Consider the following 45,663-nt stretch of genomic DNA (forward strand, 5'->3'; position numbering starts at 1 on the left):
TAGTGGCACATCAACGTGCCCTCCGTGCGCTGTGGATGGTAATACTCAGCAGCCGGGAAACCATAGTCGACGAACAACGCGGCGCCGCGGTCGAGCACCGAGCACACGGTGCGCACGAACGCGGCAGCCGCCTCGTGTGTTTCGGTCACGTAGTCGTGCCGGCCAGAAACGCACGCGAGCGCGGCCGGCACGGCGGCGGCATCCAGCGGCCGATCGGCGAACACGAAGCGGCTCGCATCCGCCACAGCGACGCCGCGTTCATGCCACAAGCCATTTTGCCGCGCAAACAGACGCACTGGCATGGCGTCCAGCACTTCGTTGCCAACCATCACGCCCTCCACGCGCTCGGGCAGCGCATCGACCCACTGGACGCAGGAGGCGAACTGCGGTGCAGTTTTCGCAATGCACTCGCGCTGGCGCGCGCGCAACTCGCCGGACAATTCCACGATCGTGTAACGCGCACACCCGACACCGAGCGCATCCAGCGTGCGCAGCAGGCCGGCGGCGAACTTGCCCGTTCCCGCTCCGAATTCGACCACGTGGCGTGTGCCGGTAGCGCCGAGTATCTCGGCCACCGGCTTGGCGAACGTCTGTGCAAACAGCGGCGAGAGTTCCGGCGCGGTGATGAAGTCGCTCCCATCGTCGGGACCGCGGCCGAACTTGACTAGACCACCGCTGTAGTAGCCTAGACCCGGTGTATAAAGCGCGAGTTCCATGTACCGGTCGAATGGCAACCACCCTCCGGCCGCAGCGATTTGACCGGCGATGTGCTGCACTAACGCACGAACGTGGGCAAGCTCGGTATCGCCAGGAACGGGTAAACTATCAGGCTGCGTTGAATTCGGCTTCATTCCCGCATTGTAAATGAGCGACCCGTCGTGCGCCGGTCAGTATCCGGCTTCCCCTTCTTACGCGCCGTCCGTGCGCCGTGTCGCACTGGTGACCGGCGCAGCACGGCGCATCGGCCGTGCGCTGGCGCTTGGCATGGCCGCGCGGGGTTGGGACATTGCGGTCCACTACCATACGTCCGAGGCTGACGCGCAGTCGCTGACCGCCGACATACAGGCGCTGGGCCAGCGTGCTGTCGCGTTGCGCGCCGATCTGGCCGACGAGGCACAGGTGCGGCGCCTGGTGCCGGATAGCATCGCCGCGCTCGGGCGCATCGAATGCGTGGTGAACAACGCGTCGCTGTTTGACGAGGATACGGCAGCCACGTTCGGATACGGCACGTTGTTGAACATGACGGCGATCAATGTCGGCGCGCCGCTGGCGCTCGCGCAGGCGCTGCACGAATCGATTCCGGAGGTGGCGCGCGAAGACGAGACGTTGCGTGGCTCGGTCATCAACGTGCTCGATCAGAAACTGTACAACATGAATCCGGACTATCTGTCGTATACGTTAACGAAAGCCGCGCTGCAGGCGGCCACCGTGGCGCTGGCCCAGGCGCTCGCGCCGAAGCTGCGGGTCGTGGCCGTCGCGCCCGGACTCACGCTGCGCTCCGGTAGCCAGACCGATGAAAGCTTTAGCGACGCGCACCGGCGCACGCCGCTTGGACGCGCATCGACGCCGGCCGACTTGGTTGAAGCGGTGTGCTACCTGGCCGACGCGCGCGGTGTGACGGGTGCGACGCTGCTGGTCGATGGCGGCCAGCACCTCGTGCCGTCGCCACGCGACGTGATGTTTATGACGGATACGTGAGCGCGATGCTTGCGTGCTTACTGCCGGGCCGGGCCATGCCGCGCGGCCACCGCCTCTACTTTTGACTGGATCGCCCATGCTCTCCGCCCTTTCGCACCCAAGCCTCGCAGACTGTCGGCGCCTGTTCCTGCGCAACTACGAGATTTCCATCAACATTGGCGTGCATGATTTCGAAAAACGCGCCGAGCAGCGCGTCATCGTCAACATCGACCTGTTCGTGCCGCTGGCCGAATCGACGCCGCGCGCCGACAAGCTGGCCGAGGTCGTTGACTACGATTTCATGCGCTCGACCATTGCCCAACGGGTCGCGCGCGGACACGTCCATCTGCAAGAGACGTTTTGCGATGACGTTGCCGCCGCGATGCTGGCGCATCCGAAAGTGCGGGCAGTGCGCGTATCGACCGAGAAGCCGGACGTCTACTCCGACTGCGAGTCAGTGGGCGTTGAAGTCATCCGTATCAAGGAAGCCTGACATGCATGCACCCGAGACCACCGTGCGGGCCTTGACCCGTCGCGAGCAGAAACAGGCCTACGAAAACAACAAGCTGTTCAAGCGGCTGGCCCGGCAGGCCGGCCAAGCCATTGCTGACTACAACATGATCGAGGCCGGCGATAAGGTGATGGTTTGCGTGTCCGGCGGCAAGGACAGCTATGCGTTGCTGGACATCCTACTGCGGCTGCGCGAGCGAGCGCCGATCGATTTCGACATTGTCGCGGTCAATTTAGATCAGAAGCAGCCTGGGTTTCCCGCGCATGTACTGCCCGAGTATCTCTCGGCACGCGGCGTGCCGTTTCATGTCGAGAACCAGGACACGTACAGCATCGTCAAGCGCCTCGTGCCCGAGGGTAAGACGACGTGCTCGCTGTGCTCGCGGCTGCGGCGCGGCATCCTATACCGCGTCGCGGGTGAGTTGGGCGCGACCAAGATCGCGCTTGGCCACCACCGCGACGACATCTTGCAGACCGTGCTGCTGAACATGTTCTACGGCGGCAAACTCAAGGGGATGCCGCCGAAACTGCAGTCCGACGATGGAAAGCACATTGTGATCCGGCCGCTCGCCTATGTGAAAGAGAATGATTTGGAAAAATATGCGCAATTGCGTGAATTTCCAATCATTCCATGCAATCTGTGCGGCAGCCAGCCGAACCTAAAGCGCGCCGAAATGAAGACGTTGCTGCAGGAATGGGACAAGCGCTTCCCTGGACGGGTAGAGAACATGTTCAGTGCATTGTCCGACGTCGTGCCGTCGCACTTGATGGACCCTCGGCTGTTTCCATTCGCCGGGCTGCGCGCGACGGGCGTGGCCGATCCGCACGGCGACATCGCATTCGACGACGAACCTTGTGCAACGCCCGACAGCGGCACCGTGCCGATCGTGCCATTCGACGCGCTGTGACGCCGCGACGTCGGCGCGCCGTGTGTGGGTTGCACGACGGAATGCAGCAAGCCCGATGCTAAAATCGGCCCTTCGAGACTCGTTGGACGTTGACGCCGTGAATATCGTCATTCTTGCAGCCGGCATGGGCAAGCGCATGCATTCCGCGCGGCCAAAGGTGCTGCATTCACTGGCTGGCAGGCCATTGCTGTCCCATGTCATCGAGACGGCGCGCGCGCTGACGCCGAGCCGGCTCGTCGTGGTGGTCGGGCATGGCGCCCAGGCCGTGCGCGAGGCCGTCGCCGCGCCCGATATCCAGTTTGCGCTGCAGGCCGAGCAACGGGGTACCGGTCACGCGGTTCAACAGGCGCTGCCGTTCATCGACCCGGCACTGCCCACGCTGGTGCTGTACGGCGACGTGCCGCTCACGCGCGCCTCGACACTGCGGCGACTGGTCGACGCGGCGGCCAACGGCCACTATGGGGTGCTGACCGTCACGCTGGACGACCCGCACGGTTATGGTCGCATCGTGCGCGATTGCGCCGGACGCATCACACGGATCATCGAGCAAAAGGATGCCGACCCGGAGCAACGGGAAATCCGCGAGATCAACACTGGCATCGTCATCTCGCCGAGCGGGCGGCTCGACGCGTGGCTAAGCTCGTTGACAAACGACAACGCGCAGCGCGAGTTCTACCTGACCGACGTCGTCGAGCGCGCGATCGAAGACGGTGTCGAGGTCGTCGGTGTACAGCCAGACGACGTATGGGAGACGCTCGGCGTGAACAGCAAGCGACAATTGGCTGACCTGGAGCGCGTCTACCAGCGCAACGAAGCGCTGCGACTGCTGGACGCTGGCGTCACGTTGGCCGATGCGTCGCGCATCGACGTGCGCGGCACGCTGGAGTGCGGCGCCGACGTATCGATCGATGTCAACTGCGTGTTCGAAGGACACGTCGTGCTGGGTGACCACGTCAGCATCGGGCCGAACTGCGTGATTCGCGAAGCGACGATCGCCGCGGGCACGCGCGTGGACGCGTTCACGCATGTCGAGGGCGCACGCGTGGGCGAGAATGTCGTGCTCGGCCCATATGCGCGGCTGCGTCCCGGGGCCGTGCTGTCCAGCAACGTGCATGTGGGCAACTTCGTTGAGGTCAAGAACGCGGTGCTCGGGCATGGCACGAAAGCTAACCATTTGAGCTATATCGGCGACGCCGACGTCGGGGCGCGCGTGAACATCGGCGCCGGGACGATCACCTGCAACTATGACGGCGCGAACAAGCATCGCACCGTGATCGGCGATGACGTATTCGTTGGCTCTGGTACGCAGCTTGTTGCGCCGGTCGTCGTGGGTTTAGGAGCGACGCTCGCAGCCGGGACCACCGTCTGGCGCAACGTGCCCGCCGGGGCGCTGGTGTTGAACGAGAAAACGCAGGTCGCAAAGCCAGGGTACGCGCGACCGGCCAAGAAAAAGGCCTGAATGTACGGCGCCGATGAGGCGGCCCAACGGTCACCCTCCATTTTCCACGGATAAACATCATGTGCGGCATTGTCGGCGCGGTAGCGCAACGTAACATCGTCCCGGTCCTCGTCGAGGGGTTGCGACGTCTCGAATACCGCGGCTACGACTCGTGTGGTGTAGCGGCTATCGTCGATGGCGCCGCCCGGCGCGCCCGCAGCGTATCGCGCGTGGCGGACCTCGACCTGCAGATCCGCGACACGCAACTGGCGGGGGAAACTGGCATCGCGCATACGCGCTGGGCGACGCACGGGGCGCCGGTCACGCACAATGCGCATCCGATCTTCTCGCACGACACGATTGCGCTGGTTCACAACGGCATCATCGAAAACTATGAAACTTTGCGTGAAGGCCTGCGCGCGAACGGTTACGAGTTCGTGACGCAGACCGACACCGAGGTCATCGCTCACCTAATCTACAGCCTTTATCGCGGTGACTTGTTTGCCGCCGTGCGCGAAGCGGTGAAGCAGCTGCATGGCGCCTACGCGATCGCCGTGTTCTCAAAAGATCAGCCGCATCGGGTATGCGGCGCGCGCGCCGGCTCGCCGCTGGTGGTCGGGCTGGGCCAACAGGAGAATTTCCTGGCCTCGGATGCACTCGCGCTGGCGGGCAGCACCGACCGCTTCATTTTCCTCGAGGAAGGCGACGTGGTTGAATTGACGCTGGACGGCGTGCAGATCGCGGACCGCGACGGCAGCCTCGTACAGCGGGAGGTACGCACCGTCAACGCGTATGGTGGCGCGGTGGAGCTTGGGCCGTACCGGCACTTCATGCAAAAGGAGATCTTTGAGCAGCCGCGGGCGATCTCCGACACGATTGCGCAGACCGACGCATTCGATCCCGAGCTGTTCGGCGCTGGCGCCGGCGACGTGTTCAACGGGATCGACAGCCTGCTGATTCTTGCGTGCGGCACCAGCTACTACTCCGGCTTGACAGCGAAGTACTGGCTCGAATCGATCGCGAAAATCCCCACGCAAGTCGAGATCGCAAGCGAGTATCGCTATCGTGACTCCGTGCCGAACCCCCGGTCACTCGTCGTGGTGATCTCCCAATCCGGCGAGACGGCGGACACGCTCGCCGCACTCAAGCATGCGCAGGCGCTCGGACACTCGCATACGCTGACGATTTGCAACGTGGCGAGCAGCGCGATGGTGCGGCTCACCGCGCTGCGCTTGCTGACGCACGCGGGCACCGAAATCGGCGTGGCGTCAACCAAGGCATTTACAACGCAGCTCGTTGCCCTGTTCGTGCTCGCGGTGACGCTGGGACGGCTGCGCGGTCATGTCAACGCGAGTCTTCAGGCGCAGTACCTGAAGCAGTTGCGGCACCTGCCGGCGGCGCTCAACAGCGTGCTCGCGCTCGAGCCGCAGGTCATCGCGTGGGCAGAGGAATTTTCGCGCAAGGAAAACGCGCTGTTCCTTGGCAGGGGCATGCATTATCCGATTGCACTTGAAGGCGCGTTGAAGCTGAAGGAAATCTCATATATTCACGCTGAGGCGTATCCGGCCGGCGAACTCAAGCATGGGCCGCTCGCACTGGTGACCGAAGCGATGCCGGTGGTCACCGTCGCGCCGAACGATGCGCTGCTGGAAAAACTAAAGTCCAATATCCAGGAAGTACGCGCACGGGGCGGCCAGTTGTATGTGTTTGCTGATGCGGATACGCGAATCGTCAACGACGAAGGCCTGCATGTGATTCGGATGCCCGAGCATTATGGGCTGCTCTCGCCGATCTTGCATGTGGTGCCATTGCAATTGCTCGCGTATCACACTGCCTGCGCGCGCGGTACTGACGTGGACAAGCCGCGAAATCTGGCCAAGTCGGTGACGGTGGAGTGAGGAGGGTAGAGATGGAGGGCACCGGTGCTGGCACAGCGTGTGCCGCACGGGCCGAATCGTTCGCCGCTGCGCTGCATGGCACAGGCTGACCCATGACTAAAAAACGGGGAATAGCGCGCAACGGCCGGCAGTTTCCCTCAAGGCCCTCAAACCATTCGCCGTCTCCTAGCGGGCGAACGCTGACCAGACCTGTATTCTGACGCGAGCCAGCACATTCCAATTCAACGCCGCCGTCGAGCAGGCTCTCCACCTTGCATCGAGCCCGGACGCGCGAACATTGCCGGGTTTCAAGCTGCACCAAGATACTCATCCGCTTAACCTACCCGACAGGCCGTCATAGCAAGCTAGCCGCGGCGCGGTGGATTGACGCAGGCCGCTGCGGTGTGGGTTGTTGCAACGCAGGTTGTTCGCAGTGCAAGCTTGCCGCAGTTCGTTAGGTTGAAGCGTGCGCGGCTGTAGCGCGAAACAGACGGCTGTGCTCGGTTTCGCACACTATCGGCGGTGTCGATGGTGCAGGATATGGATCGGGAACGGCGCGCGGGCCACATCGTGCGCCATCTGGTGCGGGCAGGAGACCAAAGAAAACCAAATAGGCAAGACGATGAACGAGCTAATCGAAGATTCGGGCCGGAGCCCGACGATACTGCCGGTCGCGCTGCGCGCAGCAACTCGTGAGGAGTACGGATATTTCTTTCACCTGTACCGGGATTCCCTGAGCGGCTACTTCAGGCAGACGCTAGGTTGGGAGGACGATTTTCGCCGAGCGGCTTTCCGAGTGAGCTACCCGGTTGCACGGTGCCAGGCCATCGTGGTTGACGGCGTGTCGCGGGCGGTAGGGGTATTATCCACGCAAGTGTGCGAAGACGGTGGGGTGGAGGTCGCGCTGCTGTTGGTGGATCCGGCATTCCAGGGCCGACAGATTGGCGCGACCCTACTGCACCGCGTATGTGACGCCGCCCATCGTGATGGCCGCACGGTCAAGCTGCAGACTTTCAAGCTCAACGAGCGCGCCGCGCGATTCTATCTGCGCCAAGGGTTCCAGATTGTCGCCGAAGACAAGTATTATTTACACTTCCGGTGTGTACCGTGCGACGCCGGCCCGACAGTCCCTGCCTTGCTGTCGGCATGCGTTGATACGCAGCTCGACGCGAATCGCGATCGCGCTGCAGCAAGGCTCGACGTTGATACCGCAACCTCTGCTACTCGCAGCGGCCCTCCGAACGCGTGCACGACCGCGTCCCTCATCGACTGGCCCATGGAACGCTCCCTACAAGGCATCCTGTGAGTCTCGGCGGACCAGGTCTGCGGTTTCTTGACGGAAATCAAACTTGGCGCCAGTCAGCCAACGCGACATCACACGCGCCAGCATTACATCACTTCTGTTCCAACTCGTCGATCTCCTTACGTTCGCGCCGCGCCTCATTGCCACGCCGCGCTTGTAACCGCTGCCGGGACAATACTGTGATGACTTGCTGCGTCGTCGCACCAACCGGGATTTCATTGCGGATCGTATTGGGCACCATCGGCAGCCCGGCGTGCTGCCGGCGCAGTGCCTTGGCAATGGCTCGGCGGCACTGTTGGCCATGGCAATCCCATTCGTCGCGAAATTTTCCGCAGTAACGGCATCCATCCATATAAATAGTCTACCGCTAAACCGGCCGGTGGAGATCGCGACCCTCGAGCTTGCCTCGGTACGCTGTTCGGGACATGTCGCACAAATTGCAACACTCTGGCTGTCATTGCCCCAAGCACCGACACCACCTTTGCGCCACGGCACGCAGTCCTCACCACATTGGCAGCCACGCCACTCGGCGGTACAGAACTTGCAATGGCGGCGTAACGCGCAAAACCGAGTTGGCTTCCATGACTTCGCCCACCTTCGCAGGCGCGGCCCGCATCAGCGGGTTGCGCACCCGGATCGCCTCCGACCTGTGGCACGCCATCTGGCGCCACAGGGCGCGGGTGCTGGCCGCCGTATCATTGCTGCTGCTAGCCAAGGCGGCTGCGGTGGCGGTCCCGCTGCTGCTCAAGGATATCGTCGATGCGCTGGGCAACGTCACGAGCCGGCCAGCCGCGATACCGATCCTGCTGCTGTTCGGCTATGCTGTGGTGCGCTTTGCGTCGAATGCATTAAGCGAGGTGCGCGACATGACATTTGTGCAAGTCACGCAGCGCACCGTAGCCGACTATACTGCGCGTACGTTTGCTCACCTGCATCATCTGGGCGCGCGCTTTCACTCGCAGCGTGAGACCGGCTCGGTGGTACGCGACCTGGAGAAAGGTACCGCCGGCATTGGTTACCTGCTGGGTGTTGCGGTCTTTACGATCGTGCCAACGCTCATCGAAATCGCGTCGGTGCTCGCCATTGTGGTTAGCAAGTATGGCGGCGGCTTCACGCTGATTATTTTTGCGACATTTGCCGGCTACGCGGGTTATACGATCGTGTTCACGCGGCGCCGCGTGCGGGTGCAGCGCCGCATGAACGCGTTGGAAGCCCAGGCCAATAGCCGTATCGTCGACAGTCTGCTGAATTACGACACGGTCAAATATTTTGCGCGCGAGGATTTTGAGTGCAAGCGGCTTGACCAGGTGCTGCAGCAACGGCAGGACGCGGGTATCGAGAATCAATATGCGCTGTCCACGCTGCATATCGGGCAGAGTGCGTGTATCGGCGCGGGCATTGCGGCGGTGATGTTGTTGGCCGGCCAGCACGTGGTAAGCGGCGCAATGACGGTTGGCGACCTGGTGCTGATTAACGCTTACATTATCCAGGTCAGCCTGCCGCTGAACACGTTGGGCTTCGTATTCCGCGAGGCCAATGACGCGATGACCAACGTGGAGCGGCTGTTTGCGCTGCTGGATGCGCGCGGTCAGGCAGGCGAGGATGGTGATGTTGCGGCGGCGCAGCCGCTCGTGGTGCGCGGTGGCGAGATCCGCTTCGAGCATGTCGACTTCAGTTACGAGCCCAGTCGTAGGATCCTGTGGGATGTCTCGTTCCGGATCGAGCCGGGCCAGACGGTGGCCGTCGTGGGAGGCAGCGGCTCGGGCAAGTCGACGCTGGCCCGGTTGTTGTTCCGCCTGTATCAGCCTGATGCGGGATCAATCAAGATCGACGGGCAGGACTTGCGGCTGGTCACACAGCGCAGCCTGCGGGCGGCCTTGGGTATCGTGCCGCAGGACACGATTCTGTTCAACGATACGATCGCGTACAACATCGGCTACGGTCGTGAAGACGCGACCAAGGCCGACATTATCGCCGCCGCGCGGGGCGCGCAATTGGGCGAGTTCATCGAGCGCCTGCCGGATGCCTACGACACGCGGGTCGGCGAGCGAGGCGTGCGCTTGTCCGGCGGGGAGCGCCAACGCGTGGCCATTGCACGCGCGCTGCTCAAACAGCCGCCGATCGTGGTGTTTGACGAAGCGACGTCGGCGCTCGATACCCGTTCGGAGCGGGCGATTCAACAGGAATTGATGCGTGTGGCCGAGCACCGCACGAGTCTGATCATCGCGCACCGGCTCTCGACCGTGGTTGATGCCGATCGCATCCTAGTCATGGAGCACGGGCGACTGGTCGAGCAAGGGACCCACGCTAGCCTGCTAGAGAAGGGTGGAGTCTATGCGCAGATGTGGGCGTTGCAGGCGCAGCAACGCGAGTTGGAGCGCGCCGAACAGCGCTTTGCGCTTTTGCCGATCAACGTCGGTGCGCTGGTCGACAACGTGCTGGACGCGCTGCAGGAGGTCGCGGTACGCCATCAGGCGAGCTTGTTCAAGCGTATCACCGACGACAACCTAATCGTCACTGGCGACGCGGCGACGCTGCGGCGCTTTATCTGGCAGTTGTGCTGCACCGGCATTGAAGCAGGCGGGGCAGGCAGCCGCATCGAGGTAAGCGTGGCTCGTCACGACAACGATGCACGCGTGTCGATCTGCACGCCGGATCTCGAGACGCCGGAGTTGTCATTGTTGGATCTGGAGTCACTCCAGGCCGTGCTTGAGGAGCAGCGTGGGTATATCTTGCGCAGCCGCGACGATGTCGGATCCACGATCCACATCACGTTACCGCTGCGGGCCGTCGCGGAGTTGCCCGCCGCTGACGGCCTCGCGCCGCAACCGCTGCAGGCGCTCGGCGCCGCGCGACTGGACGGCGTACGCGTGGCCTGTGTGGATGATCACGAGGAGGCGCGCGACGCGCTGTCCGCGCTGCTCACCAGCGCCGGAGCGCAGGTCGCGGCGTTCAAATCCGGCCAGGCACTGCTGGACTACCTTGGGCGCACGCGGCGCGACGACTGGCCGGCCGTGATGGTCTGCGACATCGACCTGGGCGAGGAAAATGGATATTCGATGATGGCCCGTGTCAAGCAGCTTGAGGCGGCGTGTCCAGACGACACCGCGTGCCGGATCGAAGTAATCGCGCTGTCCGGCTACTCAAGTGAGCATGAGCGGGCGCGTGCCGTCGAAGCCGGTTTTCGCGGCTATCTGACCAAGCCAGTCAAGGCGATCGATTTGATTGCCGCACTCAGAGCATTAGCCACTCATTCAAGGAGAAACTGATGAGCTTGACGACGCCCAGCCCGCTAGGGAACCTATCCACCCCACGCCGCAGCGGTAGTCTATATGCCGACCGCAGCGCGGCCAGCGCCGCGATCGAGATGTTGCTGCCGACGCTATCGGCGGCGCTGCACAACACAGTCGTCGGCGACAGCGGGTGCTTGCATATCGTCGTGATGGATCCGGCACTCGGTCCTAGCGACGCGTGCTTCGAGGACGCGATCCTGTACGAGCATTCGATGCCAGATCCGGCGCAGTGGGACGCCGATTACCGCGCGTATGCACGAGCCAAAGCGCGGCTGTCGTGGGAGCACGGTATAGACAGTCGGCTTGTCCAGTGCAGCCAGCCGCACCGTTTGCGCCGCGGTGACACGAACCTGTGGGGCAGTGTGGCTCAACACGGCATCGTGGTGGGCGTCTCGGGGGCCCAACCATGGTTTGACGAGGCGTTGGCCGGATGTGTCGCGCATTGCCTGCGCGCTATCGCGCGGCACCGCGCTGAAGCGGCGGCGGGCACGCTGGCGCTGTGATCACTAACGCGGGTCCGCGCCCCGTACCCCGTCGCACTGCACCTGGGCGTTTTTGCCAATGCCATTATAAAAATGGGTAACGGGTCGAGGCGTCGACCTGGCTGGGATGGCTGCTGTATGCGCCTGGTCGTCTGTGGGTGCATTGGGTTAGGGGCGGGCACGCCATTCGCTCAACAGGAGCCAGAACGTTTGTCTTGACAAACGTTTGACTCACTGAAGGAGCGAACGTGGCACAGAATGCAGACTTAACGAACCCGATTCTCACCGGCAAAACAGCGTTAATCACCGGAGGCGCCCGTGGCCTCGGTGCGGCGATATGCGACGAGTTGGCACGCGCCGGCATGAATATCGTCGTGGCCGATCTTCATGAGGACCAGGCGCGTGCAACCGCGGCCGAGTTAGGCCAGCACGGCGTCAAGGTCGTGTGGCAGCGGATCGACGTCAGCGACGAGGCGTCGGTGCAACAGGCGATGCACGCGATACACGAGTCGGTGGGCGAGCTCGATGTGGTCGTGAACAACGCAGCGATTGATGTGACGGCCGCGATCGAAGACGTTGACGTCGCCGCCTGGCAGCGCGTGCTGATGACGAACCTATTCGGCCCCTACCTGATATGCCGGGCGGTCGTGCCGATGATGAAGGCCCGAGGCGACGGCCATATCGTCAACATCGCATCAACCGCTTCAAAGCGCGCATGGCCAAATGCCTCCGCCTACCACGCGACTAAGTGGGGACTGCTGGGCTTCTCTCATGCGATACATGCAGAGTTGCGTTCGGCTGGCGTGCGCGTGTCGGCCATTGTGGCCGGCGGCATGCGCACTCCGTTCTTGCTGGACCGTTTTCCCGATATCGACGTCGATACGCTGCAGCCTCCCCAAAATGTGGCCGCGGCCGTACGGTTCGTGTTGACGCAGCCGCCCGGCACGGTGATCCCTGAAGTCACGGTGCTGCCAATGAAGGAAACGTCATGGCCGTGACGCGCGGAGCCAGCCGCGGCGCCGTGCTGTTGGACAAGGACGGCACACTGCTGAAGAATGTGCCCTACAACGTCGACCCGGCGCGCATGGTGCTGGCGCCGAGCGCCGCACAAGCACTGCGCCGGCTTGGCGCACTGGGCATGCCACTCGCAGTGGTGTCGAACCAGCCCGGTGTGGCGCTTGGCTGTTTTCCCGAGGCAGCGCTGTGCACCGTGCGTGAGCGGCTTTGCGCGCTGTTTCGCGAGCACGGTGCAGTGCTCGCGGGGTTCTTTTATTGCCCGCACCATCCGAGTGGGGCGGTGGCGCACTACGCGATCGAATGCGATTGCCGCAAGCCGCGATCGGCGTTGCTGACGCAGGCCCTCGCGTTTCTGGACGCCGCGCCGCAATACAGTTGGATGGTCGGGGACATCCTCGACGATATCGAAGCGGGCCGTGGCGCAGGTTGTCGCACGATCCTAGTCGATTGCGGCAACGAAACCGAATGGCAACACGGTCCACAGCGTGAGCCGGACTTCGTAGTCGAGCGGCTCGATGCCGCGGCCCACATTATTGCCGCGCAGTGCAACGGCACGCCCGTTGAGAGAATCGGACAGGAGGCGGCCACATGAGCACGGGCTGGAACAACGCGCGACGCATCCTGTGTGTCCGGCTCGACAACATGGGCGACGTGCTGATGACTACGCCTGCGCTGCGCGCGCTGAAGGGTGATGACGGCCGTCGTCATCTAACGCTGCTCACCTCCAGCGTCGGCACCGCGCTGGATGGGCACCTGCCGATGGTCGACCAGGTGTGGGGATACGACGCACCATGGGTCAAGCACCCGAGCGCGTCGCCGGACGCAGCGCCGGACTTCGCGATGATCGAGCGACTGGCAGCCGGTCGGTTTGATGCCGCGGTCATCTTCACGGTCTACAGCCAAAGCCCTTTGCCGGCCGCGATGATGTGCTGGCTGGCGGGGATTCCGCTGCGTCTGGCGCACTGCCGCGAGAATCCGTACCGCTTGTTGACTGACCGCGTTGCGGAAACCGAGCCGCACCAGCGCGTTCGCCACGAAGTGGTCCGGCAACTCGAACTGGTCCGCTCAATCGGTGCGACGACAACCAATTGGCAAATGGAATTTGCCTACAGCGAACAAGACCGACGGTCATTGCAGCGTCGGCTGCAAGCCGCCCGGCGCCGGCAAGGCGCGCCGTTCGCGCAGCTTGGCCACGGACGCTGGCTGGTGGTTCACCCCGGAGCCAGCGCGCCGTCGCGACGGTGGCCTGCGGAGCGCTTCGGCGAAGTGGCTGCGCAACTCGCCCCGCAGTTCGACGCGGTTGCGGTGACCGGCAGCGCGGCGGAATCCGCGTTAGTCGACGCGGTATGCGCACGTGTCGGCAAGCGCGCGGTGCCGCTGGCCGGCCGGTTGTCGCTAGGCGAGATGGGCGCGTTGGTCGGCGCAGCGGATGTGTTGATTACCAACAACAGCGGGCCGGCGCATCTTGCTGCGGCCGTTGGCACGCCAGTTGTCGATCTCTATGCGTTGACCAACCCGCAACATACGCCATGGCGCGTGCCGCACCGCGTATTGTCCACCGACGTTCCGTGCAAATACTGCTACCGCAGCGAGTGCAGCGAACCGGGACACCCGTGCCTGACTGGCGTGGGGGTCGATGAGGTCGTCGCGGCTGCGCGCAGCTTGCTGGACGGACACGATGCTGCCCAGGCCGAGCGCTGGACCACATGCTGTTGGCAGCTGGGCAGTCCGTCCCTTGCCAACGTAATTCCAATCGCAACCGCGATAGCGAGAGCCTGACCATGCCAGACACCCGTACTCCACTTTATACCCTGGGGATCAATGCCGCATTCCACGACAGCGCCGCGTGCCTGGTGCGCGACGGCGTGGTGGTCGCCGCCGCCGAGGAGGAGCGCTTCACGCACATTAAGCATGGCAAGCGGCCGGTGCCGTTCTCGACATGGGAATTGCCGTATCACGCGATCGACTACTGCCTGTCGGAAGCGGGCATCGTACTGCGCGACGTGCACCACGTCGCGTATTCCTATGACCCTTGGCTGCAAATCGATCGCGGGCAACAAGAGCCGGGGTTCACGTTGCCTTTGTCCCCGTCCGCCCATCGCAAGGCAAGTGGACACGTATCGCCGTGGGATCCGCTGTTCCTATCCTACGTTGTCAACGCGCCGCGGCAACTAGCCGACGGAGTGCCGCACCATTTGCAGAAGCGTTGGCGCGGCGTGATGCCGGATGGACCCTTCGAATGGCATTGTGTCGAACACCATTTGTCGCACGAGGCGAGTGCGTTCCTGGCGGCACCGTTCCAGCGCTGCGCGGTGCTGACAATGGATGGCCGGGGCGAAAAAGCCACCACCAGCTACGGCGTATTCGACGGACACCAGTATCGACGCATCAAACAGGTCAATCTGCCCAATTCGTTGGGATTGCTTTACGAGCGAGTGACGCGCTATCTCGGCTTCCTGCACTCGTCGGACGAGTACAAAGTGATGGCGCTCGCGTCGTTCGGCAAACCGGCCTACATGGACGCGATGCGCCGCCTCGTGCGCTATGTCGACAATGGCGACTACGAAGTCGAGAGTATTGACCTTGTCTCGCTGTTTGGGCCAGCTCGCGAGCGCGGCGGCCCGCTCGAGCAGCGGCACTATGACATCGCCCATTCGCTGCAGGCAATGCTAGAAGAAGTCGTGCTGCACATGGTGCAGTGGCTCGCACACACCACGGGCGAAAAGCAGCTTGCGATGGCAGGCGGTGTGGCGCTCAATTGTGTCATGAACGCCAAGGTCCGCGACAGCGGATACTTCGACGACGTATGGGTCCAGCCCGCCGCGGGCGATGCCGGCACGGCGTTGGGCGCCGCGCTGTGGACGGATTTCCAGCAGCGCGGCGTGCGCGACGGCAAAGCAATGGACCACGCTTACCTCGGTCCGGCGTACGACGAGGCGACCATCCAGGCATTGCTGGATGAGGCGCAACTACCCTACCGACGGCTGAACGATGTGGCAGCCGACACCGCCGCGTTGCTGGCCGACAACCGGATCATTGGATGGTTCCAGGGACGCATGGAGTTTGGTCCACGAGCATTGGGCGCCCGCTCAATATTGGCTTCACCGATCGACCCCGGCATGCAGCAGCGCCTGAACCGCATCAAGGATCGCGAGGATTTCCGTCCGGTAGCGCCCGCTGTACTGGAGGAAAAAGCGCACGAATGGTTTACCGCACGCAAGCCAGGTCGGCTGCATGCCCCGTTCATGCTGTTCGTGTACGACGTGGCGCCTGGCCGGGAAGAGGCTATTCCGGCGGTACGTCACGTCGATGGCACAGCGCGGGTACAAACGGTGAACGCGGATCAGCACCCGCTCTATCACAAGCTGCTAACAGCGTTCGACCGGTTGACCGGTGTGCCGGTGTTAGTGAACACGTCGTTCAATACGCGCGGCAAGCCGATCGTATGCTCGCCACGCGACGCGCTAGAGTGCTTCTGGACCTCGCCGCTCGACGCGCTGGTGATCGGCCCGTTTCTATTGGAGAAACACCGATGACCGACGTCCCGGACACGGCAACGCGGATCATGGTGTCGGTGGTGGTGCCCACCTATCGACGCCCCGATCTGCTGGTACGGTGCCTGGACGCGCTGTGTGCACAGGTGTTTGATCCGAGCGCCTTCGAAATACTTGTGGTCGATGACGACCGCGCGCGTTACAGCGCAAAAAGCGTGGTTCACGCATTCGCACAGCGCAGCAGCGGCATGCCACGCGTGCGTTACATTCCGGCCTGGCGCACCCGCGGCCCAGCGGGCGCGCGTAACGCGGGCTGGTACAGCGCGCAAGGAGCGATCATCGCGTTTACCGACGACGATACGGTGGCCGATCCGATGTGGCTGCGGGAAGGGTGCGATGCGCTGGCACGCGATCCGACGGCTTGCGCAGTTGCGGGACGCATCGAAGTGCCGCTGGGTGACGCGCCGACCGATTACGAGCGCGACTCCAGCGGCTTGGCGCACGCCGAATTCGCGACGGCGAACTGCTTTGTGCGCCGTGACGCGCTCGTGCAGGTCGGCGGCTTCGATGAGCGCTTTACTCGCGCTTGGCGCGAGGACGCTGACCTGATGTTCATGCTGCGAGAGCACGTCGGGCCCATTATCAACGCACCGCAGGCTCGGGTTCTGCATCCGGTGCGCCCAGCCCATTGGGGCGTAAGCATTGGCCAGCAGTCCAAAGTGTTCTTCGATGCGTTGCTCTACAAGAAGCATCGGCGCGTGTACCGCCAGCATATCCGTCGGGTGCCACCCTGGCATTACTACATCGCCGTAGCAGCGTTGCTCTCGGCTGCGGTATTGCTGGGCGCCGGTCAGCGTGGCGCGGGCAGCGTGGCGCTGGGCATCTGGGTAGCGGTGACCATCTGGTTTTGCTGGCGGCGGTTGCGCGGCACCTCACGCGCTGCCTCCCATATTGCCGAAATGATCGTCACGTCAATTGCAATCCCGCCCGTATCGCTGTATTGGCGGCTGCGCGGCGCGCTTCACTTCAAGGTGCTTTTCCTATGACACCCAATACAGTGAAACAAGTCGGCGAGGCAAGGCGCGAGCCTGCCGGACACGCGAGCATAGCGGTATTTCGCGCGTTGCAGCTGGGTGACATGCTGTGTGCTGTGCCCGCGCTGCGTGCGCTGCGGCGTGGCGAGCCCCACGCCAAGATCACGCTGATCGGCTTGCCGTGGGCGAAGCAATTCGCACAGCGCTTTGCTGAGTACATCGATGACTTCGTGCCGTTTCCGGGCGCGCCCGGATTAGCTGAGCAGCCCGCCGATGCGGCGCGCCTTGCAGCGTTCTTTGAGCAATGCCGCGCTCGACGTTTTGATCTGGCGATCCAATTGCATGGTAGCGGCACGCATACCAACCGTATCGTCGCGCAGCTCGGCGCAGTCCAAACGGCCGGATTCATGCCGGCGCCCGGCGACGGGGCAGCGGGCGGCACGGCATACCCGCTCGACAAGACGATCCCGTGGCCTGAGTCGGTCCCCGAGATCGTACGCTATACGCGGCTCATGCAGGCACTGGGCTATGGTGATGGGGGCGAGCACCTGGAGTTTCCGCTGACTCGGCTCGACCATGCGGCATGCCGCGCGCTTTGCGAGCAGCACGAATTGCCGTCGCAACAGTTCGCGGTCTTTCATCCCGGAGCGCGCATGCCATCCCGGCGATGGCCGGCACAGCGGTTTGCGTCGGTGGCCAACTGGCTGTCGCGACGCGGCATGCGCATCGTCGTGACCGGTACGGCATCCGAGGCAACGCTTGCCGACGAATTGGCCCGCCGGCTCGAGGTGCCGTGTGTCAATTTGTGTGGGCGTACGTCACTCGGCGTAATGGCCGCCTTGATCGGGCGAAGCAAGATGCTCGTATGCAATGACACCGGGGTGTCACATATTGCAGCGGCATTGCGCACGCCCAGTGTGGTGATCGCCTGCGGCAGCGATGTCGCCCGATGGGCGCCGCTGGATCGGGAACGCCATCGTGTATTGGCTAACTATCCGCCATGCAGGCCGTGCATGTTCGACGTTTGTCCGTACCAGCATGCATGCGCGACAGCGATCGACGTACGGGATGTTACGCATCAACTCGAGCAGATGCTCGAATCGGAGGCTTACCATGCCGCATAAACGTTTGCGGGTTCTCACTTGGCACGTTCACGGAAATTACCTCTATTATTTGTCGCAGACGCCGCACGACTTCTATGTCGTGACTAAGCCTGGCTCGCCGCCCGGCTATGGCGGCTGCGCAGGAAACCTGCCGTGGGGCCCCAATATGCACGAGGTGCCGTACGATCAGGTGCGCGCGGCTTCGTTCGACTGCGTGCTGTACCAGCACCATAAGCACTATGCCGAAGACCGGCAACACGCACTCAGCGAAGCACAGCGGCAATTGCCCGCGCTTTTTGTCGAACACGACCCACCGCGAGAGCATCCGACCGATACATTGCATCCGGTTCAGGATCCGAATGTGTTGCTGGTGCACGTCACGCCGTTCAATGCGCTGATGTGGGACAACGGCGTGACACCCACACGCGTGATTGAGCACGGTGTGCTGCTGCCGGACGGTGTTGCGTATCGCGGCACGCTGGCCAAGGGCGTGACGGTCGTCAATCATCTGCGCAAGCGCGGCCGACGCCTGGGCGCAGATATATTCGAAGCGGTACGCGAGGCGGTGCCATTGGATTTGGTCGGGATGGGGTCCACCGAACTGGGGGGCATCGGCGAAATCCCGAACTTAGCATTGCCTGGCTTCGTTGCGGGTTATCGTTTCTTCTTCAACCCGATCCGCTATACGAGCCTGGGCCTAGCAGTGGTCGAAGCGATGATGCTCGGGTCGCCAATCGTTGCGCTGGCAACAACCGAGATGGCGCAGGTTGTGCGCAGTGGCCACAACGGCATGGCCGATACGCGGCCCGCCGTATTGGTCGACACGATGCACCACTTGCTCAAAGACCCGACGCTGGCCCGCCAGTGGGGCGACGCCGCACGGCGCGATGCGCAGGAACGGTTCAACATCGTACGATTTGCCGCCGACTGGGATCGCGCATTGCGCGACGTCGCCGCGTGAAGCGGATGACCCGCCGCTATCCGCCGGCTTCGGCCGCCTCGACGCAGCGACGCATCTGATCAACGTACGGCGGGATCACGCGGCGCTCGCTGAGCACCCATCCGAGCCCGCGCAGCGCCTGCCACCAGCCCGTTAGGCCGCCTTCCTGCCATACGCGCGGCGCCAATTGCAGCGTGCGCTGCAACGCGGCGCCGGCCGGAAGACGCAGCCAAGCGGCCCATACGGCGTTGCGCGCCAGCAGGCTGCGCCGCCGGCCTGCGTCGCGGACCGGCGACGGATAGTGGCACACGGTCAATTGCGGGGCGTACACGAGCGACCATCCGGCACTGGCCAAATCGAGCGCCAACACCGCTTCTTCACCGCCAATGAATAAGCGTGGATGGTATCCGCCGGCAGCCAGGAACGCGTCGGTACGAAAAGCGGTAGCCCCTGCAAGCAAACCTAGGATCGGTGGGCCGGGAAGGGCGCAAGGTGGCGTAATCGGACTAGTGCGCATCAGCTCGCAGACTGGATCCTCGCGACGCTGTGGGCCGACCAGCACGCGAGCGGTCAGGGAACCGACTTGTGGATGGGCGTCCAGCAGATCGGCGGCCAGTGATAGCGAGCCGGGCTCCCACCACGTGTCATCGTCACAAAAAGCAATGTAGCGGGTACGCGCGGCGGCCGCGCCGAGATTACGGCCAGCAGCGCCGAGATTGCTTGGCGCCTGGATCAGCGTGACATGCGCAAAGCGCTGCGCGACCTCTTGCGCGGTACCATCACGCGAATCGTTGTCGACTACGATGATTGGCACGCGCTCGGGCAGCGCAGTCAGCCGAGTCAACGTCCGAGCCAACTCGTCGCGTCGCCGGTACGTGAGCACGATGACCGTAATGCGATCCTCGTGGTGCGGACTGGCCATCGACGCGCTCATGATGCCGTAGGAACACGTTGCAACTGCCAGTAACACTCCGCGCGCTCGAGGTCGAGCAGCGTATCGGGCCTGAACAGCGCGACCTGGCTCCGGTACGCCCGCACGGCCTTAGCTTTCGCGAGCGCGCTGCCGTCGGTTGTGTCCTCGTCCACCAATGCCGCCGGTTGCGCTGTCCAACCTTGTGCCTTCCAGTGAGCCAGCCGTTGTTTCATCAGGCCCTCCTTGCGCCGATACAGTGCATCCTCGTAAAAGAACCAACGTCGGGTGGCAGATTGCTCGCCAAGCAGCGCCAGCATCGCGTGCTGCACCCGGAGGTGGTCGCGGTGAAACAAGCCGGCCGGCGCCAGCACTCCCATCTGCGCATGCGTATCCAGCAGCGAGCGAAGCGCGTCAAGCAACGCATCGTCAGATACGGTGCATCCGTACTGATCATCCAGGAAATCTAGCCAATGAGGTTCGGCCCGAAGGATCGACAGGGCATGCCGGTCTTCGACGCGACGGGCCTGCATCGCTTCGTGCGCAGAAGCGAAGCCTGCGTCGCGGTCCCATAGTGGCGTCGGCATCGCGCGGGGCGGTATGCCGGCAAAGACGGTCGCGACAATCGAGCCGGGCGCTTGGGCAAGTAACCGACCGCAGCCGAACACTGCGTCGTCCAGATGCGGCGAAATGACGAGCCAACGTGTAGTCATGCCTGCACCTGCTGCGCCAGTTCGCCGGCCTGCCCAGCATGAGCATGCGCGGCGGACACCGCACGCCGCGCGTCGGCAGGGACACCATTCGGACCGCCAGGGGGCCGATGAACGTTCGGCGCGGCACGTTGGACGAAATAGCGCACAGTGCGCGCGAGTCCGTCCGCCAGCGTCGTGGCCGGCGACCAGCCGAGGCGCTGGGCGGCCAGCGTCAGGTCCGGACAACGTTGCCGCGGGTCGTCCGCCGGTAGCGACGCATATCGGATTGGCACACGGGCCCCGGTCACGCGGATGACCTCGCGAGCGATCTCGCCGATCGTCACTTCGGCGGCGTTGCCCAGATTAACTGGCTCCGCAAATGGACTCGGTGCCTCCATCAAGCGGATCAAGCCGTCGACCAGGTCGTCCACGTAGCAGAACGAGCGCGTCTGAGTTCCATCACCGTAGACGGTCAGCGCTTCACCCGCAAGCGCCTGAGTGATGAAATTGGATACCACGCGTCCGTCGGCCGGATGCATGCGGGGACCGTACGTATTGAAGATCCGCGCAATGCGGATATCAACGCGATGCTGCCGATAATAATCGGCAAACAGGGTCTCGGCGCACCGCTTGCCTTCGTCATAGCATGAACGCACCCCAATCGGATTGACATTGCCCCAATACTGCTCATGCTGCGGATGCACCGACGGGTCGCCATAGACCTCGCTGGTCGACGCTTGCAGGATCCGCGCCTTCACGCGCTTAGCTAGCCCGAGCAAGTTGATCGCACCGTGCACGCTGGTCTTAGTGGTTTGAACCGGGTCCTGCTGATAGTGGATTGGGGAGGCGGGACACGCGAGATTATAGATTTCGTCGACCTCGACATACAACGGAAACGTCACATCGTGACGCATCATCTCAAAATTCGGCGCATCGAGTAGATGGGCAATGTTGTCCTTGGTGCCAGTATAAAAGTTGTCCACGCATAGCACGTCGTGGCCAGCCGTCACCAAGCGCTCGCATAAGTGTGAGCCAAGAAAACCGGCGCCACCGGTGACCAAAATCCGCTTGCGGCCATATTCTTTCATTACCCATTCTCCTTCTGGTTCGGGGTGGCGGTTACCGGCATGATGGGCGAGCGCCGACTGCCTCCCAGCGAGGCACCCGCGCACGTGGGCCGCCGCGTTGTGTCGCGCAACTCGTCATAGACTTGAGCCAATCGCGCGGCGACGCTATCCCACGTATAGTCACGCTGCACGCGCTGGCGGCCCGCCAGGCCCATTGCCACCGCCTGTTGCGGATCGCTGCGCAGCGCCACCAATTTACGGGCCAGCGCCGCGGGCTCGCGCGGCGGCACCAAGTAGCCCGTTACGCCATCCACAACGGTGCTGCGGATGCCACCGACATCGCTACCGATCACCGGCGTGGCGCAGGCCATCGCCTCCACTGGGGTGATGCCAAAAGGTTCGTACCATGGCGTGGTCACAAATACATCGGCCGCACTGTAGAACAGTCGCAGCACATCCCGGTCGCGGCGGCCGACGAACGTCACGCGCTCGGCAACGCCCGCCTGCTGGGCGACGCGCATCAGCCGCGCCAATTCGGGACAGCGTTCCGGGTCAGGCGTATAGTCGTCGCCCCCGACCACATACAGCCGCGTAGGCTGAGCAGGGTGCGCCGGCAAGTGGGCAAGCGCTTCGATCACGTTGTCTACGCCTTTGCGCGGCACTAGCCGTCCCAACTGTAATATGGCGAACTCGTCCGGGCGCCATCCGAGTCGCGCGCGGGCCTCGAGCCTCGGTACCGGTTGAAATTCATCGCTGTCAAAGCCGCATGGAATGACCCGGATGCGTCGCGGGTCACCCGGATACAACGTCGTCAGGTCGATCTGGTCTTGCGGGCATTCAGCGATCACCCGATCCGAGCACTGCACCAGCTTATCTTCTATCGCAAAACGCTCGTCCGGAAACGCGTCGGCCATGCCTTGATGCTGCCGACGTACTCGACCTAGCGCATGAAAAGTGGTAACCAGCGGGACACCGAGCTGTTGCTTCACGCACAGCGCCGCCTGACCCGACATGAAGAAGTTCGCGTGCATCACATCGTAGGGCACGGGTTGCCGTCTGAAATAGTCGATGAGGAAGTCGGCAAAGCACGCCATGTACGGCAGCATCGCTTCTTTCGGCATGTCGTTGGGTGGTCCCGCGGGCACATGAATGACCTGCATCCTGGGACCTATGCGCATCACCTCCGGCAAGTGAGGATTGTCACGGCGGGTAAAGACGTCAACGTGCCAACCGCGCAATGCCAATTGCTTGGCCACATTAGCCACGTAGATGTTCTGGCCGCCTGAGTCAACGCCGCCGATCACACCCAACGGCGAGGCATGCTCGCTGATCAGGGCGATTTTTTTTTGCATAGTGACTGCTCCCGGTTGATGAAGGCAGCGATGCCTTTCTCGGGTGCACTATGCAAGCGATGTACCCGCGCGTCGATCGGACCCTGTCACCCGCATTGCAGCGCGCCGAATCAGGGCAAGCCTTAGCGAAGTTCGAAAAAGTTACAACCGCGTGACACCATCTGAGTATCACCGCTGCGCGTTGCTCGGCGGTGCAGCAGTGTGGGAATGTGCTACGGGGAACGCAGTTTGCGGCGCGATGATCACGCGGCGCGTGCAAGCCTGCCGCGCCCCTTATGTGTCATTGGCTTTTAAAGGAGATCGTTATGACTTCCCGTCATCCTCACACCGGTCACGAATTGAGCCACGCGCGGGCGCATGAAGGTGACCGCGTCCAGCAAGACCATGATAAGGGCGGTCACCAGAGCGGGCATGGCAAGGCGCCAAGCCCGGTTGATATCCAGAAGGCGCTCAAGGGCATGGACTACCCGGCCAGCAAAGAAGACGTCATTCAATGCGCGCAACGCTCGCATGCCGACGACAGCGTGCTGGAGATGCTCAAGCGTATTCCGGAGCGAGAGTATGGCACCCCGGCTTCGGTATCCAAGGAAGTCGGAAAATTGATGTAATCCGCGCGTGCCGCGTGAGCATGACCGGCGGCGCAGCGTGGCGTTGGCGGCGCCGGGGCCCGATCTTGTTACTGCCGTTACTGCCTTATATTGGCGACGACATCCCCGCTACGGTCACCGTCATCAGCACGGTAACACTTCCCCAAGCCTTGATTACAATACCGCTAGTTAGCGCGCCCGCCATGCGACGCGCGAGGCCAATCGCGTCACCAGCACCAGCATCGGAACTGCGTCGACGTCATCCAGTGCCAGCACCGGAGCTGCGCTGACGTCACCCCAGTACTGGAACTACACTGACGTCATTGAGGACGGCGGCCTAACACAGATATAGACGGCGCTGCCCGCAAAGATGAGAGATGGCGAGCATCTCGCAACCGATGATGCTCGCTGAGAACAGCAGCAAAGCGGCCTCGCCAGCGATTGGCCGCAGCAAGTTGGCGGCTTGCCCGTCGATGCAATAGGGTGAATGATCGAGCCGGGCAAGCGTGTCGCTTCCTTTATTGAGGCGTCAGTTCCTGGGCGGACGTATCGGCCTCGTTGCCCTGGGCGACCAGGACATGAATATTGCCGGGTACGATGTCGCCAATGCCGCCCGACGGGATCGTCAAGATGAGCCAATCGGCGTTGTTAGCTAAGCTGACCGGCGCGCTCGTCAGAATCGGCGTCTTCGTGCCAGCATGAGTGACGATGACCTGATACGTGCCACCGGATAGGTACACTGAATCTTGACCGGATTCGGGTACCGCATGCTGATAGGCGATGGAGGACACCGTGGGTGTCACGCTGGAGATGTCGGTACCGGGCGCCACGACGTAGATGTCCACGTTTGGCGCGTTAAACGACGCATTGAATCCCCGTACGCGTGCCTTGTCCGAGAGCAAGCCTTTGTCATACGGATCGTCGATCACGGAGACCGCGGATGGCGAACCCTGGATTGCAATTGTCGTGTAATGGCGTCCTTTGGCTGCATTGAATGCCTGTGAGGCCAGCGTCAAAGACGTGCCGGTTGCATTGTAGGTGGCGGTCTGGGTGCCTGCGCCGACATCGCGATAACGCGTGACGCCCTTGTACTGTACGTCGGTCGCGTTCGCTTGCCCGTTTAGGTAGTAATCCAGATTCGGGCCAATCGGAACGGCATTGATGAACCTTGCCTGTGGAGAACTCAGCCCGAGTTCGGTGCCGAGGTCCTTTTCTCCCCCACCACACGCGCCCAACATCAGCGTGGCCAGGGTCAACGTCGCAACGGTACGGATTGATTTCATAACATCCTCTTAGTTATCGGTAGAACAAAGCGAACGAATGCTGAATTCCGTTGTGGCAACGGTGTTTTGCTTGACATCGCATTCGTATATGGCTTTGGTCTGGTATTTCAACAATGGCCTCATCGTATTGTTCAACGGACATATCGGGGGCGTTTCGAAAGAGCAAGTGCTGTTCCCGGACGACGTGGGCTACGCAGCTGGTCCGGCTGGTACGCAGCTTGCGTAACCGGAACGCTACGGCAAGCGGCGATAAGCCGACAATACGGCGCGCATGCGCCGCAGGATCACACGAAGGAGGCTCCATGGCGTCACGAATGATTTGGAAAGGCGCGATCAGTTTTGGCCTCGTGCATGTACCGGTGCAGCTATATCCGGCCACCCGGACGGTGAAGCCATCGTTCCGGATGCTGGACAAGCATTCGATGGATCCGATCGGCTATCGGCAGGTCAACAAGCGCACAGGAAAGGAAGTGTCGCGCGAGGATATCGTGCGCGGCTATGAGTACGACAAAGAGCGCTATGTGGTACTGACCGACGAGGAGATCCGCGCGGCCAATCCAGACTCGACGCAGACGGTCGATATTTTGACCTTTGTCGATTCGAAGGCCGTGTCGTTTCTGTACGTTGATACGCCGTACTATCTCGTGCCGGATCGGAAGGGCGAAAAGGTCTACGCGTTGCTTCGCGACGCGTTGAAAGCGACCGGCAAAATCGGTATCGCGTTGGTCGTGATGCATGGCCGCCAACACCTTGGCGCACTGATTCCGGTGGGTCCGTTGCTCGCGCTGGACACGTTGCGCTGGAAGGATGAACTACGGGCGTTGGCTGAACTCCCGCTGCCGGAAGTCGACGCGAGGAAGGCTGGCGTCACGGCTCGTGAGTTGGAGATGGCCAAGAAGCTCATTGATGACATGAGCGGCGAATGGAAACCCGAGGACTACCACGATACGTTCCGGGACGACATCCTGGCGTTGGTTGAAAAGAAGATCCGAGCGGACAAGACGAAAAAAATCCCAAGTATTGAGAGCTCGGCAAAAAGGCGGGCCGCCGATGTGGTTGACTTGTCTGAGCTGTTGCGGCTCAGTCTTGGGCAGCGCAAGGATGGATCGAGCATCGACGAGGATATGGCCGGTGCCGACAAGCGGAAAAAAACGACTGCCCGCAAGGGGCCCGCTACGAAAGCGGGCAAGGGCGGAGCGAAAACTGCGACAGTATCCCAAAAAACTTCTCCGGGCAAGCGCCGCGCCGCGTGATAGGGGTAAAAGCGTTTTGTCTTGTTATGGACGAAGATCATAACGCAGTGCTTCGTATCACAACGGATCATCTCGTATTTTGTGACACAATTGATGGGCGTTGACCACTATAATTCTGGTCCGCCAACGCCACCCGCGTAAGCAACGCATTTAATCGCACAGCATTTATGAGATCACCGATCGCGTACGCTATATTTTTGGTTTTGTTGTTTAGCAGTTCTTCCAAAATATTCGCCAGCCCAGAAAAAAAGGGGCAACAAGAAAAACAGCTTATTATAACTGGAAAGATCAACCCCGGCGCATGTGAAATAGCTGAACTGTCCCCTTCGCGAATCAACCTCGGGACCTTAGATTCACTTCATCTGGAGAGAAACATGGTGACGCGATTGGAACCGCAGGACGTCAAAATTGGTATCCAATGCACCGCGCCTACGTCGATAGTGATCCGATCGAGCGATGATATAGGTGTTGCCAATCCGTTCGCGATAGGCGGTACGTTGCTCGACAATGCGACGGCAACGCTAAGTGAAAGACTTGGGTCCCTAAGAGGTACGCTCGCTTCCAATGGCAAACCGATTGGCGTATACGCAATCGAGTTGCATGATATGAGATACGCGGACGAACGGGGCGAAGGTGATGCGGAACCTTTGGGAAGAAAACAAGGGATGGAAGGATGGGAAGCGTTCGATAATGGTACGGGCGACTCTCGACTACTTAACGGCCCATTCGATGAGTTGACATGGTCCTCGGATGGGATTAGTCCTGTCAATGGTATGCTTTTTGATGCAACACTAAAAATCATACCTTACATTATACCGACCGGTCAGTTGAACCTCACCGATACTATCGATTTTGAAGGAAAAACCACCATTACGCTAACGTATTAACTCGCATCAAGCAGTGTTGTCTAGACGGAATTTAAAATTGAACGTACTGAAGTATTGGCGCGCAGTAGTATGCGCGATCCAGGCGCTTGTATGTGCCTATCTCGGAATGGGGCCGCATTATGCCGCCGCAGTCGGTGTCGTGCCGGAGACCTCAGCTGTACTGATCGACGAAAATAGCGGCGAGGCGGCGATCAAAGTGCGCAACGCTGATGCTCATCCGATTATCTTGCACACGGCCATCATCGATACAAAAGAGGACCCTGACAGGCTAATCGTGGCCACACCTTTGGCGGCCAGACTTGAGCCGGGTGAGTCCCAGCTGGTTCGCTTCATGTTGATCAACAAGGAGCCACTAAAATGCGAGCGGATGAAACGGGTCGTATTCGAGGGGCTGCCACCCGAATTATCCAGCCATAATGCAGTCGATTTGATCGTGCGGCAAGACCTTCCGGTCATTGTCAAGCCGGCAGCTTTGCCCGTAGACAAGGAACCGTGGAAACGATTAACGGCACAGGTCCGGGACGGCGTGGTGACTTTATCGAACCCGTCTAACTATGTCGTACGACTGGAACAGCGTGCCCAGCTTCTGCCGCGCAAGGCCACGGTTATGTTATCCCGTCGCTATATTCTGCCCGGCGAACAAGTCCGGGTCGGTGAGGCGAGGCAAGCCGGCACTAAGACGATTCGTTTATTCCCGATGACGCGCTACGGCTATACAGTCAGTGCATATGATCTGCAAGTGACGGCCTCGCACTAAGCCTGGGCGGGGACCCATCGTGCAGCACCGTAACACCGCCACAGGGCACGCTTGGCCGGGTGTGCGATGCACCCCCGCTGTATTGCTGTATGTCAGCATCACGAGCGCGAGCGCCGCTGCGTGGGCCACCGATAGTGAAGTCAAATTTGACCTGGATAGGCTGCGCGCTCGCGGTCTGCCGGTGGAACTTGCGAACTACTATGAACGTGGCGCCCGCTTCGATCCCGGTTATAACCGCGTATCGCTTTGGGTAAACGGCGCATCACGAGGAGAAATCCAAGCGTATTTCAAGCCGGATGGCAGCCTGTGCGTAACGCGTGAACTGCTCGAGCGCGCCAGCTTGAACGTTCCTGAGGGATTGGCGAGCCCGGCCGACGCGAGCTCTAGCCACGGGGCGTCCCATTCGTCACCGTGCGTCGACTATCAAGCTGCATTTGCGCAGACCTTGATAAAACTGATTCCGCATGCATCCCGCATCGAGTTGATTGTGCCGCCACAGGCGGTTCGTCGCCGAACGCGCGTACCGAAACAGTTTGATGACGGCGGTGTCGCAGGCCTGTTCAATTACGACGCTTATCTGTCTCAGTGGCGTCACCCGACCGGGACAAGCCGCAACTTCAACGTGCGCTCGGAGGGCGGCTTTAATGCCTATGGTTGGATCGTGAGATCGCATCAGTCGCTACGCGAATCGCGGCGCCGCCGATACTTGTTCCACGACAGAGCGTATGCGCAACGAACGTTGCCGGATATGCAAAAGACGCTGCAAGTTGGCCAGATCCTAGTGTCAAACGGGGTAATCGGTGGCATCTCACTCGATGGCGCACAGCTCACACCGGACACCGCGTTGCTTCGCACGCAACTGCGTGCACCGCGTGTGGAGGGCATTGCTTCTTCACAGGCAAGCGTCGTGATCCGGCAAGCCGGTCGCCAGATTTATTCAACGCTCGTTCCACCCGGCCCATTTGCGATAGACGACGTGGAACTGTACAGCGATATGTCCGACTTGACCGTGACGGTCACTGAGGAGGACGGATCTCGGCGCGAGTTCGTCGTGCCCGTTACGTCGCTTGGCGCGGGCGCCGCGGTCGATGCACCAGGATTTTCGTTGGCACTCGGCAATTTCAACGGCCGTACGATAACGTTTCCCGGGGCCGTGCTGACAGGCGCTGGCTGGCTTGGTCCGGCCAGCAGCGCGGCAGCCGCTGCGATCGTGGCACAGCATTACCAAGCTGCGGGAGCAGCGCTGACGGTCTTGCCACGGCGTGGCCCGATGCTTGCGACGCAACTGCTCGCCTCACGACATTCACCGGCATTCGCTTCCGGCATTCGCGCCAGCATACGTGTGAGCAGCCACCTGGGCCGCGACTTTTCCGCCAGTGTATCCGCGGGCGCTCGGAGTGCAGGCTTTCGCCATCTCTTTGATTCGAGAGCGAACAGCAGGCGATGCAGTGCAATGGATTATTCGGTTCAGTTGAACTATGCGGCACCCTATGGATCGGTCGCTCTTGGATACGGGCAGTCATTTGTTGCCGGCAGCACGACGGGGCGCTACGTGAATGGCGCGATTTCAATGCAAGTGGCCGGCGTATCGGTCGGGCTGGTAGCCCGATGCGATTCATCCCGTTTTGGCAAAGCACGCACTTCGACATACCTGAGCGTTAGTGTTCCACTGGGCCGCACTGGCGTTCGCGCACACGCGTCGCTGACAGACTCGGCGCTCCGGAGCGGCATGCGGATGAACCATTCGCTGGGCAGCAGAACGCACTATAGCGGGTCATTTCAGCGCGACCATGCGCGCGGCGACACGTCGGTCGACGTGGACGTGAGTCATGGCAACCGTTTTGCACGTATGTCAGCCGGTGTGTTGCGTTCGTCACGGGCGTTATCCTACTCGGCGGCATTGAGCGGCTCATTGGCGGTACACCGCGACGGGTTCGGATTTTCTCCTTACCGGATCGGAGATACGTTCGGTGTTGTATCGACATCTGGCGTGCCTGGCGTGACGATTCTCACGCGTGCGGGTGTCGTGGAGACGGATCGCACTGGCCATGCGATATTGCCGTCGCTGCCCGCGTACGTGGCCTCGCCTGTCGAGATTGCGACACGTAGCTTGCCACGCAACGCCGACGTGGACAATGGCTACCGGGCCGTGCAGCCCGCACGAGGTTCAGTGCAAAAGGTCCGATTCAACGTGACGACGGTACGCCGTGCGCTGCTGGAGGTATCGACAAAGGGCGGCTCGACGATCCAGCGCGGGACTCCCGTACTGGATGGCATGGGCAATATGGTTGCGACCGTACTGGACGATCAGCAGGTGTTCCTGCCGCTCGCTACGCCAGAGAAACCCTTGACCGTCCGACTCACGGATGGTGGACGTTGCCAACTCACCTACACGTTACCTGACGAGCCGGATCCCAAGCGCACGTTTGAGCGTGTGCCAGCGTACTGTATTCCGGTTCCAACGGAACGGTAACAGTCTACCTTCAATTTTTTTATTTATATATATATATGTCTGTAATAGTAGTTAACAACAACCGCGTCACGCTGTGGATAACTGCAAAAACACGTTAACGGATCAATACGATACTGTTCTGATAACGCTATGCGGGGTCGGGGGATAGCACAGGCAAAAGTGGGATAACGCGTCTGCGGCTCTGCGTTGCCAATGCATTGTCCAGATTTCACGCAACAGCTGTGCATCCGGCTATCCAGAGGTTGTCCAACGCCATGAGTGGATAACTGTCCAGCACGGGTGCTGGTCGACTGCCTTGGAGGTTGATCGCGCAGCGGCCCGGACGGCTAAGCAGGCAAGTTTGACGACGCGCGCTGATGGACGGCGTTGGGCGAGCACGCTACTCTTCCTATAATTGCACTTCGTGTGCACTGGTTGACGCAGATCTTCGCAGCGGTTGCGTGGTTGGCTGCACGACCGTGCGCCCTCATCATGTCAATGGAGGCCTGATATGTCGATTCGCATAGGCGACGAAGCACCCGATTTCACCGCCGATACCACGGAAGGTCAGATTCGTTTCCACGAATGGATCGGCGACCATTGGGCGATTCTGTTTTCGCATCCGAAGGATTTCACACCAGTGTGCACGACCGAGCTGGGCTACGTCGCGCGGCTGAAACCCGAATTTGACAAGCGCAACACGAAGGTGATCGGCCTGTCGATCGATCCGGTCAGCGACCACAAGCGTTGGGTGGGGGACATCGCCGAGACACAAGGCTATCCGATCAACTATCCGTTGATCGGTGATGAAAATTTGAACGTCGCGAAGTTATACGACATGATTCATCCCAATGCGAGTGCTGGGCCGCGCAACGCGAATGACAATGCGACCGTACGCGCGGTGTTCATCGTTGGTCCGGACAAGAAAATCAAGGCCACGCTCACCTATCCGATGAGCGCGGGGCGCAACTTTGACGAAATCCTGCGCCTGCTCGATGCGTTGCAACTGAACGCGAAGCATTCCGTGGCGACGCCGGTGAACTGGAAGCCAGGCGACGACGTGATCATCCCGACGTCGGTCTCCGACGAAGAAGCGAAGAAAAAGTATCCCGAAGGCTTTAAGAGGCTTAAGCCGTACCTGCGCACTGTCGCGCAGCCGAAGTAACCTAGGTGAGCGGCCTCTCATCCGGACCGTTGCGGATGTGTACAGGGGGTTGCGTTTTTGAAGAGCTAGGGTTTATACTTAAATCTGTCTCCTCCATGTCTCCTCCGATATGGATTCAGCCCGCTGCATTGGCGGGCTTTTTTTTCGCTCTCGTATTATTCGACCCTGATAAAAGAACGCTGTGACGCTCCATACGTGGTGGCTTTTCGTTGCAACCGTGTTCGTTGTATCGGCCATTCCAGGCCCGAACATGCTGTTGATGATGTCCTGCGGCGCGCGGTACGGCTTGCGCCGAAGCAGTTGGGCGATGGCTGGCTGCCTATCGGCGCTGATGCTGATGTTGTCCGTTTCGGCCGCCGGACTGGGGGTATTTCTGCAAGCTTGGCCAGCAATGTTCAACGTATTACGCGTGGCCGGCGCTGCTTACCTGGTGTACCTGGGCATCAAGGCGTGGCGTGCGCCGGTGGAGTCGGCGCCGCACGGTGCGGCCGATACGCGACCGGTCGAGCGTGATGCGGCGCATCGTGTCACGCGCTTTGCGATGTTTCGCACAGGCTTTCTGGTGGGCGCGAGTAATCCGAAGGCCATACTTTTCGCTGCCGCACTGCTGCCGCAGTTCATTAATGCCGCTGCGCCGACGTGGCCGCAGTTCAGTGTGCTGGTGCCAACGTTTGTGCTTATCGAAGTTGGTTGGTACGTGGTCTATGCCGGATGCGGCTCGCGGATCGGAGCACACCTTCGCAGCCGTAGCATGGCGAAGACGTTCAATCGGCTCACCGGCAGCGCATTCGTCGGCTTTGGCGCGCTGATGGCGCTGGTGCGGCATTAAGCGCCGGCTTAGTATGCGAAGTATAAATATTGGAATGCGCGCACCAGGTGCCGGAAATCGGCAATGCGCGGACGTCGTGAACGCGTCGGCGCTTAAAAAGACGGATCGGCGCGACGTAGGAAAGTTGTATCGTTGCAACACTGCGTAGGAAGACCCGGTATGGGCAGAAGTATGTTGCAATGCACCAAATAACTTGTTATAGTGAAGCCGTCTCCTCCATGTCTCCTCTGATATGGATTCAGCCCGCCGAACGGCGGGCTTTTTTTCACCGTGCATCATGGCGACAGCGAAAGCCGCTGCGGTGATCCGACGCACGTCGCGCGTCAGAATTGATTTATACGTCAGTGTCAGGTAAGTCAGGACTAGAGAGGTCTTGAGTTCTCCGTCCGTCACAGCCAGTTTGATGCTATCGGTAGCTTTCACAATCAGCGATGACGTCGTTTTCAGTAGAAAATGCGTCACCGCTGCCTGCAACGTCAGGCCGTTAATCCGATCCGTTCGTCTGCGTCGATGGCGAGGTTCATGCACTGCACGGCTGCGCCGGATGCGCCCTTGCCGAGATTGTCGAGCCGTGCGATCGTCATGATGCGCTCTTCGTTACCGAAGACGAACAAGTCGACGCGATTGGTGCCATTATTGGCTTGCACATCGAAAAAGCCATCGTCCAAGTTCTCCGGCGCACCCAGCGGCATGACCCGAACAAACACTTCGCCGGCATAGTGGTCGGCCAGCACGGCATGAACGTCGGCTGGTGTCACCCGGCGTGCCAATTGCGTCGCGGGAAGATAGGTCGTAACCGCGAGCCCTTTGTAGAACGCGCCGACGATCGGTGTAAACGCCGGCATTACCGTCAGCCCGGAATGGATCGTCATTTCCGGCAGGTGTTTATGCACCAGCCCAAGCGCGTAGGGGCGCGGACTCGATAATGCGGGAGTCGGGTTGCCCTCGTAGGCCGCGATCAATTTCTTGCCGCCACCACTGTATCCGGTGATCGAATAGGCTGTCGCGACGAAGCTGGCCGGCACGATACCAGCATCGACCAGCGGGTGCATGGCCAGCACGAACGCCGACGCATGGCATCCGGGCACCGCAATGCGCTTGCTCGCGCGGATTTTTTCTCGCTGCGCGTAGTTCAGCTCGGGCAACCCGTACGCCCAGTCCGGTTGTGTGCGGAACGCGGTGCTAGTGTCGATGATTACCACGCGGTCGTTGTCAACTAGCGACACGGACTCGCGCGATGCGGTATCCGGCAGGCACAGAAACGTGACGTCGGAGGCGTTGATCAGCCGGCGCCGCTCGTCAGAATCCTTTCGCTTCGCCTCGTCAATACGCAATACCTCAATATCGCGCCGCTGCGCGAGGTATTCATTGATTTTCAGCCCCGTCGTGCCGTCCTGCCCGTCGACAAAAACTTTGGTTGTCATTGCGCGCCCGCCTTATGCTCCGATACCGTTAAATAGGTATTTTAAGGCCCAGGGCGGGACAGATTCGTGGCGGTTACGAAAAAAATGCCGTTATCGGGTATAGGTCACGATGATCCGCGCGGCGGCGAGGGCGGCCACCGAGATTTCGTGTTCGAACATCGCGGCAGGACGCCCGCTGGCCAGCCGCAGGTCCTGAGTGCGCAGCGCCCACACGGTGACGATATAGCGATGCACTCTGCCGGCCGGTGGACATGGGCCGCCATAGCCGTCATCGCCAAAGTCGTTGCGGGCCTCGATGGCGCCGATCGACTTCAAAAAGCCCGATCCGCTGGCATTGGCCGGCAATCGATGGACGTTAGCTGGAATGCCAGCGACGGCCCAGTGCCACCAGCCGCGACCCGGTGCATCGGGATCAAAGACCGTCACCGCAAAGCCCCGGGTGCCGGGCGGCGCGTTACGCCACGACAGGTCCGGGGAATGGTTGAATCCGTTGCAGCCGCCCTTGTTGTAGACTTGCGCGTGCGGCACGTCCTGGTTGGGGTGCAACGCCGCGCTGTACAATTCGAACGGGCGGTTCACGCTGCCCGCCGACGTCGGCATGGTGTTGGCGGGTGCATTATCCGCCTGGGCGAGAGGTTGTGCGATCAGCAGCCACCCGGCCATGGGCAAGGTCTGCCACACGCGAACAGGCAAACGGCGAGATGCTCGAGACTGCTGGCGACGCGGGCGCATGGGCCGGAAACCTCCTGTCCTTGACGCAACGTTGTTATAACGAACAGTCAGGCACAGCGCGTTCGGTGCCGGTCGGCCGGAGCGGGACCGGGCAGCGCCGGTAAACACACAGGCAGTCTATCATCCGGATCCGCTTGCAAGGTAGCTGCGGCGCCGGCGACCACGGCTGAGGGCCTTCCAGATGCGACAAAGCCGCCCGTTAGGGCGGCTTTGTCGCATCTGGCATCGACCTCGATGGGTTCCGCTATTGCGGCGCGGCCGTCGCGCCGCCATGCGCGGCCGACCATTGAGCGGGTGCGTGCAGGAATTTTTCGACTTCGTCTAGCGTTTTCGCGTCGAAGTACCCGTTGTCCTTGGCCACGCGCAACACGTCCCACCAGGTCGCCAGCGCGTGCAGATCGACGCCGACCTCCTTGAGCACCGACACGCTTTCCTTGAAGATATGGTAGTGGAACAGCACGAAGCAGTGTTCGACGCTCGCGCCGGCGGTGCGCAACGCATTGATGAAGTTGATCTTGCTGCGGCTGTCGGTCGTCAGGTCCTCGACCAGCAGCACCCGCGAACCTTCTTGCAGAAACCCCTCGATCTGCGCATTACGGCCAAAACCCTTTGGCTTTTTGCGAACATATTGCATCGGCAGGCCCATGCGGTCGGCAATCCAGGCGGCGAACGGGATGCCGGCAGTTTCGCCACCCGCCACCGAGTCGATCTGCTCGAAACCGACACCGGTATAAATCGTCGATTCGGCCATGTCCATCAGCGCGCTGCGTACGCGGGGGTAAGAAATCAGCTTCCGGCAATCAATATAGACCGGGCTCGCCCATCCGGACGTGAAGATATACGGCTTTTCGGCGTTGAAGTGGACGGCCTGGACCTCGAGCAGAATCCTGGCGGTGGTGTCGGAGATCGTTTGACGATCGATGCCTATCATCGGGAAAATCCTTGGAATCGGGGATGGGTCGGGCGGGACTGCGCGACGCGCGTAGCCCATTATTATAGCTCAGTCGGACACCATGCTGGCTGACCGCGCCTGGGGTCACGGTACGCGCCGCGGATTGATCTTCCGTACCTGTGTAATCGGACAGCAGTTCATGGGGTGTACACTTATCGTCCCCGCCATATCCAATTTCCATCTATCTACACGTCGCACCATGGACGAACAACTGAAGCAAAGCGCTCTGGCCTATCACCAGAATCCAAAGCCCGGCAAGATCTCGGTCACTCCGACCAAGCCGCTGTCTAACCAATTCGACTTGTCGCTCGCTTACTCTCCAGGCGTTGCGGCCGCGTGCGAGGCGATCCATGCCGAGCCGCTCGACGCGCAGAAGTACACGTCGCGCGGCAATTTAGTGGGCGTCGTCACGAACGGCACGGCGGTATTGGGGCTTGGCAACATCGGGCCGTTGGCCGCCAAGCCGGTGATGGAGGGCAAGGGTTGCTTGTTCAAGAAATTCGCCGGTATTGACGTGTTCGACATCGAGCTTGCGGAATCTGATCCGGACAAGCTAGTCGAGGCGATCGCGATGCTCGAACCGACCCTGGGCGGCATCAATCTGGAGGATATCAAGGCGCCGGAGTGTTTCTACATCGAGCAGAAGCTGCGCGAGCGGATGAAGATCCCGGTGTTCCACGACGATCAGCATGGCACGGCGATCATTGCGTCGGCGGCGATTCTGAACGGCCTGAAGGTCGTCGGCAAGAACATCGCCGAGGTGAAGTTGGTCGCCTCGGGCGCGGGCGCGGCGGCGATTGCGTGCCTGGACCTGCTGGTCAAGCTCGGTCTGAGCAAGGACAATATTCTCGTGGCCGACTCCAAGGGCGTGATCTATGAGGGACGCGGCCATCTCGATCCGTCCAAGCAACGCTATGCCGCGCACACCGATGCGCGCACCCTAGCTGACGCGATCAAAGGTGCCGATGTGTTCCTCGGTTGCTCGAGCGCTGGCGTGCTGAAGCCGGACATGGTCAGGGAGATGGCCAGCAAGCCGTTGATTCTGGCGCTGGCCAATCCGGAGCCGGAGATCCGGCCGGAGGAGGCCAAGAAGGTCAGGCCTGATTGCATTATCGCCACAGGCCGCTCCGACTATCCGAATCAGGTCAATAACGTCCTGTGTTTCCCGTTCATCTTCCGCGGCGCGCTCGACGTGGGGGCGACCACGATCACCGAAGAGATGAAGCTCGCCTGCGTGCGCGCGATCGCGGAGCTGGCCGAGGAAAGTGACCAGGGCGACGAGGTGGCTAAGGCGTACGAGGGCCACACGCTCGAATTCGGCCCTGAGTATCTGATCCCGAAGCCGTTCGATCCGCGACTGATCATCAAGATCGCGCCAGCTGTCGCGCAGGCGGCGATGGATTCACGCGTCGCGACGCGTCCGATCACCGACATGGAAGCCTATCGGGAGCAGCTTGCCACGACGGTGTACCGCACCGGCATGGTAATGCGACCCGTATTTGCCGCAGCCAAGGCGTCCAACGCACGGATCGTGTTCGCCGAGGGCGAGGACGAGCGCGTGCTGCGCGCCGCACAATTCGTGTTGACTGAGCGCATCGCCAAGCCGATCATCGTCGGACGTCCGGCCGTGGTCGAGATGCGGTTGAAGAAGATGGGTTCGAAGCTGCGCGCCGGCCACGACTTCGAGGTCGTCGATCCGGAAGACGATCCGCGTTACCATCGGTGCTGGCAGGACTACCACGAGCTTGGCGCGCGCGCGGGCGTGACGCCCGAAGTGGCCAAGGCCGCGATGCGCAAGTCGAACACATTGATCGGCGCCATGCTGGTGCGGCTCGGCGACGCCGACGGCATGGTGTGCGGCTTGATCGAATCGTTCCATAGCCATCTAAAGTACATTGATCAGGTGCTGGGCCGCGCCAGCGACGCGCAGCACTATGCGGCGATGAACCTGCTGATGTTGCCTGGCCGTAACTTGTTCATTTGCGATACCTACGTGAACGAAGTGCCGAGCGCGGAGCAGCTTGCCGACATGGCGATCCTGGCGGCGCGCGAGGTCGAGAAATTCGGCATCGTGCCGAAGATCGCATTATTGTCGAACTCAAATTTCGGCAGCGTGCCGACGGCTTCCTCGCAGCGTATGGCGCAGGCTCGTGCGTTGATTGCCGAGCGTGCCGCGCACTTAGAGGTCGACGGCGAAATGCACGGCGATGCGGCGCTGTCCGAAGTAATCCGCAAGCAGGCGATGCCCGGCACCACGCTCAGCGGAGAGGCGAATCTACTGATTATGCCGAACGTCGAGGCGGCCAACATTACGTACAACCTGCTGAAGATGATTGGCGGGGAGGGCGTAACGGTCGGGCCATTCTTGCTCGGTGTAGCAAAGGCTGTGCACATTCTGACGCCGGCGTCCACCGTGCGCCGCATCATCAACATGACTGCGGTGGCATCGGCCAACGCACGCGTTGGCTGAGCGGCGCCTCATCGTTGCAGTCGGTTGTCCCTGCCGGCTGCCGTAGCCAGTTGCGCAGTTGCGGGTTCGGACCGCTCGCGCTGGCGAGCGCGATGCGGCCGCGGCTGGGACCGGCGCGTGTCCCGAGCCGGCGCGTACTCGAGCCATCGGGCGTGTCGGCCGAGCGCATTCAAGCATTCATCCGGGGGGGGGGCGGTTTTGCACCCCTTTTCGGTCGTCGGCCGTTGAGCCCGGCGCCTATGCGGCGGCCCCGTGCCCCGGTGGGCTAACGTCGTCTGAGCCGTTTGCCGTCAGGCCACCGTCCACTCGGTACCCCCAGCCGGTGACGCGCGCCTCTTGAATCAGCGGCAGATCAGGCCAGCGGATATTGAGTCCGCCGTCCGGCATCGTGAAAACCTCGGGCAGGACGATGCGTACGCGTTCGGGATCCACATCGACGGAGGCGGAGGACTCGACGACATCGGTCACGCATTTCATGGCGGTCCACAGCTCCGGTTTGCCTTCCTCCGATTAGAGCTTGAGATCACCAAAGCTTCAAAAGAGTCGTGGTGTCTTGTGGACACGTGGACTCAGTGCGTTATTTTTGTCGTTGCCCAAAATATTCGCACTTGGGTCAATCCCCCACATGCGCAGCGGTAGGATGCGCTCCTGCCTGGCAATAGGCCAGCGACAGTGCCGGCTGGAGGCGTGGGGGGAATACGCGGATACGTTGCGTTGCTCGGTCCCGGCGCAGTGGGACTGGCTTGCTGGCGTAAGTGAATGTGCGGCTGGGAAAGTGGGGCGGGTTGGGAGGCGGGACAGACGATGATCCGCGTGCGGACGCACCCACTGAGGGTGTGCGCCGCGCCGGCTAAGCGCTGCGACGCCGACGGCAGCCTTCCGTGCCGCGGTCGGATCGTGGCCAGAGGTCGTAGCGTGCTATGCGATGACCGGCGACATAGACTATCTGCAGCGATGGTTTGACGCGTCCAGCCTCACACCATCAGTGAGGCGTGAGGGTATCAAGCGGCCAGCCCGGCAGGCACCATGCGGAAAATATCGAATAGCTGGGACGCGCGCCGCGCCTGGCGCTTCATCGCGTAGTCGAACATCGCAGCCTGTTCTTGCAGCAGTTCGGCCATGATGCTGGATGGATCCGCTGGCAGCAGCGTCAGGTATGCGTCGGCTTCCCCGTGCGCGTATTCGATTTTCATGCCGGCCTTCCTCGCGATGTGCATCATCGTCAAATTGCGCGACAGGCAATGCATATACAGCGTCGTCACGCGGGTATTCCGGCCACGCATCGCGGCGCGCTCAAACAGTTGCGTGCCGATGCCGCGGCCACGGGCGCGCTCAAGTACCGACACGCCGAACTCCGCGGTACGCTTGTCGCCGTTGTCAGGCAGATAGGCAAGATGACCGACACCAACCAACTCGAGGTTGTCGTCGAAGACGCCGAACACCGTATCGCGGGAAAAGTCGATGCCCTCGACGTAGTGTTCGATCAGATGGTCGGGAACCCGTTGCCCAAACCGCAGCAGCCGATCGTCATCGCTCAGCGACAGGAAGTGTGCGTGCAGCCGTACGCGATCGCGTGGCGACAATTCACGCACGAGCGCCGCTTTTGGCGAGGCGCGGCGCAAATCATGCACCGTTATCGGACCAGGGGCCGAGTTCAACGCTTTCATCGGGTTCTCCTGCGGGCGGCGGGCTTACCGCCTGCCCAGCTCGCATCAGTTTCTGATGCACTGCAATATGCATTTTACAGGAAAACCCTAAATTTCTCCGGGAAAACCCTGAGTTGGATTGGAATGGATGTTCTAAAACCGCCATCAAGTAGCGTAAAAACGCCTTATGACAGGCGTTGTGGGTGCTATTGAGCCCCAACGCGGGGCGGATTGTCACAGCTAGGGCACGATTGCTGCAACGTCCGGCGGCGCGACCAGTCCGCGTTCGAGCACGGCGACGACCTCGTTTGCGAAGTTCGCGTAGGTCATCGTGCCGCTCGGCTTGAGCCACGTGAAGGTCCAGTTGATCATGCCGAACACCATCATGGTGAGCGCCATTTGGTTGGACTTGGTCACGCGCCGCGGATAGGCGCGAGCCAGCTGGCGTGCAAACGCGGCAACGATGTCGCGTTGCCGGTCCAGGATGATTTCGCGCTGCGTTTGCACCAGATACTTGACGTCGTTGAGCAGCGCGACATGTCGCGTGTGCGACGTTTCGTACTCAGCGAGGAAAGCGCGGATTAACTCCGCGAAGGTTTGCTGCTCGTTCAGTTCCCGTCGCTGACTGGCGCCCTCGACCTCGGCGATGATCAGCATTAGTCGCTTCGTGTACCGGTCCAGCAAATCGAACAAAATGGCCTCCTTGCTCTCGTAATAATGGTACAGGCGCGCTTTCGACGTGCCGCTGGCCGCGGCCAGTTCCGCCATCGACGTGCTCGGGTAGCTGGTCTGCGCGAATTTCTCGGCGGCCAGATTCAAGATCTGCTCGCGCTGGCTTTCGTGATCAGGAGCTCGGGTGCGGGCCATGGGGCAATTCGGTTGAGGATCTGTCCGGTTAGCGTGACATACACGTCGCCGGCCTACGGCCGCCGCACTTGCACATCACGCCACTGTTGACGCGCCTCGCCGCTGAGCGCGAGGCGGCCGGCCGTGACCAGTTCCCTGCACCGCCACAACGCGATCGCATCGGTCACGCAGACACCGAAGTCGACCTTCATGACCTGGGCGGCAACGTTGGTCGCCATTTGCCATCGATCATCGGTATGCTGTAACCATGCGTCGTCGATCGGCGCATAGGTGCCGGTCACGAAGCGGTTCTCGCGCCAGCATCGCACGTCGCCATTGAGCCGCCGCACGTCCTGCCACTCCAGCGCAAGCCGCCCGATGCGCAACACCGAAATCGGCGCGGCCTTCCGGATGCGCGCGGCCAGCGCGTCGGCGCCGAACATGCCGATTGTGCTCGCGCCGTCGGCACGCGGCGCGGTCTCGCGTGGCAACTCGCGTGTGCCAAGGGCCACTTCATTGAGCCGTTGCGGTTGGGTGCGCAGATACCATGCAACCCGACGCAGCATCAGTTGGTCCGACGCGCTTTGCGCGTGCCAGACGACGATATTCGTCGCTGCTGATCCGACGAGACGTTCCAACGTGGCGTTCTGCTCGTTCAGTTCGGACACGACATCCCGGTCCCGTTCGTCGAGGACTTGCTGCCAGAACGCCGCGCGTTCATGCACGTCGCTGTCGACAGCGCGGATCGGGCCAAATGCAAGATCGTCACGCAACGCAAGGACCTCCTCGTTGCGTTGTGTACTGGCCAGCGCTGCACGAAGCGAGGCGGCCGCCACATCCCCGTTGGTAATATGGATTGTTGTCATAGAAGTCGCCCGCTTACGCGGTAAGCGGGCCCGCGCTGCGCGGTTCCCGGCATGCCGCCAGTGCGCTGCGCGAGCCAGGCTATATGTGAACAGGCGCTAGTGTAAGCGATCGTTCCGGATCGTGGCCGGCGACGCAGCGAATGAGAACGGCCGACAGCGCAGTGCCGGCTCAGCGTTCGTCGTAGCTGACTACCACGCGTTCGCTGACCGGGTGGCATTGGCAGGTGAGGACAAAGCCGGCATCCACTTCTTGGGGCTCGAGCGTGTAGTTCTTCTCCATCCGGACTTCTCCCTCGATCACCTTGGCGCGGCACGTGCAGCACACGCCGCCCTTGCACGCGTACGGCAGCGCGAGCCCCGCGCGCAATCCAACATCGAGCAAGCTCACGCCTTCATAGGGCAGGCGCAGCTTGCGGCGCTTGCCGTCGAGCATGATTTCCAGGTCCGCCGCAGGAGTGTGTTCGGTTATTTCGACCGGTGGTACGCCGGCTTGCGGCAGCGGCGTGCCAAAGCGCTCCACATGGATGCGCTGTTGCGGCACCCCGGCGGCTTTCAATGCGTCCTCGGCGGCATCCATCATCGGCGCTGGTCCGCAGATGAAGGCTTCGTCGATCGATTCGGCCGGCACCAGCGATTGCAGGAAGGCGTCGCACTTGGCCCGGTCCAGCACGCCATTGAACAGCTCGACATCCTGCACATCGTCCGACAGCACGTGATACAGGATCAGCCGGTTCATGTACCGGTTTTTCAGGTCTTCCAATTCCTCGGCGAACATGATTGCGTCGACGCTGCGATTGCCGTAGATCAGCGTAAAAGTGCTGCGCGGCTCGACATCCAAGGTCGTCTTGATAATGGCCAACACCGGTGTGATGCCCGAGCCTCCCGCGAACGCGAGATACTGTTTGTCGTGATCGGCATTTAAGTGTGTGAAAAAGCGACCATCGGGCGTCATCACATCGATTGTGTGTCCCGGTTGCAGTGTGTCGAACGCAAAGTTCGAGAAGCGGCCGCCGCGCACCCGTTTGATGCCGATGCGCAATTCGCCGTCCCGCTCGTAGTCGGTGACGCCGACGCAGATCGAATACGAGCGGCGCGTTTCCTCACCGTTGATATGGGCCTTGAGCGTGACGAACTGCCCTTGCGTGAACCGGTACGCATCGCGCAGTTCGACAGGAACCTCGAAAGCGACCGAGACTGCGTCCGGCGTTTCGACGCGCACTTCGCGGATGCGCAGCGGATGAAATTGCACAGTGGCCATATTAATACGGTTTGAAGTAATCGAAAGGTTCACGGCAGGTAATACAGCGGTATAGCGCCTTACACGCGGTCGAGCCGAACTGCGACAGCCGCTCGGTGTTCGGCGAGCCGCAGTGCGGGCAGGCGGGCTGTTGCGCTTGCTCGCGTTCGTCGCGCGACACGATCCTGACCGGCTGCTGCGCTTGCGTTCCCTGCGTCGCGCAAGTCCGTGACGGCGGTGCGATCCCGTAGCGGCGCAGCTTTTCGCGCGCGCCCTCGGTGATCCAGTCGGTGGTCCATGCAGGCGCGAGCACGCTGATGACACGGTGCGGCGCGAGCCCCACGCCATCCAGCGCCGCGCCGATGTCCTCGGCGATCTGCGCCATTGCCGGACAACCCGAGTAGGTTGGCGTGATCACCGCTTCAATGACGCCGTCCGGTGCCTGTCGCACGTCGCGAAGAATGCCGAGTTCGCGGATCGACACGACCGGGATTTCCGGGTCGGGTACCGCGTCCAGCGCCGCCCACGCGCGGGCAACGGGTGAAGTGTCGGTCGAACTGTCTGGCATGCGTTTCTCTGTCGAATTTGGAAGCCGGCGCGAATGCCGGAATGGGGCCGAGAGTGGCCCGCACCGTCCTACCAGCGGGCGCCGGGATGCTGGCGGGCCAGACTCTGCATTTCCGCCAGCAGATAGCCCATGTGCTCGGAGTGCTCGCCCAGCTTGCCTGTCGTCACATATTGACCCATGGTCGGCCACGCAAGCGTGGCTTCGTTGAGCGCCGCCCGGACATGCGCCGACCAGTCTGGCTGCAGCGTTGCGTTCCGCGGGCCGATGCCCTGTGCCGCGATGGACTGCTCGAGTTCGTCACCGGAGAAGAACTCGCTCGTGTACGGCATCAGGAAGTCGACTGCGGCCTGTGTGCGGCGATGTGATTCGTCTGTGCCGTCGCCAAGCCGTACCAGCCAGTCGCGCGCGTGGTGCACGTGGTATCGCGTTTCCTTGAGCGATTTGGCGGCGATCGCGGCCAACTCGGCATCGCTTGAGTGCAGCAGCGCATTCCAGACGAGCAGCATCAGCGTCGAATACAGAAAATGGCGCACGATCGTTACCGCATAGTCCCGGTCGGGGCGTACAGTGCCGCCATACGGGCCGGCGTGCGGCAGCTCGAGCATCGTGTAATTGCGGAACTCGCGCTCCTCACGGAAGAATGCGTAGTCGTCTTCATCGCGCGCTTGACCAGTGAGCGCGGCCTCCAGTGAGCCGGCGTGCGTATAGAGCAGCCGGGCCTGGCCGATCAAGTCCAGGCTGATATTGGCCAGCGCGATGTCCTCTTCGAGGACCGGGCCATGCCCGGTCCATTCAGCATTGCGCTGGCCGAGAATCAAGGCGTTGTCCGCGAGGCGCAGCACATACGCCAGATGGTGTTGCGTTGGCATGGGCGTGGTCCGTCCTGACTTTACATGTGGTTGACTTTGTCCGGTAACTGGTAGAAGGTCGGATGGCGGTATATCTTGTCGCCGGCCGGATCGAACAGTTCGGACTTTTCTTCGGGCGCCGATGCGGTAATCGCCGCGGCTGGTACGACCCAGATGCTCACACCTTCTTGCCGGCGCGTATAGACGTCACGCGCCATGCGCAGCGCCATTTGTGCGTCCGCCGCATGCAGGCTGCCACAATGTTTGTGGTCCAACCCCTGTTTGCTGCGTACAAATACTTCCCAAATCGGCCATTCTTTGCTCATGGGTTCCTCCTCGATCCTTGCTGGCGCACCACTACGCCGCTTTCTGTTTGTTGCGCCGAGCCTGCTTGGCCTCGTACGCTAGCGCCGCCTCGCGTACCCAGGCGCCGTCCTCATGCGCCTTCACGCGCGTGGCCAGCCGCTCGCGGTTGCAGGGGCCGTCGCCGTTGACCACGCGCCAAAATTCTTCCCAGTCCACTGTGCCGTAGTCGTAGTGGCCGCGCGCCTCATTCCACTTCAAATCCGGATCGGGCAGCGTGACGCCGAGGACCTTGGCCTGCTCGACGGTCGCGTCGACAAATTTTTGCCGAAGGTCGTCGTTCGATATGCGCTTGATACCCCATTTGGCGGACTGGTTGCTGTGCACCGAGTCTTTGTCGCTCGGACCGAACATCATGAGCACTGGCCACCACCAGCGGTTCACGGCCTGTTGCACCATCTCGCGCTGTGCTGCGGTACCCTGCATCATGACCAGCAACGCATCGAAGCCTTGGCGTTGGTGGAACGACTCTTCCTTGCAGATGCGGATCATCGCGCGCGCATAAGGGCCATACGTGCAGCGGCACAACGGGATCTGGTTCATGATCGCAGCGCCATCGACTAGCCACCCGATCACGCCGACGTCGGCCCAACTCGGCGTGGGATAGTTAAAAATGCTCGAATACTTTGCACGGCCGCTGTGCAGCGCATCGAGCATCTGATCGCGCGACACGCCCAGCGTTTCCGCGGCGCTGTACAGGTACAGCCCATGCCCGCCCTCGTCCTGCACCTTAGCTAACAGGATCGCCTTGCGTTTCAAGCTCGGCGCGCGACTGATCCAGTTGCCTTCGGGCAGCATGCCGACGATTTCGGAGTGCGCGTGCTGCGAGATTTGCCGCACTAACGTCTTGCGATAGGCATCGGGCATCCAGTCCTGCGGCTCGATCTTGTCGTCCGCGGCGATGCGCGCGTCAAAACGCTGCTGATCTATGCTGGCAACGGGGCTGTCGGCCAGCGCGGTGTTGCCCGGTAGGTCGAGCGATTGCGTATACATGGGGAGTCTCCATCAGGATTCTCTACGCAGTATAAACCTACCGACCGGTCGGTTAATAGCTTTTTATCTTGTGAACCCGCTGCCGGTTAGGCGGCGCGTTATGCCGGTGGCCGGCCGAGTTGGCGGCAAGGCTTGCGTTGAAAAAATATTTGCTAGCCCTTGTGGTGAGCGTGCTATTGGCCTATGATTCGCACCCTCGCTGCAGGCAGTAGCGGGGCCGCTGAAGGAGCAAACGCAGCGGGCGGGGTGGGCAACGGGGTGTGAGGCGATCAGCATCGCACCGGGGTGGTAAAAAAGTTGTTGACGCTTCGCAAGATTGTGTTCATAATTTCGTTTCTCTGCTGCTGATGCAGCGACGCGATGCGGGGGCTGAGGCCGGATGGGCTGAGGCGAAGCGGTTGCGATGCT

At 61.6% G+C, this 45,663-nt stretch carries 43 protein-coding genes and 1 pseudogene (1 of these 44 cut by a window edge); 25 read left to right on the forward strand and 19 right to left on the reverse strand.

The annotated features are described in order from the left end of the window. Nucleotides 1-851: the 5' portion of a class I SAM-dependent methyltransferase gene (locus KQH55_RS00525; RefSeq protein WP_235089977.1), read on the reverse strand. 340 nt of this gene lie to the left of the window's left edge; only the first 851 of its 1,191 coding nucleotides appear in the window; its start codon is at nucleotides 849-851; its stop codon lies beyond the left edge, outside the window. Nucleotides 852-864: 13 nt separating this feature from the next. Between KQH55_RS00525 and KQH55_RS00530 the strand changes: the two genes are divergently transcribed. The 6 genes from KQH55_RS00530 (at nucleotide 865) to KQH55_RS00555 (ending at nucleotide 7,716) form a co-directional block, all read left to right on the forward strand. Further along, a complete protein-coding gene (locus KQH55_RS00530; protein ID WP_235089978.1) occupies nucleotides 865-1,698 on the forward strand; it encodes an SDR family oxidoreductase in 834 nt (277 codons plus the stop codon). Nucleotides 1,699-1,774: 76 nt separating this feature from the next. Next, a complete protein-coding gene (locus KQH55_RS00535) occupies nucleotides 1,775-2,170 on the forward strand; it encodes a dihydroneopterin aldolase (RefSeq protein WP_076785695.1) in 396 nt (131 codons plus the stop codon). Between the two features lies 1 nt (nucleotide 2,171). Continuing rightward, nucleotides 2,172-3,095 carry a tRNA 2-thiocytidine(32) synthetase TtcA gene (gene ttcA / locus KQH55_RS00540; RefSeq protein ID WP_076796797.1) on the forward strand — a complete coding sequence of 308 codons (924 nt, stop codon included), beginning with the start codon at nucleotides 2,172-2,174 and terminating at the stop codon, nucleotides 3,093-3,095. A gap of 97 nt (nucleotides 3,096-3,192) precedes the next feature. Then, nucleotides 3,193-4,554, forward strand: a complete 1,362-nt coding sequence (glmU, locus tag KQH55_RS00545) for a bifunctional UDP-N-acetylglucosamine diphosphorylase/glucosamine-1-phosphate N-acetyltransferase GlmU (RefSeq protein ID WP_076797331.1) — start codon at nucleotides 3,193-3,195, stop codon at nucleotides 4,552-4,554. A 59-nt stretch (nucleotides 4,555-4,613) separates the two neighbouring features. Beyond that, nucleotides 4,614-6,431, forward strand: coding sequence for a glutamine--fructose-6-phosphate transaminase (isomerizing) (gene glmS / locus KQH55_RS00550; protein ID WP_076785693.1), 1,818 nt, complete (start codon nucleotides 4,614-4,616; stop codon nucleotides 6,429-6,431). A gap of 601 nt (nucleotides 6,432-7,032) precedes the next feature. After that, entirely contained in the window at nucleotides 7,033-7,716 is a 684-nt protein-coding gene (locus KQH55_RS00555; RefSeq protein ID WP_083703741.1) for a GNAT family N-acetyltransferase, read from the forward strand. A gap of 88 nt (nucleotides 7,717-7,804) precedes the next feature. Here the strand turns inward: KQH55_RS00555 and KQH55_RS00560 are convergent, their stop codons facing one another. Continuing rightward, nucleotides 7,805-8,065 carry a hypothetical protein gene (locus tag KQH55_RS00560; RefSeq protein ID WP_076796799.1) on the reverse strand — a complete coding sequence of 87 codons (261 nt, stop codon included), beginning with the start codon at nucleotides 8,063-8,065 and terminating at the stop codon, nucleotides 7,805-7,807. Nucleotides 8,066-8,294: 229 nt separating this feature from the next. Here KQH55_RS00560 and KQH55_RS00565 point away from each other — a divergent pair, with 229 nt between their 5' ends. The 9 genes from KQH55_RS00565 (at nucleotide 8,295) to KQH55_RS00605 (ending at nucleotide 19,097) form a co-directional block, all read left to right on the forward strand. After that, the gene (locus KQH55_RS00565) at nucleotides 8,295-10,982 is read left to right on the forward strand and encodes an ABC transporter transmembrane domain-containing protein (RefSeq protein ID WP_076796800.1); all 2,688 of its coding nucleotides are present in this window, start codon (nucleotides 8,295-8,297) and stop codon (nucleotides 10,980-10,982) included. Beyond that, nucleotides 10,982-11,509, forward strand: a complete 528-nt coding sequence (locus KQH55_RS00570; protein ID WP_076796801.1) for a hypothetical protein — start codon at nucleotides 10,982-10,984, stop codon at nucleotides 11,507-11,509. The genes KQH55_RS00565 and KQH55_RS00570 overlap by 1 nt, the downstream gene beginning before the upstream one ends. 227 nt (nucleotides 11,510-11,736) lie before the next feature. Beyond that, a complete protein-coding gene (locus KQH55_RS00575; RefSeq protein WP_076796802.1) occupies nucleotides 11,737-12,486 on the forward strand; it encodes an SDR family oxidoreductase in 750 nt (249 codons plus the stop codon). Continuing rightward, nucleotides 12,477-13,097 carry an HAD-IIIA family hydrolase gene (locus KQH55_RS00580; RefSeq protein ID WP_235089979.1) on the forward strand — a complete coding sequence of 207 codons (621 nt, stop codon included), beginning with the start codon at nucleotides 12,477-12,479 and terminating at the stop codon, nucleotides 13,095-13,097. The genes KQH55_RS00575 and KQH55_RS00580 overlap by 10 nt, the downstream gene beginning before the upstream one ends. Beyond that, the gene (locus KQH55_RS00585; protein ID WP_235089980.1) at nucleotides 13,094-14,284 is read left to right on the forward strand and encodes a glycosyltransferase family 9 protein; all 1,191 of its coding nucleotides are present in this window, start codon (nucleotides 13,094-13,096) and stop codon (nucleotides 14,282-14,284) included. The genes KQH55_RS00580 and KQH55_RS00585 overlap by 4 nt, the downstream gene beginning before the upstream one ends. A 2-nt stretch (nucleotides 14,285-14,286) precedes the next feature. Beyond that, nucleotides 14,287-16,041 carry a carbamoyltransferase C-terminal domain-containing protein gene (locus tag KQH55_RS00590; protein ID WP_235089981.1) on the forward strand — a complete coding sequence of 585 codons (1,755 nt, stop codon included), beginning with the start codon at nucleotides 14,287-14,289 and terminating at the stop codon, nucleotides 16,039-16,041. Further along, complete coding sequence (locus KQH55_RS00595; RefSeq protein ID WP_235089982.1) at nucleotides 16,038-17,045, forward strand: glycosyltransferase family 2 protein; 1,008 nt, start codon at nucleotides 16,038-16,040, stop codon at nucleotides 17,043-17,045. Before KQH55_RS00590 ends, KQH55_RS00595 begins: the two co-directional genes overlap by 4 nt. After that, the gene (locus tag KQH55_RS00600; protein ID WP_076796807.1) at nucleotides 17,042-18,157 is read left to right on the forward strand and encodes a glycosyltransferase family 9 protein; all 1,116 of its coding nucleotides are present in this window, start codon (nucleotides 17,042-17,044) and stop codon (nucleotides 18,155-18,157) included. The genes KQH55_RS00595 and KQH55_RS00600 overlap by 4 nt, the downstream gene beginning before the upstream one ends. Further along, complete coding sequence (locus KQH55_RS00605; protein WP_235089983.1) at nucleotides 18,147-19,097, forward strand: glycosyltransferase; 951 nt, start codon at nucleotides 18,147-18,149, stop codon at nucleotides 19,095-19,097. Before KQH55_RS00600 ends, KQH55_RS00605 begins: the two co-directional genes overlap by 11 nt. Nucleotides 19,098-19,113: 16 nt before the next feature. Here the strand turns inward: KQH55_RS00605 and KQH55_RS00610 are convergent, their stop codons facing one another. Genes KQH55_RS00610 through KQH55_RS00625 form a run of 4 tightly spaced genes read right to left on the reverse strand, consistent with a single transcriptional unit; the run spans nucleotide 19,114 to nucleotide 23,097 of the window. Then, nucleotides 19,114-20,010, reverse strand: a complete 897-nt coding sequence (locus KQH55_RS00610; protein WP_076785681.1) for a glycosyltransferase family 2 protein — start codon at nucleotides 20,008-20,010, stop codon at nucleotides 19,114-19,116. After that, entirely contained in the window at nucleotides 20,007-20,699 is a 693-nt protein-coding gene (locus KQH55_RS00615) for a PIG-L deacetylase family protein (RefSeq protein WP_235089984.1), read from the reverse strand. Before KQH55_RS00615 ends, KQH55_RS00610 begins: the two co-directional genes overlap by 4 nt. Then, a complete protein-coding gene (locus tag KQH55_RS00620; protein WP_076785679.1) occupies nucleotides 20,696-21,766 on the reverse strand; it encodes a UDP-glucuronic acid decarboxylase family protein in 1,071 nt (356 codons plus the stop codon). The genes KQH55_RS00615 and KQH55_RS00620 overlap by 4 nt, the downstream gene beginning before the upstream one ends. Beyond that, on the reverse strand, nucleotides 21,766-23,097 hold the full coding sequence (locus KQH55_RS00625; protein WP_076796812.1) for a glycosyltransferase family 1 protein: 1,332 nt from the start codon (nucleotides 23,095-23,097) through the stop codon (nucleotides 21,766-21,768). Before KQH55_RS00625 ends, KQH55_RS00620 begins: the two co-directional genes overlap by 1 nt. A gap of 305 nt (nucleotides 23,098-23,402) precedes the next feature. Between KQH55_RS00625 and KQH55_RS00630 the strand changes: the two genes are divergently transcribed. Continuing rightward, a complete protein-coding gene (locus KQH55_RS00630) occupies nucleotides 23,403-23,705 on the forward strand; it encodes a DUF2795 domain-containing protein (protein WP_041752974.1) in 303 nt (100 codons plus the stop codon). Between the two features lie 497 nt (nucleotides 23,706-24,202). Here KQH55_RS00630 and KQH55_RS00640 read toward each other — a convergent pair whose 3' ends face one another. Beyond that, complete coding sequence (locus KQH55_RS00640; protein WP_235089985.1) at nucleotides 24,203-24,967, reverse strand: DUF4397 domain-containing protein; 765 nt, start codon at nucleotides 24,965-24,967, stop codon at nucleotides 24,203-24,205. A 37-nt stretch (nucleotides 24,968-25,004) separates the two neighbouring features. Between KQH55_RS00640 and KQH55_RS00645 the strand changes: the two genes are divergently transcribed. From KQH55_RS00645 to KQH55_RS00675, 7 genes are all read left to right on the forward strand, one after another. Further along, complete coding sequence (locus tag KQH55_RS00645; protein ID WP_076785676.1) at nucleotides 25,005-25,193, forward strand: hypothetical protein; 189 nt, start codon at nucleotides 25,005-25,007, stop codon at nucleotides 25,191-25,193. A gap of 76 nt (nucleotides 25,194-25,269) precedes the next feature. Continuing rightward, nucleotides 25,270-26,220 carry a Ku protein gene (locus KQH55_RS00650; RefSeq protein WP_076796814.1) on the forward strand — a complete coding sequence of 317 codons (951 nt, stop codon included), beginning with the start codon at nucleotides 25,270-25,272 and terminating at the stop codon, nucleotides 26,218-26,220. A gap of 167 nt (nucleotides 26,221-26,387) precedes the next feature. Then, on the forward strand, nucleotides 26,388-27,107 hold the full coding sequence (locus KQH55_RS00655) for a DUF1120 domain-containing protein (RefSeq protein WP_235089986.1): 720 nt from the start codon (nucleotides 26,388-26,390) through the stop codon (nucleotides 27,105-27,107). A 37-nt stretch (nucleotides 27,108-27,144) separates the two neighbouring features. After that, nucleotides 27,145-27,864 carry a fimbria/pilus chaperone family protein gene (locus tag KQH55_RS00660; protein WP_235089987.1) on the forward strand — a complete coding sequence of 240 codons (720 nt, stop codon included), beginning with the start codon at nucleotides 27,145-27,147 and terminating at the stop codon, nucleotides 27,862-27,864. A 19-nt stretch (nucleotides 27,865-27,883) separates the two neighbouring features. Then, nucleotides 27,884-30,337, forward strand: a complete 2,454-nt coding sequence (locus KQH55_RS00665; protein WP_083703743.1) for a fimbria/pilus outer membrane usher protein — start codon at nucleotides 27,884-27,886, stop codon at nucleotides 30,335-30,337. 490 nt (nucleotides 30,338-30,827) lie between these two features. After that, the gene (locus KQH55_RS00670; RefSeq protein WP_076796818.1) at nucleotides 30,828-31,481 is read left to right on the forward strand and encodes a peroxiredoxin; all 654 of its coding nucleotides are present in this window, start codon (nucleotides 30,828-30,830) and stop codon (nucleotides 31,479-31,481) included. 181 nt (nucleotides 31,482-31,662) lie between these two features. Beyond that, the gene (locus KQH55_RS00675; protein WP_076796819.1) at nucleotides 31,663-32,310 is read left to right on the forward strand and encodes a LysE family translocator; all 648 of its coding nucleotides are present in this window, start codon (nucleotides 31,663-31,665) and stop codon (nucleotides 32,308-32,310) included. A 476-nt stretch (nucleotides 32,311-32,786) separates the two neighbouring features. Here KQH55_RS00675 and argC read toward each other — a convergent pair whose 3' ends face one another. From argC to KQH55_RS00690, 3 genes are all read right to left on the reverse strand, one after another. Next, complete coding sequence (gene argC / locus KQH55_RS00680) at nucleotides 32,787-33,734, reverse strand: N-acetyl-gamma-glutamyl-phosphate reductase (protein WP_235089988.1); 948 nt, start codon at nucleotides 33,732-33,734, stop codon at nucleotides 32,787-32,789. A 90-nt stretch (nucleotides 33,735-33,824) separates the two neighbouring features. Next, complete coding sequence (locus KQH55_RS00685) at nucleotides 33,825-34,334, reverse strand: YbhB/YbcL family Raf kinase inhibitor-like protein (RefSeq protein WP_373566342.1); 510 nt, start codon at nucleotides 34,332-34,334, stop codon at nucleotides 33,825-33,827. Nucleotides 34,335-34,710: 376 nt separating this feature from the next. Then, on the reverse strand, nucleotides 34,711-35,397 hold the full coding sequence (locus KQH55_RS00690; protein WP_235089990.1) for an orotate phosphoribosyltransferase: 687 nt from the start codon (nucleotides 35,395-35,397) through the stop codon (nucleotides 34,711-34,713). Between the two features lie 220 nt (nucleotides 35,398-35,617). Between KQH55_RS00690 and KQH55_RS00695 the strand changes: the two genes are divergently transcribed. After that, on the forward strand, nucleotides 35,618-37,888 hold the full coding sequence (locus KQH55_RS00695) for an NADP-dependent malic enzyme (protein WP_076785666.1): 2,271 nt from the start codon (nucleotides 35,618-35,620) through the stop codon (nucleotides 37,886-37,888). A 237-nt stretch (nucleotides 37,889-38,125) separates the two neighbouring features. On the opposite strand, the gene KQH55_RS00700 is transcribed toward KQH55_RS00695, so the two are convergent. After that, on the reverse strand, nucleotides 38,126-38,365 hold the full coding sequence (locus KQH55_RS00700; protein ID WP_170872439.1) for a hypothetical protein: 240 nt from the start codon (nucleotides 38,363-38,365) through the stop codon (nucleotides 38,126-38,128). Nucleotides 38,366-38,768: 403 nt separating this feature from the next. Here KQH55_RS00700 and KQH55_RS16750 point away from each other — a divergent pair. Continuing rightward, nucleotides 38,769-38,825, forward strand: a pseudogene (locus KQH55_RS16750) (Lrp/AsnC family transcriptional regulator); the annotation flags it as partial. 64 nt (nucleotides 38,826-38,889) lie between these two features. Here KQH55_RS16750 and KQH55_RS00710 read toward each other — a convergent pair. The 8 genes from KQH55_RS00710 to paaA form a co-directional block, all read right to left on the reverse strand. After that, nucleotides 38,890-39,555 carry a GNAT family N-acetyltransferase gene (locus tag KQH55_RS00710; RefSeq protein WP_083703745.1) on the reverse strand — a complete coding sequence of 222 codons (666 nt, stop codon included), beginning with the start codon at nucleotides 39,553-39,555 and terminating at the stop codon, nucleotides 38,890-38,892. Between the two features lie 219 nt (nucleotides 39,556-39,774). Next, nucleotides 39,775-40,401: a TetR/AcrR family transcriptional regulator gene (locus KQH55_RS00715; protein WP_076785664.1), complete on the reverse strand. Its 627-nt coding sequence runs from the start codon at nucleotides 40,399-40,401 to the stop codon at nucleotides 39,775-39,777. Between the two features lie 53 nt (nucleotides 40,402-40,454). Next, the gene (locus tag KQH55_RS00720; protein WP_076796823.1) at nucleotides 40,455-41,246 is read right to left on the reverse strand and encodes a DUF1835 domain-containing protein; all 792 of its coding nucleotides are present in this window, start codon (nucleotides 41,244-41,246) and stop codon (nucleotides 40,455-40,457) included. Between the two features lie 169 nt (nucleotides 41,247-41,415). Beyond that, nucleotides 41,416-42,504: a 1,2-phenylacetyl-CoA epoxidase subunit PaaE gene (gene paaE, locus KQH55_RS00725; RefSeq protein WP_235089991.1), complete on the reverse strand. Its 1,089-nt coding sequence runs from the start codon at nucleotides 42,502-42,504 to the stop codon at nucleotides 41,416-41,418. Between the two features lies 1 nt (nucleotide 42,505). After that, nucleotides 42,506-43,051 carry a 1,2-phenylacetyl-CoA epoxidase subunit PaaD gene (gene paaD, locus KQH55_RS00730; RefSeq protein WP_076785661.1) on the reverse strand — a complete coding sequence of 182 codons (546 nt, stop codon included), beginning with the start codon at nucleotides 43,049-43,051 and terminating at the stop codon, nucleotides 42,506-42,508. A gap of 68 nt (nucleotides 43,052-43,119) precedes the next feature. Next, complete coding sequence (paaC, locus tag KQH55_RS00735; RefSeq protein ID WP_076785660.1) at nucleotides 43,120-43,920, reverse strand: 1,2-phenylacetyl-CoA epoxidase subunit PaaC; 801 nt, start codon at nucleotides 43,918-43,920, stop codon at nucleotides 43,120-43,122. 20 nt (nucleotides 43,921-43,940) lie between these two features. Continuing rightward, a complete protein-coding gene (paaB, locus tag KQH55_RS00740) occupies nucleotides 43,941-44,225 on the reverse strand; it encodes a 1,2-phenylacetyl-CoA epoxidase subunit PaaB (protein WP_076785659.1) in 285 nt (94 codons plus the stop codon). Nucleotides 44,226-44,256: 31 nt separating this feature from the next. After that, on the reverse strand, nucleotides 44,257-45,255 hold the full coding sequence (gene paaA / locus KQH55_RS00745) for a 1,2-phenylacetyl-CoA epoxidase subunit PaaA (protein ID WP_076796824.1): 999 nt from the start codon (nucleotides 45,253-45,255) through the stop codon (nucleotides 44,257-44,259). Nucleotides 45,256-45,663 lie beyond the last annotated feature (408 nt).

Source organism: Mycetohabitans sp. B3 (genome assembly GCF_021498065.1).
In the GTDB taxonomy this organism is placed as follows: Bacteria; Pseudomonadota; Gammaproteobacteria; order Burkholderiales; family Burkholderiaceae; genus Mycetohabitans.

Coding starts and splice junctions, on each gene's coding strand:
- KQH55_RS00530 (WP_235089978.1), top strand. CDS start 865: ATGAGCGACCCGTCGTGCGCCGGTCAGTATCCGGCTTCCCCTTCTTAC.
- KQH55_RS00535 (WP_076785695.1), top strand. CDS start 1,775: ATGCTCTCCGCCCTTTCGCACCCAAGCCTCGCAGACTGTCGGCGCCTG.
- ttcA (WP_076796797.1), top strand. CDS start 2,172: ATGCATGCACCCGAGACCACCGTGCGGGCCTTGACCCGTCGCGAGCAG.
- glmS (WP_076785693.1), top strand. CDS start 4,614: ATGTGCGGCATTGTCGGCGCGGTAGCGCAACGTAACATCGTCCCGGTC.
- KQH55_RS00555 (WP_083703741.1), top strand. CDS start 7,033: ATGAACGAGCTAATCGAAGATTCGGGCCGGAGCCCGACGATACTGCCG.
- KQH55_RS00560 (WP_076796799.1), bottom strand. CDS start 8,065: ATGGATGGATGCCGTTACTGCGGAAAATTTCGCGACGAATGGGATTGC.
- KQH55_RS00565 (WP_076796800.1), top strand. CDS start 8,295: ATGACTTCGCCCACCTTCGCAGGCGCGGCCCGCATCAGCGGGTTGCGC.
- KQH55_RS00570 (WP_076796801.1), top strand. CDS start 10,982: ATGAGCTTGACGACGCCCAGCCCGCTAGGGAACCTATCCACCCCACGC.
- KQH55_RS00580 (WP_235089979.1), top strand. CDS start 12,477: ATGGCCGTGACGCGCGGAGCCAGCCGCGGCGCCGTGCTGTTGGACAAG.
- KQH55_RS00585 (WP_235089980.1), top strand. CDS start 13,094: ATGAGCACGGGCTGGAACAACGCGCGACGCATCCTGTGTGTCCGGCTC.
- KQH55_RS00590 (WP_235089981.1), top strand. CDS start 14,287: ATGCCAGACACCCGTACTCCACTTTATACCCTGGGGATCAATGCCGCA.
- KQH55_RS00595 (WP_235089982.1), top strand. CDS start 16,038: ATGACCGACGTCCCGGACACGGCAACGCGGATCATGGTGTCGGTGGTG.
- KQH55_RS00600 (WP_076796807.1), top strand. CDS start 17,042: ATGACACCCAATACAGTGAAACAAGTCGGCGAGGCAAGGCGCGAGCCT.
- KQH55_RS00605 (WP_235089983.1), top strand. CDS start 18,147: ATGCCGCATAAACGTTTGCGGGTTCTCACTTGGCACGTTCACGGAAAT.
- KQH55_RS00610 (WP_076785681.1), bottom strand. CDS start 20,010: ATGAGCGCGTCGATGGCCAGTCCGCACCACGAGGATCGCATTACGGTC.
- KQH55_RS00615 (WP_235089984.1), bottom strand. CDS start 20,699: ATGACTACACGTTGGCTCGTCATTTCGCCGCATCTGGACGACGCAGTG.
- KQH55_RS00620 (WP_076785679.1), bottom strand. CDS start 21,766: ATGAAAGAATATGGCCGCAAGCGGATTTTGGTCACCGGTGGCGCCGGT.
- KQH55_RS00625 (WP_076796812.1), bottom strand. CDS start 23,097: ATGCAAAAAAAAATCGCCCTGATCAGCGAGCATGCCTCGCCGTTGGGT.
- KQH55_RS00630 (WP_041752974.1), top strand. CDS start 23,403: ATGACTTCCCGTCATCCTCACACCGGTCACGAATTGAGCCACGCGCGG.
- KQH55_RS00640 (WP_235089985.1), bottom strand. CDS start 24,967: ATGAAATCAATCCGTACCGTTGCGACGTTGACCCTGGCCACGCTGATG.
- KQH55_RS00645 (WP_076785676.1), top strand. CDS start 25,005: ATGCTGAATTCCGTTGTGGCAACGGTGTTTTGCTTGACATCGCATTCG.
- KQH55_RS00650 (WP_076796814.1), top strand. CDS start 25,270: ATGGCGTCACGAATGATTTGGAAAGGCGCGATCAGTTTTGGCCTCGTG.
- KQH55_RS00655 (WP_235089986.1), top strand. CDS start 26,388: ATGAGATCACCGATCGCGTACGCTATATTTTTGGTTTTGTTGTTTAGC.
- KQH55_RS00670 (WP_076796818.1), top strand. CDS start 30,828: ATGTCGATTCGCATAGGCGACGAAGCACCCGATTTCACCGCCGATACC.
- argC (WP_235089988.1), bottom strand. CDS start 33,734: ATGACAACCAAAGTTTTTGTCGACGGGCAGGACGGCACGACGGGGCTG.
- KQH55_RS00685 (WP_373566342.1), bottom strand. CDS start 34,334: ATGCCGACGTCGGCGGGCAGCGTGAACCGCCCGTTCGAATTGTACAGC.
- KQH55_RS00690 (WP_235089990.1), bottom strand. CDS start 35,397: ATGATAGGCATCGATCGTCAAACGATCTCCGACACCACCGCCAGGATT.
- KQH55_RS00695 (WP_076785666.1), top strand. CDS start 35,618: ATGGACGAACAACTGAAGCAAAGCGCTCTGGCCTATCACCAGAATCCA.
- KQH55_RS00700 (WP_170872439.1), bottom strand. CDS start 38,365: ATGAAATGCGTGACCGATGTCGTCGAGTCCTCCGCCTCCGTCGATGTG.
- KQH55_RS00710 (WP_083703745.1), bottom strand. CDS start 39,555: ATGAAAGCGTTGAACTCGGCCCCTGGTCCGATAACGGTGCATGATTTG.
- KQH55_RS00715 (WP_076785664.1), bottom strand. CDS start 40,401: ATGGCCCGCACCCGAGCTCCTGATCACGAAAGCCAGCGCGAGCAGATC.
- KQH55_RS00720 (WP_076796823.1), bottom strand. CDS start 41,246: ATGACAACAATCCATATTACCAACGGGGATGTGGCGGCCGCCTCGCTT.
- paaE (WP_235089991.1), bottom strand. CDS start 42,504: ATGGCCACTGTGCAATTTCATCCGCTGCGCATCCGCGAAGTGCGCGTC.
- paaD (WP_076785661.1), bottom strand. CDS start 43,051: ATGCCAGACAGTTCGACCGACACTTCACCCGTTGCCCGCGCGTGGGCG.
- paaC (WP_076785660.1), bottom strand. CDS start 43,920: ATGCCAACGCAACACCATCTGGCGTATGTGCTGCGCCTCGCGGACAAC.
- paaB (WP_076785659.1), bottom strand. CDS start 44,225: ATGAGCAAAGAATGGCCGATTTGGGAAGTATTTGTACGCAGCAAACAG.
- paaA (WP_076796824.1), bottom strand. CDS start 45,255: ATGTATACGCAATCGCTCGACCTACCGGGCAACACCGCGCTGGCCGAC.